Below are 57391 nucleotides of genomic sequence, written 5' to 3'. Positions count from 1 at the left end.
ACTCGGTCGGCCGCTTCGTACAGGCCCAACAGCACATTTACCGAAATGGCCTTGGTGATCAATGGGTCGCTGTCGTAGGACGCCACGCGCTGCGGGTCGTGGCTGAGGAACTTGGCCTTGACGTAGCTGTTGACGAAAAAGTTGCCCTTGAACTTGCGCATCAAGGCCAGCCCAGGGCGGGCGAAGGGCACGTACAGCTTGACCTTGAAGGCCGGCGAGGCGAGCACCAGGGCGCGGATCTTCGGCGCGTAATCGTGGACCCAGGTAGCTGCGATCACCGCGCCGACGCTTTGGGCGATCACGGCGAGGTTTTGCTCTTCGATGCCGTAGGTGGCACCGACGTGGTCACAGAAGGTCTGAACATCGCGGGCACTGGTGGCGAAGCTGGGGCTGTCGCCACGTTCTCCGGGGGATTGGCCGTGGCCACGGGCATCCCAGGCGAAGAAGTCGAATTCAGGCAGGCCCAGTTCATCCACCAGGTGGGCAATACGCCCCGAGTGCTCATGGCCGCGATGGAACAACAGGATCGCCTTGCGCGGCCCGACACCTGCCATGGCCGGCCAGTGCCGATAGAAAAGCTCGACGCCATCATGGGTACTGAAGGTGTGCTGTTGCTGTTCGCGCATCGCAAAATCCTTATGCAGAAGGGAGAGATTGTTGTTCTTTGAGGCCCTGACGCACCCGGTTGACCAAGGTATAGGCGAGCAGGGCGGCGACCAGCCACATCACCGCCTCCACCCAACCGGCGCCGAGCCAGCCCAGCGCCACGCCCGTGGCCAGCACCCCGAGCACGAACGCCCGATCACTCTTGCCCATGGGCCCGTCATAACGGCGCGACGCGCCCACCATCGGCCCCAGCACCCCGGCGTATTCGCTGAATACCGCAAGCAGCGTCACCAGCAGCACCGGCGCCAGGCTCACATCGGGGACCAATGCAAAGGGCAGGATCAGCGCACTGTCGGCGATCACATCGCACAATTCATTGAGGTAAGCACCGAGGCGCGACTGTTGGCCGAATTCCCGGGCCAGCATGCCATCGATGGCATTGAGCGCCATGCGCACAATCATCCACAGCGGGATCAGTGCAAACAGCCAGAGGTGTTGGGCAAAGCTCGCGATCAACAGCCCCACCAGCAGGGAAACAACCCCGGCCAGCACGGTGATCTGGTTGGCGGTGGTGCCGTTGTCATAAAGGCGCTGCACGAGAGGCCGCAGCAGGTTTTGAAAACGCGGCTTGAGTTGGTAGATGGAAATCATGGGGGGGGCGCTTCCTTGTCCGTGAACCCGCGAAAAACTGTCTGAAGTGTGCCGACTAATCGCAGCCGACACCAGTGATGGCTCGTGTTTATAGGGGGGATTAGTCACGCTCTTGAGCATAATCAATCACCGCTTGTGGGAGCGTCCTATGGGGCCTCAACAGCAGGTGATCGAGTTCGTGTCTATAGTTACATCTCTACACACGCAGAGGGTCGCAAATGTCTTCGACTTTGCACCGACAGACACCGACTCTGAGGGTGACAGACGCGCGTAGGTTGCAAGTAGCGGTCGTTGCGTATCACCGACAGACATTAGACGAGGCACTGCAGGCACGTACCGAAAGGTATTCGCGCGATGTCCTTGGTCGAGTGCATGCACAATGGGACACGCGATTGTGGGCAACGGGTGGTGAAACAGGGGAGCCCAACCAAGTTATGACCCATAGTCTGTCGGGCCAGCTGTTGCGTGTTGAAAGCGTAGATGCGGGCTGGCGTGTCAACCTTGTGGGCGACGCAGCTCAAACGCTGCATAGTTGGGATGGGCGGGGTACTGTCCGGCGCGTGTGCTATGACTCCCAAATACGTCAGGTTAGTGTGAGCGAAGAGTCAGCGACCACTCTCCAGACCTTCGTCGAGCGGCTGACGTACGGATCATCGACTGAAATGGGCAATCGTTGCGGTCGGCTGGTTCGGCATGACGATGGGGTCGGCAGCCAGGTTTTTGTCGATTACGGTTTGCTGGGGCACGTTGCAGGCCAGACTCAACAGTTTCTCAAGGCATTGGTACCCGCGGATTGGCCTGAGTCGTTGGATGAGCGCGACGCGTTATTGGAGACAGATCACCAAGGCGCGGCAATGCGGTATCTCACGCAATGGCATCACGATGCGTTGAATCAGTTGCTCCGCCAAACCGATGCGTTGGCGAATGTGCAGAGCCATTGCTACAACGTGGCGGGTGAACTGGTTCAATCCAGTCTGACTGAGGATGGAAAACCGGAGCAATTGCTGCTCAGCGCGGTCCGCTATAACGCTTGTGGTCAAGTCGAATCCCAACTGGCGGGTAATGGTGTCATTTCCCAGCCCGGCTACGACGCCCGCAGTGGGCGACTACTACGACTGAACACAATCCGGCAGGATAAAGTACTCCAGGACCTACATTATCAGTGGGACCCCGTGGGTAACCTGCAATGCTTGGAGGACCGGGCACAACCAACCCAATGGTTTGATTCTCAAAGAATTGTCCCCGTTAGCACTTATCGCTACGACACGCTTTACCATTTGATTGAGGCCACCGGACGGGAAAGCGTCCTGGCTGGCATTCAGCCTGGCCTGCCCGGCGTTGTACTACCAGGAGGAGGTGACGCGAGTCGGTTGCGTAACTACACGCAGGTTTATACCTATGACCTCGGCGGAAATCTAATCACGCTCAAGCATGGCAGCGAACCCTTGCGCATGATGAAGACAGCCGAGCGTAGTAATCGAAGCATGTACATGGCCGATGAGATGAATCCACCGGATTTAGCCAATGGGTTTGATGCAAACGGCAATTTGTTGATGTTGGACGGCGCGCAGAGGATGACATGGGACGCCCGTAATCAATTGCACCAAGTCACCCAGGTGCTGCGCAAGGCGGGGCCTGCGGATAACGAACGGTATTTCTACCATGGCACTGGGCAGCGTGGACGCAAGGTACGAGTGTGGCAGGCAAAGTCTGTTGAGCATGTGGCCCAGGTCATGTATCTGCCGGGTTTGGAGATACACAGCGATACGGCGACGGGAGAAGTCCTGCATGTCATCAGCGTGGCGTTAGGGCGCAGTCAAGTTCGACGGTTAAACTGGCGAGCGAACGGTCGCAAGAGACTACCTGTCCCACAGTGGCGCTACAACGTTGATGACCATCTGGGCAGCGTTGCGTTGGAACTCGATGAATATGGCGACGTGATCAGTCATGAGGGGTATTACCCCTTCGGTGGTACGGCGTGGTGGGCGGCCAGAAGTCAGACTCATGTTAATGGCAAGACCATCCGTTATTCAGGCCAAGAGCGGGATGCGACCGGATTGTACTATTACGGTTCGCGTTACTATGCGCCATGGCTGATGCGCTGGATCAACCCGGATCCCTCGGGCGAAATCGATGGGCTGAACCTGTATCGAATGGTCCGAAATAATCCGCTCCGGTATCGAGACCACGATGGCAGGGCTCCGGAAGTCGCCGACGACTATTCGGATAATTCCTCCAGTGCCCATGTTCCGGCTTATCGACAGAATCCAGAGACATTCCGGCGTCGTGACGTGGATGCTCACGTCGCCGCCGAGCGCCGGGACGCCGTGGAGAGGAGCATGACTCACCGTATGTATGGCGAGCACCGCGTTGAGTCTACTTACACGTCTGCTTCAATCCCAGGCAGGTATCGGTTCAGAAACGAATTCTTGCCCGGCCGCTGGCGCTTGATGGAAAACTACCGTGCGCCAGTAGAGGGGCCCAATGCTACCGACGTTACCTGGCATCAGTATGAAATGATTTCAAGGCATAACAATTTTTACGGTGTTTTACCGCAAGCCATTGTGCGCTGGAACGTTCAAAACAATGAGGCTCTGCTTGCTACGCAGCAGCAGGAAGGCATGCTGGAGCGGTTTCTGGCCAGTGAGGGCAATGGCCGTTCAACTCAGAGAATCATGACTGCTTTCGGCCTGCGTGCTACGGGTATCACGCGACAGGAAGTTTACGATTATCAACTGGGGGCGGACGTTGACATCATAGAGGTTCATGTCGAGCCTCAGCCTGTTCCCGAACCCGCTCCGATGGTTAGGAGCCCGTCCCTGGAGGCTTTGACTCGAGCAGTAGAGCGAGACTTGCGCCGTGCGGCGCGCAACCCTGTCTCACGGGTTGCCCATCGTGTTTGGCGAAACATGCGTAGAGTCATTCAAGGTAGCAGTGCCCGACGTGCCCTGAGGTAACTCTGTGAAGGCCGGACAGCCGACGGATATTTTGCGAGTGCTCCTCGACCTAAATGTGCGAACGGGGTTGAGAACAAAAATTTCACGCTTCGTGTTATATCGTAACGAATTGTGTGCAAATGGGCGTTGAGCAGATGCAAGTGGATCTAGAGGCTGACGGGGCTTCGGTTGAAGGCCTCGCGCGTTTTCAGCAGGGGCTGTTCCACGCCCGTCGATTGCGCCAGGCCGGTATAGGCCTGACAACCCTGGCTCTCAGTGGTTGGATATTGGCGCTGTTCGTAGCGTTGTTTGCACCCGTGTCGATCTGGCCGGTGGTATTGATCAACTGCGCGTCGGCCTTGCTGCTGCTGGTGGCCGGCTTGCAGTCGGCCTGGTGGGTGGCCGATTGGCGTGCCCAGGCGCTGGAAGTGCCGCGCGGTGAAGCGGTCGAACAATCCATCGAGCCCACACCCTGGCATAAGAGCCTGATCAACCGGTTCGGCAACGGCCTGTTGGCGCAGATTGGCGCACCGGTGCTGTGGTTGGGCGGCTGGTCGTTGCTGGCGCTGGTCAGCATCCTGCAGTTCTGGAACCTGGGCTTGCCCGCTGCTGCCATCGGGCAATCGGCAAGTATTGGCGCAGCGCTCGCTTTGGCCCTGGCGTTTGGCCTGCTGGTATTCGAACGCCGCCTGGCCCAGGAAACCGCTGCCCAATGGCCGGAAGCCTCACAGTTGGCGCAATTGAGCCGGATGGCAATTATCTGCCTGGTGCTCAGCGCGATCTGCCTGCTGTTTGCCAATGCGGAGTCGGTCTGGCCGCTGCGCCTGGCCACCTTCATCGGGCTCCTGCCGGCGCTGGTAGCGCTGGAATTCCTGCTCCGGGGCGTGCTCTCGCTGTTCAGCCCGCGCCAGCCGCGCCTCGAACCGCGCTTGATGGCGCAGAGTTTCATTGCTGGCCTGCTGCGTTGGCCGCCGCAGCCCCTGCTGGCGTTGCAGCATGAATTGCACAACCGCTTTGGCATCGACCTGCGCCAGATCTGGGCCTTTACCTATATGCGCCGAGCGTTTTTCCCGGTGCTGCTGGTGGTGCTGGCGGTAGGTTGGGCGCTGACCGGTGTGCATGAAGTGCCCCTGCAAGGCCGCGGGATTTATGAGCGTTTTGGTAAACCGGTCGAGGTGTTCGGCCCCGGCCTGCATGCGGGTTTGCCGTGGCCGTTGGGCCGCGTACTGAATGTTGAAAACGGCGTGGTGCATGAGCTGGCGACCAGCGTCAGCGAAGCCGCCACACCGGAGCTGGCCGCAGCCGAAGGCCCGGCGCCGTTGATTGCCAATCGCCTGTGGGACGCCAGCCATGTGAATGATAAATCCCAGGTGATTGCCAGCAGCAGCGGCGACAAGCAGGGCTTCCAGATCGTCAATATGGACGTGCGTTTTGTCTACCGCATCGGCCTCACTGATCAGGCTGCGCTTGCCGCCACCTATAACAGCGCGGATATCCCGACCCTGATACGCAGCACCGCCAGCCGCATCCTGGTGCACGATTTTGCCTCGCGCACCCTGGATGAATTACTCGGCGAAGAGCGCACCAGCCTCGCCGACGAGATTGGTCGCAGCGTGCAAGCCGACCTGCAAACCCTCGACAGCGGTGTGGAAATCCTCGCCACGGTGGTCGAGGCGATCCATCCGCCGGCCGGTGCCGCCAACGCGTACCACGGTGTGCAAGCCGCGCAGATCGGCGCCCAGGCGCTGATCGCCCGTGAACGCGGTGCGGCCAGCGAGCAGACCAACCAGGCGCTGCTTCAAGCCAGCACCGCCAGCGATCAGGCCCAGGCGAGTGCCCGCGAGGTGAATGCCGGTGCCCAAGCAGCGAACCTGCGCTTTGCCGCCGAACAAAAAGCCTACGCCGCTGCGGGCCAAGCCTTCGTGCTGGAACAGTACCTGGGCCAACTGAGCCAAGGCCTGGCCCAGGCCAAGCTGCTTATTCTGGATCATCGCTTGGGCGCCGACAGCGCGCCGACGATCGATCTGCGTTCTTTTACCTTGCCCGCCGACCCGTCGGTGCCGCGCAAAGCCGTTCAATAAGGAGTTCGTCTGTTGAGCGCTCATTCCCACGATCATGGTCATCACCACCATCACGGCCACCACCATCACCATCACGGCGATGAGCAGGCGGCCGGGCCTTTTCCCTGGCGGCGCATGGCGTGGGCGGTGTTGCTGGTGCTGTTTGCCGTGGCAGCGGCGAGCCTGGTGCAAGTGCGTTCCGGCGAGGCCACGGTGATTACCCGCTTCGGCAACCCCGCGCGCGTGCTGCTGGAGCCGGGCCTGGGCTGGCGCTGGCCGGCACCGTTCGAAGCGGCGATCCCGGTGGACCTGCGCCTGCGCACCACGTCCAGCGGCTTGCAGGATGTGGGCACCCGCGATGGCCTGCGGATTATCGTGCAGGCCTACGTGGCGTGGCAGGTGCAGGGCGATGCCGACAACGTGCAGCGTTTTATGCGTGCGGTGCAGAATCAGCCTGATGAGGCGGCGCGGCAGATTCGTACCTTCGTCGGCTCCGCGTTGGAAACCACGGCAGCCAGCTTTGACCTGTCCAGCTTGATCAATACCGACGCCAGCCAAGTGCGCATCGCCGATTTTGAGGCGCAGTTGCGCCAGCAGATTGATCAACAATTGCTCACCACCTATGGTGTGCGCGTGGCGCAGGTCGGTATCGAGCGTTTGACGTTGCCATCGGTGACCCTCACCGCCACGGTTGACCGCATGCGCGCCGAGCGTGAAACCATCGCCACCGAACGCACCGCCGTGGGCAAGCGCGAAGCGGCGCAGATCCGCTCCGCTGCCGAGCGTGATGCGCGCATCATGCAGGCCGATGCCACCGTGAAAGCCGCCGACATCGAAGCGCAGTCGCGGGTTGAAGCCGCGCAGATTTATGGCCGCGCCTACGCTGGCAATCCGCAGCTGTACAACCTGCTGCGTTCGCTGGATACCTTGGGCACGGTGGTCACGCCGGGGACCAAGATCATCCTGCGCACCGACGCCGCACCTTTTCGCGCCCTGGTGGATGGGCCCAAGGACCTGCAGCCATGAGCGAGCGTGACAGCCCGGACAGCCCGTGGATCCAGGCCGGGCGCCTGACGTTCCTGGCACTGTACGCGGTCACCGTATTGGCGGCGTTGGCCTGGGCCTTTTCCAATGTGCGCCAGATCGACCCGCAGAATCGCGCCGTGGTCCTGCATTTTGGTGCCCTCGATCGCATTCAGAACGCCGGATTGTTGCTGGCTTGGCCGCAGCCTTTCGAACAAGTCGTCCTGCTGCCAGCGGCCGACCGGGTGATCGAACGCCGGGTGGAAAACCTGCTGCGTTCCGATGCGGCGCTGCAGGCCGATCGCGTGGCCAGTTTCGCCATGCCCTTGAGCGATGCCCTGGCCGGTTCCGGCTACCTGCTGACCGGCGATGCCGGGGTGGTGCAGTTGGACGTGCGGGTGTTCTACAAGGTGACCGAACCCTACGCCTTTGTGTTGCAGGGCGACCACGTACTGCCGGCCCTGGATCGGCTGGTGACACGCAGCGCCGTGGCCCTCACCGCTGCGCGGGATCTGGACACCATCCTGGTAGCCCGCCCGGAACTGATCGGCAGCGACAATGGCGCCGCCGAACGCCGTGAGCGGCTGCGCGGCGACCTGGTGCAAGGCATTAATAAACGCCTGGCGGAGTTGGCGGCCAGCGGCTTGGGGCTGGGTATCGAAGCCACCCGCGTCGATGTGCAATCGAGCCTGCCTGGGCCTGCGGTGAATGCGTTCAACGCGGTACTGACCGCCAGCCAGCAGGCTGATAAAGCCGTGGCCAACGCCCGTACTGAAGCGGAAAAACTCACCCAGACCGCCAACCAGGAGGCTGACCGCCAGGTGCAAGTCGCCCATGCCCAGGCCAGCGAGCGCTTGGCCAATGCCCAGGCGCAGACCGCTACCGTTGCCAGCCTGGCCCAGGTCAAAGACCCCGGTTTGCTGTTGCGCCTGTACCGTGAACGCTTGCCGAAGATTCTTGGCCAGGCCGGTTCAGTGACCACCGTCGATCCCAAAGACGACTCCCGCTTGATCATCCAGGGAGCCGAACAATGAGCGCACCCATGCTGACCTCTGCCGAACAGCGCAGCGCTGCCCGGCAATTGACCTTGGCGATGCTTGCCCTGGGCTTGCTCGTGCTGGGCCTGGTGTGGCGCTGGCTCGCGCCGGACCAGAGCGGCGTCAGCCAGCTGCTGCTGGGCGTGGCTTCGCTGTTGGTGGCGGTGCCGGTGATGCGTTCAGCCTGGTACAGCCTGCGCTTTCCGAGCCTGCACGGCATCACCGACCAATTGATCGCCCTGGCTATGCTCGGCGCCTGGGCCACCGGTGATCTGCTCACCGCCGCGTTGTTACCGATCATCATGATCTTTGGCCATGTGCTGGAAGAGCGTAGCGTGATTGGCTCCCAGGAAGCGATCCGTGCCCTGGGCAAACTCACCCGCAGCCACGCACGCCTGGTGCAGGCGGACGGGACCATCACCGAAGTGGATAACGGCACCTTGAACACCGGCGATATCGTCGAAGTGCGTGCCGGCGACCGCGTGCCGGCCGATGGCGTGGTGTTGTCCGGCCAGGCGAGCCTGGACACGGCGCCGATCACCGGCGAGTCGGTGCCGTTGGAAGCCAGCGTGGGCGTGCAGGTGTTTGGTGGGGCGATCAACCTCGATGGTCTGCTGCGCCTTGAGGTTACGCGTACCGGTAACGAATCGACGTTGGGCAAAGTCATTGCGCTGATGCAAAACGCCGAGCGTTCCAAGCCGCCGATCACCCGGCTGCTGGAGCGCTACGCCGGCAGCTACATGGTGCTGGTATTGCTGCTGGCGGCCGTCACCTGGTTTGTCACCAATGACGCTCAGGCGATGCTCGCGGTGCTCGTGGCAGCGTGTCCCTGTGCCTTGGTGTTGTCGGCACCGGCCACGGCGATTGCCGGGATCGCCGTGGCGGCGCGCCATGGCATCCTGATTCGCAGCTCGGCGTTCCTGGAAGAACTCGCCGACCTGACATCGCTGGTGGTCGACAAGACCGGCACCCTGACCTTTGGCACCCTGCGCTTGCAGTCCATCGAGACACGCGCGCCGGATCGCCAAAAGCTGCTGAACCTGGCGGCCAGCCTCGGTTCGGCAAGCAGTCACCCGGTCAGCCGAGCGTTGGCGGGGTTGGCGACCCAGGAGCAGATGCGGGTGCTTAGCGACATCCGCGAGCGTCAGGGCCTGGGCGTGGTCGCCCAGACAGAGCAGGGCGAAGCGGCGCTGGGACGGCCGGAGTTGTTTGAACAGTTGGGCATCGTCACCACCGCCGTGCCCACCCATGATGGCCCGATTGCCGGGCTGGCGTTGAACGGCGAGTTCCTCGCCTGGCTGCTGTTGGCCGACAGCGTCAAACCCGAAGCGCGCCAGGCCCTGCAAGAGCTGCGTGACTTGGGCCTGGGCCGCCAACTGCTGCTGACCGGCGACCGCCAAAGCGTGGCCGACAGCCTGGCGCTGGACGTGGGCATCAGTGATGTCGAAGCCCAAGCGCTGCCGGAAGACAAGCTCAACCGCGTGCTGGGCGAAATCAGCAGTGGCTTCAGGCCAATGGTGGTGGGCGATGGCATCAACGACTCCCTGGCGCTCAAGGCCGGCGTGGTTGGCGTGGCCATGGGCGCGGGCGGTGCGGACATCGCCCTGGCCTCGGCGGACGTGGTGTTGATCGGCAGCGACTTGCGCCGCCTGGGCACCTGTGTGCGCTTGAGTCGCCAGTGTCGGCAGACGTTGCAGGTCAATGTGATCATTGGCTTGGGCTGGACACTGGCCATTGTGGTGTTCGCCGCATTTGGCTGGCTGGGGGCGGCGGGCGCGATGATCGCGGCGGTGCTGCATAACCTCAGCACCTTGCTGGTATTGGGGAACGCCGGGCGTTTACTGCGCTTCCAGGAGCCGCTGTTGAAACTCGACGAATAATTTCAGAAATATTTGCTCACGGCTGTAACGCCGACAGGAGGCCTCACTCTAGTGCTGTGTCGAGACTGAACAATCCGTTCGGACCGGCTCCACTACTGATCATGAGGAATACAACAATGAGCATTAAATCCGCTGCTGCTGGTGCCGCCCTCGCAATGGCCGCTGCTTCTCTGTTCGCGGGTGTGGCCACCCAGGTACAAGCGGCAGACGCTACCGTTCACTGCTACGGCGTGACCTCCTGCAAAGGCATGAACGACTGCAAAACCAAGGACCACGCGTGCAAGGGCCAGGGCGAGTGCAAAGGGATGGGCTTCAAGGCCATGACCAAATCGGCCTGTGATGCCGCTGGCGGTACAGTCGGCGAGTAACCGGCAAACACGTGCAACCGCGGCGGCTGCCTGCCACCGCTGCGGACACTTTGCCCAGGAGTGAGTCATGTCCGCGTCCCTTCCAAGTCTGGGTTACGGCCTGGGTTTACGCAGTGAGTACTACCATCAGATCCTTGAACAGTCGCCGGCCGTGGATTGGTTCGAAGTGATCTCCGAGAATTACTTGGTGCAGGGCGGCAAGGCCTTGTACTACCTGGATGCGATAGCCGAACGTTACCCCTTGGTGATGCACGGTGTGTCGTTGTCCATCGGCGGGCCACATGCCCTCGATATGGATTACCTGAACCACATCAAACAGCTCGCAGAGCGCATTCAGCCGGCGTGGATTTCCGATCACCTGTGCTGGAGCCGCGGCAGCGCGCACCAGTTACATGACTTGCTGCCCCTGCCTTACACCGAAGAAAGTCTCTACCACGTGGCCGGCCGTGTGCGTCAGGTGCAGGACGTCTTGCAGCGCCCGCTGGTGCTGGAAAATGTCTCCAGCTACGTGCGTTCCAAGGCGGATGAATTCACCGAGTGGGAGTTCCTCAACGCCTTGGCCCACCTGAGCGGCTGCCAATTGCTGCTGGACGTCAACAACGTCTACGTCAGCGCACGTAACCATGGCTTTGATGCCTGGACGTTCATTCGCAACCTGCCACCCGAAAGCATTCGCCAGCTGCATTTAGCGGGGCATATGGACTATGGCGACTATGTGGTCGATACCCATGACCATCCCGTGTGCGACCCGGTGTGGGCGCTGTATCAGCAAACCCTTGAACATCTGGGCCCAGTGTCGACGTTGCTGGAACGCGATGACCATTTTCCACCCTTTGAAGAGTTGCTCACCGAGTTGAGCAAAGCCCGTGAACTGGGTGCCAGCGCCTTGGCCCGGAGAGCGTTATGCGCCTGATCGACTGGCAGTTGGCATTTGAACAGCATCTATTATCCGAAGCGCCCGCGGCCAACAGCGGCTTTGCCGCCACCTTGCTGGGAGGGCCGACGTTGGATGTGGACACCGGCCTGGCGATTTACCACAACGCCTATCTGTCGCGACTGCAAGAGGTGCTGCGCCATGACTTCGGTGCCATCTGGTATTGGCTGGGAGATGAGCAGTTTTGCTCACTGACCGAGGCCTACATCCGCCGTTATCCGTCGGCCCATTACAGTGTGCGCTGGTTGGGCGAGCGCTTTGCGATGTTTATCGTTGAGCATCTGATGGCAGCGCAAAGTGCGCCTTTGGCTGAGTTGGCACGCCTGGAGTGGGCATTCACCTTGGCGTTTGACGCCGCCGAAGGGGAGCCGCTGACCTTGAATGACATGGCGCATTTGGCGCCTGAAGACTGGCCCACCCTGCAGGTTGCGCTGGCGCCTTCGGTGCAGCAACTGCTTTGCCGTTTCAACACAGTGGCGATTTGGCGAGCCAGTAAGGATGAATCAGACTTCCCCGGCAGCCAGGTGCTGGACCCGGCGCAAATCTGCCTGGTGTGGCGCAACCAGAACCGCTGCCACTACCGCAGCCTGGAAGCCGCTGAAGCGTGTGCACTCTCGGGCATGGTGACCATGGGTTGGAATTTTTCAGAACTGTGTACTGAGGTCGCGGTCACTTATGCAGAGGGGGCGTCGCTGCAAGCGGCCACTTGGCTGAAACAGTGGGTCCAGGAAGGTTTGCTCGAGCGCCGAGCGCCATAGAAGGGGGGCTATTCATTCGATAGCTTCCTACTTTGTTTGGCATGGTCTACCCTCACAGCAGACGTCTGAAACAAGGGGGGACTACTCATGCTCGCGCAACTTCCACCGGCCTTACAGAATCTTCAGCTACCGCTGCGTCTTCGACTCTGGGACGGCCATGAATTCAACTTGGGCCCTGAGCCCAGCGTCACCATCGTGGTCAAGGATCCCACGGTTGTATCCAGGCTGACCCATCCAACGCTCGACTCACTGGGCGAAGCCTTCGTCGAGGGCAAGCTGGAGCTGGAAGGCTCCATCACCGAAGTGATCAGGGTATGTGACGAGTTGAGTCACGCTTTGGTCGATGACGACGAGGAGAGTCGCCCGGTACGCTCGATTCACGACAAGGCCACCGACGCGGCGGCCATTTCCTACCATTACGACCTGTCCAACGAGTTCTACCAGCTATGGCTGGACCAGGACATGGCCTACTCCTGCGGTTATTTCGAAACCGGCAGCGAGTCGATTGACCAGGCCCAACAAGACAAATTCCGCCACCTGTGCCGCAAGTTGCGGCTGCAGCCGGGTGAGTATCTGCTGGATGTGGGCTGCGGCTGGGGCGGGTTGGCGCGCTATGCCGCACGTGAGTTCGGGGTCAAGGTGTTCGGCATCACCTTGAGCAAGGAACAACTGGCGCTGGCCAAGGAGCGGGTGAAAGCCGAAGGCCTGGAAGACCAGGTCGACCTGCAATTACTCGACTACCGCGACCTGCCCCAGGACGGCCGTTTCGACAAGGTGGTAAGCGTGGGTATGTTCGAACACGTCGGCCATGCAAACCTGGCGCAATACTGCCGCACCCTGTTCGGCGCGGTGCGTGAAGGTGGCCTGGTGATGAACCATGGCATTACCGCCAAGCACACCGACGGCCGCCCCGTAGGCCGTGGCGCCGGCGAGTTTATCGAGCGCTACGTGTTCCCTACCGGCGAACTGCCGCACCTGGCGATGATGACCGCCCAGGTCAGTGAAGCAGGGCTGGAAGTGGTCGATGTCGAAAGCCTGCGTATGCATTACGCCCGCACATTGGACCATTGGAGCGAACGCCTGGAAGACAACCTGGAAGCAGCGGCGAAGATGGTACCGGAACAGGCGCTACGCATCTGGCGGCTGTACCTGGCCGGTTGCGCTTATGCGTTTGCCCGAGGCTGGATCAACCTGCACCAGATACTGGCAGTGAAACCCCATGCCGATGGCGGGCATGAACTGCCGTGGACGCGGGAAGACCTCTACCGCTGACCACCAGACCCTGAAGATCGAAACTGTGGGAGCTGGCTTGCCTGCGATAGCGTTGTATCAGGACCGGATGAGTCGACTGACACACCGCCATCGCAGGCAAGCCAGCTCCCACATTGGTTTTGTGTTGGTGGTTAGAGAATGGGTGAGATCAGGCGCGCAATGCGCATCCCCAGTTGTTGCAGGCGACGGGTCTCGCGGCTTTCTTCGTGGCTGACTTCATGGGCCAGGGCAAAGTCGTTCAGCAGCATCTGCTCAACCTGGCTGGCGAAGGCTTCATCCACCGTCAGCAGCATCACTTCAAAATTCAGCCGGAACGAACGGTTGTCCATGTTGGCACTGCCAATGGCGCTGATTTCGCTGTCCACCAGCACCACCTTCTGATGCAAAAAGCCCGGCGTGTAGCGAAACACCCGCACGCCCGCTCGCACCGCTTCGTTGGCATACAGGCTGGACGCAGCGTACACGATGCGATGGTCGGGCCGTGACGGCAGCAGCAGGCGCACATCGACTCCGCGCAATACCGCCAGGCGCAGGGCGGCAAACACCGCCTCGTCGGGGATGAAGTAGGGGCTGGTGATCCACACGCGCTCGGTCGCGGCATGGATGGCCTCGACGAAAAACAGCGAGCAGGTTTCATAAGGGTCCGCTGGCCCGCTGGCGAGCAACTGGCAGAGCACACCGTCTTCCGGGTAGGCGTCCGGCAGGATCAGCGGCGGCAGTTCCCGTGCGGCCCAGAACCAGTCCTCGGCAAACGACTCCTGCAGGCATGCCACCACCGGGCCTGTGACCTGCACATGGGTATCGCGCCATGGCGCCAGGGGCGGTTTTTTACCCAGGTATTCATCGCCTACGTTATGCCCGCCGACAAAACCGGTGATGCCGTCCACCACGACAATCTTGCGATGGTTACGGAAGTTGACCTGGAAGCGATTGAGCCAGCCACTGCGGGTGGCGAATGCCTTGACCTGCACTCCCGCGTCACGCAGCGCCTGCACATAACGATGGGGCAGCGCGTGACTGCCGATGCGGTCGTACAGCACGTAAATGGCCACGCCCTGAGCGGCTTTTTCCTTCAACAGGGCCTGCAATTGGCGGCCCAGTTCATCATCGTGAATGATGAAAAACTGGAACAGCACGGCGGTCTTTGCGTTACGAATAGCCTCGAAGATCGCGCCGAAGGTGGCATCGCCATTGATCAACAGGCGCACTTCATTGTTGGCCAGGCAAGGCATGCGGCCCAGCTTGGGCATGGCGCGCAAGGAGGCGTAGGCGCTGGAGTTGCGCGCCGCCAGCGCTTCCTCCACCCACGGGCGCCAGTTCAGTTCGGTGATGGCCGTGTGCATTTCCTGGTTGGCCTGGCGACGGGCCTGGATGTACGCGTCGAAGGTGCTGCGGCCAAAAATCAGGTAGGGGATCAGCGTCAGGTAGGGCATGAACATCAATGACAACGCCCAGGCGATCGAGCCTTGGGCGGTGCGCACGGTCAGTACTGCGTGGATCGCGGCGAGCGTTCCGAGAAAGTGCAGCGTGGCAATGACGTAGGCGAGCAGGTGCGGGCCAAAGAAATCCATGAACGTCGTAACTCCGGGCAGTCCAGTGCGTAACAGACCATGAACGGCTGTGAATGTCGCTATTTTATTTGCCATGCAACACTGGCTGCTTTGCGACGTCTAACGCCCACAATTACCCAGGAGTTACCCGATGAATGCTCGTCTGCTTGGTTTGGCCATGGTTGTTGGTTTGTCGCTGCCTGTGGCGGCGCAGGCGCAGATGCTGGCGCCGGGCTTGTGGGAATTGACCACCAGCAATATGAAAGTCGATAACCAGGACCTGCCGGACTTGTCGCTGATCCTCGGTCAACTCAAGCAACAGATGACCCCTGAACAGCGCGCCATGCTCGAAAAGCAAGGCATCAACATGGCCGGTAAAGGCGTACAGGTGTGCCTGACCCCGGCTCAGGTGGCCTCCGATTCGATCCCCCTGACCGACCCTCAATCGGGCTGCAAACAGGAAGTCACCGACAAGAGCGGCAACCAGTGGAAATTCCGCTTCAGTTGCCCGAAAGCCCAGGGCACTGGCGTGGCAACGTTCCAGAGCCAAAAAGAATTCACCACCAGCGTCAACGGTACCTTCAATGCCACCGGGATCCAGCAGAAGGGTAGCCTGGACAGCCACGCCCAGTGGCTGGGCAACGATTGCGGTTCGGTCAAACCCCGCGCTTAACGCCCAAACTGCAGGGGAAAGCCCTGGCAACTGTTGACCACCTGGCCGTTGTGCCAGGCCAGGTGGCCGCTGACCAGGGTGGTACTCACGCTGTGGCGAAAGCTGCGCTCTGCAAAGGGTGTCCAGCCGCAGCGGGCGAGAATAGGCTGACTGTTGACCGGCTTGCCAGCAGGCTCCGGTTTGATCAGTACCAGGTCGGCCCAGTAGCCTTCGCGCACGTAGCCGCGATCAGCAATAGCAAACAGGTCGGCCACGCGGTGGCTGGTCTTGGCTACCAGAGTGGTCAGGGGCAAATGCTCGTCGGCCACCAACTCCAGTAACGCCGGCAGGGCATGCTGCACCAGAGGCATGCCCGAGGGCGCTTGCCGATAGCCCAACTGTTTTTGCGCCCAGGTATGCGGCGCATGGTCGGTGCCAATCACATCCAGACGATCACTCAATAACGCCAGGCGCAGCGCGTCGCGGTCGGCGCGGGTCTTGATCGCCGGGTTGCATTTGATCTGGTGGCCAAGGCGGTGGTAATCGCGGTCATCGAACAGCAGGTGGTGCAGGCAGACCTCAGCGGTGATGTGCTTGTCGGCCAGGGGCTTGTCTTCGAACAGCGCCAGTTCGCGCGCGCTGGTCAGGTGCAACACATGCAGACGCGTGCCATGGCGTTTGGCCAACTCCACGGCAAACGATGATGAGCGATAACAGGCCTCGGCATCGCGGATCAGCGGGTGGGCGACGGCGGGAATATGCTCGCCGAAGCGTTCGCGCAGGCGCTGCTCGTTGGCCAGGATGCTGGGCGTGTGCTCGCAATGAGCGAGCAGAATGGTTGGCACCTCGGCAAACAGGCGCTCCAGAATGCGTGGGTCGTCCACCAGCATATTGCCGGTGGAGGCGCCCATGAACACCTTGACCCCCGCCACTTGACTGGGGTCTAGGGCGGCGACGATGTCGAGGTTGTCGTTGCTCACGCCGAAATGAAAGCCGTAGTTGGCCACTGAATGCAGTGCGGCACGGCGCTTTTTATCGGCAAGGGCTTCCAGGTTCAGGGTGGCCGGTTGGGTGTTGGGCATGTCCATGAAGCTGGTGATACCGCCGGCCACCGCCGCGCGAGATTCGCTGTAGAAGCTGCCTTTTTCCGGCGCGCCGGGTTCGCGAAAATGCACCTGGTCGTCGATCATCCCTGGCAGCAGCCACTGGCCGTTGGCATCGATTTCCACCGGTTCGTTACCGCCTTGAATGCTGGCGGCAATCTTCTCGATACGACCATTGGCGATCAGTACGTCGGCGTCGAATACCTGGCCCTCGTTGACCAGGCGGGCGTTGCGGATCAGCAGGCGGCTCATGGTTCAGAACTCGTTTTGCAGGGCTTTGTAGCCGCGCACCAGGTCGACGTTGGTGCGTGCCACGTCTTCGGAAAACTCCGAGGCGCTGACACTCACCGGCGGGAATTGCGACAAGTCGGTGTTGGGGCCGATACGCGTGGTGGAGGGCACGTAGAAAGCGGCGGGCAGGTCGCGACCGTCGACTACCGAGTTGTGGCGCACCACGCACCCATCGCCCACGGCGCAATTGAACAGCACACTGTTGAAGCCAATAAACACGCGGTCGCCCACTGTGCAGGGGCCGTGGACGATGGAGCGGTGAGCGATGGAGGTGAATTCGCCGATGGTCACCGCTGCGCCGGATTTGGAGTGGATGACCACGCCGTCCTGGATGTTGGAGTTGGCGCCGATGGTGATCGGGTCCATGGCGCCGCTGGCATCCACTTCGTCGGCGCGGATCACGGCGTAAGGGCCAACGAACACGTTCTCGCCGATGATGACTTTGCCGCAGATGATCGCGGTCTTGTCGACGTAGGCCGATTCGGCAATCACCGGCAGGTCGCCCGAAGGATTTTTGCGGATCATGGCTGGCTCAGTGCGGCGCACAGGGTGTTGAGGTTGTATTCGAACAGCCCGATAAAGGTGCTGGCCGGGCCTTCTGCGGCGAGGGCGTCGGAGTACAGCGTGCCGCCGATCTGTGCGCCGCTTTCGTCAGCGATCTGCTTGAGCAGGCGCGAGTCTTTGATGTTTTCTATGAACACGGCTTTGACCTTGTCCTTGCGAATCTGGGTGATCAGTGCGGCAACTTCAGCGGCCGAAGGGTCACGTTCGGTGGACAAACCCTGGGGCGCGAGGAACTGGATGCCATAGGCTTGGCCCAGGTAACCGAAAGCGTCGTGGGAAGTGACGATGCGGCGGTTACCCGGTGGCAGGGCGCCGAACTTGGCCTTGGCCTCGTCCAGCAGGCTATGGATTTGCTTGAGGTAGGCCTGGCTGTTGCTCAGGTAGGCGGTCTTGTTGGCAGGGTCGGCGGCTACCAACGCTTTGGTGATATTGCTCACATAAATCTCGGCGTTGGCCAGGTTGTGCCAGGCGTGCGGGTCGGGAATGGTTTCGCCATCCTCGTCCATGGTGTGGGAAATCACACCTTTGCTGGCGGTGACCACCGTTGCCTTGGTTTCGGTGCTGGTGACCAGGCGGTCCAGCCACGGCTCGAAACCGAGGCCGTTCTTGATGATGACCTTGGCCTTGAGCAGTGCCTTGGCGTCGTCCGGCGTGGGTTCATAGGTATGGGCGTCGGCGTCCGGGCCGACCATGTTGCTGATCTGGATATGCTCGCCACCGATCTGGTGGGTGATGTCATCGAGAATACTGAAGCTGGTGACCACTTGCAGTTTGTCGGCGGCGTGGGCCATCGAAAGCGGCAGCAGCAGACTGAACAGCACGAATAGAGCGCGCATCGGGAAACACCTCATTGGGATGTGAGCAAAGGCGGGCGGCGCAACAAGCCGTGCACCGGACCGAACACCACGGACAACAAATACCCAGCGCCTGCCACCAGCACTATCGCCGGGCCGCTGGGCAGTGAGTAGTAGAACGACAGCAGCAGGCCCAACCACACCGACAGGCATCCCAGCAGCGCCGATACCGCGATCAACACCGGCAAGCGTCGGCTCCAGAAGCGTGAGGAGATGGCCGGCAACATCATCAAGCCAACCACCATCAACGCGCCGATGGCCTGGAAACCGATCACCAGGTTCAGCACCACCAGGGTCAGGAACACGCCATGGGCGAGGGGCCCGAGGCGGCTGACGGTTTGCAGGAACAGCGGGTCGAGGGTGTCCAGCAGCAGCGGTTTGTAGATCAGCGCCATGGCGATCAGGCTGAAACCCGAGACCCAGAGCATGCCGGTCAGTGTGGTTTGATCCACGGCCAGGGCGGAGCCGAACAGCAGGTGCAGCAGGTCCAGACGCTTGCCGGCAAGGCCCAGGATCAGCACGCCGGCGGCCAAAGAGATGGGGTAGATGGCGGCGAGGCTGGCGTCTTCGCGCAGGCCGGTGCGGCGAGTGATCCACGCGGCCAGGCCGGCCATGCTCAGGCCTGCACCCAGGCCGCCGAGGGTCAGCGCGGGCAGGCTCAGGCCGGCGAACCAGAAACCCAGGGCAGCGCCGGGCAGGATGCCGTGGGCCACTGCATCACCGATCAGGCTCATGCGCCGCAGGATCAGAAACACACCTAGCGGCGCGGTGCTGCAAGCCAGTACCAAACCGCCGATGAGTGCGCGGCGCATAAAAACGAATTCATGAAACGGCAGCCACAAGTGGGCAGTGAAGTGCATTCAGGCCACCTGCATCTGCGGTTGCGGTCGGATCAGCTCTTTGCTGGAGCCGGATAGGCAGCCGGTGCTTTTGATCTGCAGTACGTGCTGGGTGTGGTGACGCACGGCGGCCAGGTCATGGCAGACGATCACCAGGGTGCGGCCTTCGTTGTGCCAGGCGTGGATGTGTTTCCAGCACAGCGCCTGACCGTCCTCATCGAGGGCTGCGTGAGGTTCGTCGAGCAGCAGGACGGCGGCGTCGGCCAGACTCATGCGTGCCAGCAGGGCGCGCTGCAATTCACCGCCGGACAATGCCATCAACGGTCGATGTTCCAAGCCGGTCAGGCACCAGTCTTCGAGTACCGCTTGCAGGCGTTGGCTGCGTTGTTGTGAAGTGTGCTGTGTACCCCAAAAACCTGCAGCCACCAGTTCTTGCAAGCGGATGGGGAACTGCCGGTCCAAGTGTTGCTGCTGGGGTAGGAAGGCCAAGCCGCCACGGTGTGGAACATCCACAATGACCTTTCCCGCCAGCGGCTGTTGCAGGCCGGCGATGACTTTGAGCAGGCTGCTCTTGCCTGTGCCATTGGCGCCGATGATGCCGGTGAGGCTGCCTTTTTCCAGGGTCAAATCCAGTGCCGGGGTGAGCGGTTGCCCGGGGGCACCCCAGCGCAAAGAGTTACAGGTGATCATGCAAAGTCTCTCGTCCAGTGGCTTTCAGCCACGGCATCGTGCGCGTGCAGGCTTTCGGCGTGGATCACTTTGAGGTGGAAGGCTTTGATGGCATCCGAGCGTTTCAAGGCGAGGTTCAGGCGGCGAGCGGCGTCTTCGCAGAACATCAGGTTCTGCCCGTTGGCCAGGGCGAAGGCTTGTTCGTCTGCGCGTTTCACCGCGGTTTGTACGGCGGTACCGAGCGCGGTTTCGGCAGCGTTGATCAACTCGATTATCGGCAGGTCAGTACCTTGCAACTGAACGTGCAACTGCGCGCTGCTGCGTTGGCTATGGGGTGTGGCGACGATGCCGTTGGCACTGCCGAGCCAGGCCAGCACCGCTTCGTGCTGCAACGGCGTGTTGGCGAAATCATCCACAAATTGCTGCTGAATCAACTGCCTGGCGAGGGCGGCGGAGCAAGGGCAGGTTGAGGAATAAGTAACGTCAATTTTTAGTTCCACGTGGAACATCTGGTTTTCCAGACGCGCTTCGATGCTCACCGGGTAGCCCTTCCAGCCGGCTAGCGGACTGACCAGGGCGGGTCGTTTAAGCAGCAACTGGGTGTGGATGCGCAGGTAAGCGTTCTTAGATAAACCTTCATGTGTGTCGAGAAAACGCTGCAGTACATTACGCAGCAGTGCAGGTGTCAGCGGCTGTTGATCGAGCATTTCCAGAGCCAGGTACAGGCGTGACATATGAATGCCACGGGCCGTGCCGTCGTCCAGGCTTACGCCCACGTCAGCGGTGGCGGCCAGGTGTTGACCGTCAATCAGGATCGGCAAGGCGATGCCGCACATCCCCACCCAGTCGAGTGGCAAGGCTTGGCGTGAAGCCTGCGCGGCAATGTCCGGCAGAGTCAGCGCATTCATAAGCAGGTCCATCGTTGGAAATAATTAGACATGTTATAGTATAACAATACGAGCTACGATGAATTTTCTGCTCCAGCCTTTGTTCAGTCATATCGAGTAGGGACACTCCTTTATCTGCGGTATATGCCATGCACCGACGTCAGCTCCTCAACCTGCTGCTGGTCAGCCCCTTGTTTGCCTTGCCTTTGGGGGCTTACGCCACGCAGATTCGCAATGCACGCTTGTGGCGCTCGGAGGACAAGCTGCGCCTGGTGTTCGACCTCAGCGGCCCGGTGCAATACAAGACCTTTTCCCTGACCTCACCGGACCGCTTGATCATCGACTTGAGTGGCGCCGGTCTTAGCGGTGACTTTTCCCAATTGGCGTTGAAGAACAGTGGGATTACCTCGATCCGTTCCGGGCATTTCGGCAAGAGCGATACGCGCATCGTGCTGGACCTGGTCGAGCCCATGCAGCTCAACAGCTTCGTGTTGCCGCCCCAGGATGGCCAAGGCCATCGCCTGGTGTTGGATTTGACCAACGCGACCCGTGCGCCCCGTCAAATCGCCGCTGAGCCGGCACCCTGGGTGACGCCGGTAGACAAGGCGCATCCCAAGCGCGACATCATCGTGGTGGTCGACCCCGGCCATGGCGGCAAAGACCCAGGTGCCATTGGCTCCAAGGGCCAGCGCGAAAAAGATGTGGTGCTGTCGATTGCCCAGTTGTTGGCTAAACGCTTGAAGCGCGAAAAGGGTTTTGACGTAAAACTGGTGCGCAACGACGACTTCTTCGTGCCGCTGCGCAAGCGCGTGGACATCGCCCGTCAGCACAAGGCCGATATGTTTATTTCGGTACATGCCGACGCCGCGCCACGGCTGGCCGCGTCGGGCGCTTCGGTGTATGCGTTGTCTGAAGGGGGCGCCACCTCCGCCACGGCCCGCTTCATGGCTCAACGCGAAAATGGCGCCGACTTGCTGGGCGCCACCACCTTGCTTAATCTGAAGGACAAGGACCCGATGCTGGCCGGGGTCATTCTCGACATGTCGATGAATGCGACCATCGCCTCCAGCCTGCAACTGGGCAGCTCGGTATTGGGCAGCCTGCAAAACATCACCAGCCTGCATCAGAAACGTGTGGAGCAGGCCGGGTTCGCCGTGCTCAAGTCACCGGACGTGCCTTCGATCCTGGTGGAGACGGGTTTCATTTCCAACGCGCGCGACGCTCAGCGGCTGGTGACGGCGCGCCATCAACAGGCGGTGGCGGATGGCCTTTTCGAAGGACTCAAGCGTTACTTCCAGAAGAACCCACCCATGAACAGCTACATGGCCTGGGTGCAGGCGCAGAAAAACAGCCAGGTCTAACAGCCGGTCATTCGGCTGCAAGTGAACTTGGCGCTGGCGCCCCCTGAGCTGGAAAATCGGTTGATGGTGGTCCAGCCCACGCGCCGCGTGTAGCCGACCCACGCCTCGCCATCCGATGCCAACCCGGTAAAAAACGTCAGTTGCCCATAACGGCTGTTGGTCTGCGCCCAATAGCGTTTGCCGATCACTTCAAACCCGCGCAGATACGTAGTGCTGCCGACGGTCGCCACGCTATAGGCATTGCCCAACGGGTCTACACAAGCGAGCAGGTTGGCGCTGCGTGTGCAGTTGGCCAACAGGCTGGGTGCCTGGGCGCAGGCAGGCCCGGCGACTGCCAATAGCAGCGCGCACAGCAGGTATTTCATCGAGGTTCTCAACATCGGTAGGTGACCCAGCATTGCGCCCTTTGTCGCGGCGAGCAAGAGGGATTGGCTTATTTATATTGTTATACTATAACATATAGCGCACAGCCCGACCCACGAACCGCTTCCCATGACCGAACACGATCTTTTGGCCCAACCAGCGGCCGACTACATGAATGAGGCCCAGCAGCACTTCTTCCGCGAACTGCTGCTGGCTCAGCGCGATGACCTGCAAGCCCGTATCGACGCAGAGTTCCAGGCGCTGCGCGAGCAGGAAACCAACAGCGACCTGGCGGATATCGGCAGTGCCGAAGAGCAACGCCAATGGCAACTGCGCCTGCTGGAGCGTGAAAAAAAGCTGTTGGACAAGATCGACGACGCCCTGGAATTGCTGGCCCGCGGCGAATACGGCTGGTGCCGTGAAACCGGCGAACCCATCGGCCTGCAACGCCTGCTGCTGCGTCCCACCGCCACCTTATGTATCGAAGCCAAAGAACGTGAAGAGCTGCGCGAACGCCATAGACGGGCAGTTTGACCGGCCAACCTTGATGAGGAATACCTGATGCCCAATCGTCTCCCTGTGACCGTGTTGTCCGGCTTTCTCGGTGCCGGTAAAAGCACGCTGCTCAACTATGTACTGCGCAACCGCGACAACCTGCGGGTGGCGGTGATCGTCAACGACATGAGCGAGATCAACATCGACGGCAGCGAGGTGCAGCGTGATGTCACGCTCAATCGTTCGGAAGAAAAGCTGGTGGAGATGAGCAATGGCTGCATCTGCTGCACCTTGCGTGAAGACTTGCTTGAAGAGGTGGGAAAACTCGCCAAAGAAGGTCGTTTCGATTACCTGCTGATCGAATCCACCGGTATTTCCGAACCTTTGCCCGTGGCCGAAACCTTCACTTTTCGCGATGAAAACGAGCAAAGCCTGGCCGACATTGCACGCCTGGACACGATGGTCACTGTGGTCGATGGTATGAATTTCCTGCTCGACTACCAAGCCGCCGAAAGCCTGGCTTCACGGGGTGAAACCCTCGGTGAGGAGGATGAACGTTCCATCACCGACCTGTTGATCGAACAGATCGAATTCGCCGACGTCATCCTGATCAGCAAGATCGACCTGATCAGCAGCCGCGAGCGCGAAGAACTGATGGCCATCCTCGAGCGCCTCAACGCCCAGGCGGAAATCATCCCGATGGTCATGGGCGAAGTGCCGTTGAACAAGATCCTCAACACTGGCCGTTTCGACTTCGAACGCGCCGCCCAGGCCCCGGGCTGGTTGCAGGAATTGCGCGGTGAGCATGTGCCGGAAACCGAAGAATACGGCATAGCGTCCACGGCTTACCGTGCGCGCCGGCCGTTCCATCCACAGCGGTTTTTCGACTTTATCGACCGCCCCTGGGTCAACGGCAAGCTGTTGCGCTCCAAGGGTTTCTTCTGGTTGGCCAGCAAACATCAGGATGCGGGCAGTTGGTCCCAGGCGGGCGGGTTGATGCGCCATGGGTTTGCCGGGCGTTGGTGGCGCTTTGTGCCGAAAAGCCAGTGGCCTCAGGACGAAGAAAGCGTGGCGGCGATCATGGCTAACTGGCAGTTGAGCACGGGTGACTGCCGTCAGGAACTGGTGTTTATCGGGCAAAACATCGACTTTGCCCAGATGCGTACCGAGTTGGACGCCTGCTTGCTCACCGATGAAGAAATGGCCCTGGGCGTCGAAGGTTGGCGCCAGTTGCCCGACCCGTTTGGCCCTTGGTATGAGCAGGTCGCCTGATGCTGGCCCCGGTCATTCCCCTGCGCCCCGTCATCCGCCAGACACATGGGGAAACGCCGCTGGCGCTGTCCGATATCCTCAATGACGGCGTCAACCTGGCCATCTGGCAGCGCCAACTGCCCCTGCATATCGCCGAGTTTGGCGCTTTGCTGGTGGCGCTCAATGAACCGTTGGCCGAGTCCTTGGTGGTCGAGTTGGCTAGCGAAGACTCCGTGCCGAACTTGCAAGGTTTGGCGTCCAGCTGTCGCGATCTTGAAGGCTACGATGGGTTTATCGCCGATGTGTCGTGGTTGGTCAGTGCATTCGCCTGCCTGCTGGGCGCCAAGCGCATCGGCGTGCGTTTACGGCTATTGGACAAGGCCATGTGTCCGCGTTTTCACGTTGATCACGTGCCGGTTCGGCTGATCACCACCTACGCCGGTATCGGAAGCCAATGGTTGCGTGAAGGCGTCATGGACCCGCGCACATTGAGCCAGGCGGATGCCGAGCCCACTGAGCGCATCGAGCAGATCCATTGCGGTGAAGTGGCGCTGCTTAAAGGCACCAAATGGCACGGCAATGAAGGGCATGGGCTGATCCACCGCTCGCCAGCGCTCAAGGCCGATGAGCGACGGTTGATCCTGACGCTGGATTGGCTGGCATAACCGCGTAGGATCAGACGCTCTAAACGGCCTGAACCATGCCTCTCATGTTGCAGAACATTCCTACCCATGTGATTGCTGGGCCACTGGGCGCCGGCAAGACCAGCCTGATCAAGCACCTGCTTGCCCAGCGCCCGGCCAACGAGCGCTGGGCGGTGCTGATCAACGAGTTCGGCCAGATCGGCCTGGACGCAGCCTTACTCACACAAGACGATGACGGTATCGCCCTGGGCGAGGTGGCAGGCGGCTGTTTGTGTTGTGTGAACGGCGCACCGTTCCAGGTAGGGCTGGGCCGCTTGTTGCGTAAGGCTAAGCCGGACCGCTTGTTTATTGAGCCCTCAGGCTTGGGCCATCCGGCGCAATTGCTCAAGCAACTGCGGCACGCACCATGGCAAGACGTGCTGGCCGTGCAGCCTTGCGTGCTGGTACTCGATGCCCAGGCGTTGGCGGCGGGCAGGCCGTTGCCGCAGGCACAACAGGAGGCGTTGGCCAGTGCCGGTCTGCTGGTGCTGAACAAGGATGAGACGCTGACTGCGGCGCAACGTCAGGCGATTGAAGCGCAATTACCCGATTGCCCGCTCCATTGGACACGCCAGGCGCAACTGCCACTCGACCGGTTGCCCGGTTTGAAAGCACGGGCCCAAGTAGCGGTGGATAATTTCGGCGTGCCTGAAGCGGTGGGGCAAATGCCGGCGATCTGGAGCGACCCGGGGCTGCCGATCTGTCTGAGTCAGAGCCAGGAGGGCGGCTGGAGCATTGGCTGGCGCTGGCACCCAAGCCAGCGATTCGATGTCAGCCGTCTGCATCAGTGGCTATCGAGTATCGACTGGCGCCGTGCCAAATTGGTCATCCACAGCGTTGACGGTTGGGTGTCCGCCAACGCTGTGGATAACAGCCCACTGCACTGGCAACCCAGCGCTTGGCGGCGCGATTCACGTGTTGAGTTGATCTTCAGCGCACCACAGGACGTGGCCGCATTGCAGAGCGCCCTGGCAGCCTGCCGTTACTGATGTTTCTTGCTGGCGTGGTCCTGGCGCCACTGGCTCAATTCGATGATCTCGGCGCTGGGCAGCGGCTCCTTGGTTTCGAACGGGTAGGGCGCCAGTTCGATCTGCGCGCTGTGGGCGCCGAATTGCGTGATGACCCCGGCATGCCGGGTTTCGCCGGTCACCGTGAACTCGAAATTATAGATACGCGCCAGGCGTCGGCGGCCATTGGCATCCTTGACGAAACCGATGCGTTTGAGCGCCACGGCACCGTCAAGCAGCTCGATATCGAGCTTGGCGCAATGCTGCTTGACCCGCGCCAGCGCCCGTTCACGCAGGCCGTGGTTGTGCCAAACCCAGGCGGCGCCGGTGGCCAGCAGCATCAAGACGAAGATGTTTCCCAGGGTCAGCATTCCATGAACTCCAACAAAGTGAGCGCAGCTTAACTGTGTCGCCGGTCTGTCGTACAGGTTGCGTTTAGTCGCATACTGCTCGGCCTGAAATTCAACGGTTTTACGGAAATCTCCCGCATGAAACGCACACCTCACCTGCTTGCGATCCAGTCTCACGTGGTCTTTGGCCACGCCGGAAACAGCGCCGCCGTGTTCCCCATGCAGCGGGTCGGGGTGAACGTCTGGCCGCTCAACACGGTGCAGTTCTCCAACCACACACAGTATGGACAGTGGGCGGGCGAAGTGTTGGCGCCGCAGCAAATTCCTGCGCTGGTGGAGGGTATTGCCGCGATTGGCGAGCTGGGCAACTGTGATGCGGTGCTATCCGGTTACCTGGGCAGTGCCGACCAGGGCCGCGCCATCCTCAGCGGTGTGGCGCGCATCAAGGCGATCAACCCCAAGGCGCTGTACCTGTGCGATCCGGTGATGGGCCACCCGGAAAAGGGTTGCATCGTGCCGCAGGAGGTCAGCGATTTCCTCTTGGATGAAGCCGCCGCCATGGCGGACTTCCTGTGCCCCAACCAACTGGAGCTGGATAGTTTTGCCGGGCGCAAGCCGCAATCGCTGTTCGATTGCCTGGCGATGGCCAAAGCATTGCTGGCGCGCGGACCCAAAGCGGTGTTGGTCAAGCACCTGGATTACCCAGGCAAACTGCCAGAAGGGTTTGAAATGCTGTTGGTGACGGCCGACGGCAGTTGGCACTTGCGTCGGCCCCTGCTGGCGTTTCCGCGTCAGCCAGTGGGTGTGGGCGACCTGACGTCCGGGCTGTTCCTGGCGCGGGTGCTGTTGGGTGATAGCCTGGTGGCTGCCTTTGAATTCACCGCCGCGGCCGTGCATGAAGTGCTACTGGAAACCCAGGCCTGCGCCAGTTATGAACTGGAACTGGTGCGGGCCCAGGACCGTATTGCCCACCCTCGTGTGCGCTTCGAAGCCACACCGATCAGCCTGTAAGCACAAAGAACCCAATGTGGGAGCGGGCTTGCCCGCGATGGCGGAGTCTCAGTCAAAGCGATGTCGACTGAACCACTGCTATCGCGGGCAAGCCCGCTCCCACACTTTTTTGAGTTGATTCGCCGCTTGGAGTTTAAGGCGCGTCGGCTTTGATCTCCCGGTAGCGCTTTTCCAGTTCCTGACGAATCTGCCGACGCTGCTGAGCCTGCACAAAGCGGCGCTTGTCTTCGCTGTTCTGCGGCTGCAACGGCGGTACGGCGGCAGGTTTGCGCTGGTCGTCCACGGCCACCATGGTGAAGAAGCAGCTGTTGGTATGGCGCACCGAGCGTTCACGGATATTCTCGGTCACTACCTTGATGCCCACTTCCATCGACGTATTGCCGGTGTAGTTGACTGACGCCAGGAAGGTCACCAGCTCACCGACATGAATCGGCTCGCGAAAGATCACCTGATCTACTGACAGCGTGACCACATAACGACCGGCATAACGGCTGGCGCAGGCATAGGCCACTTCGTCGAGGTACTTGAGCAGCGTGCCGCCGTGCACATTGCCAGAGAAGTTGGCCATGTCAGGGGTCATCAGTACCGTCATCGACAGCTGGGCGTTTCCGGGTTCCATAGCACACTCACGGGTTGTAGGCATTGGTTGGGGGGAGGCACCTCTGCGGGTACTCAAAGTCTTTGCAGCGCCATCCCTAACGGGACGCCGTCAGGCAGCTTGCCGTCACGCGCGCAGCGATCTGTTTCCATATATTGCACCGGCTTTCCAGCAGAAGTCGCGGTGTTACCCTTCAAAAGCCCGTCTCAGGGCTTTTCTTACGATCAAGGCAGACTTTTCCGACCCTTCAAAGGCGAGGCCGGAAGTGGGAAAAGCGCCGGCACCCTCAAGGAGCCCCTCGCCATGCACGCCATCAGCTTTATCCAGGACTTGGCCGTGATCATGCTGGTGGCAGGGGTGGTCACCATCCTGTTTCACCGCTTCAAGCAGCCGGTGGTGTTGGGCTACATCGTCGCCGGCTTCATTATCGGTCCCCACACTCCGCCGTTTGGCCTGATCCACGATGAAGACACGATCAAGACCCTGGCGGAGTTGGGAGTCATCTTTCTGATGTTCTGCCTGGGCCTGGAATTCAGCCTGCGCAAGCTATTCAAAGTCGGGGCCACGGCGTTTATCGCGGCGTTCCTGGAAATCGTGCTGATGATCTGGATCGGCTACGAGATCGGCCGCTGGTTCGACTGGAGCATCATGGACTCGCTGTTCCTCGGCGCGATCCTGGCAATCTCCTCGACCACCATTATCGTCAAGGCCCTCAACGACCTGAAGATGAAAGACCAGCGGTTCGCCCAGCTGATTTTCGGTGTGCTGATTGTGGAGGACATCCTGGGTATCGGCATCATTGCCTTGCTGTCGAGCATCGCCGTGAGTGGCACGGTCAGCTCCGGCGAGGTGTTTTCCACGGTCGGCAAGCTCTCGCTGTTCATGATCGTCGCCCTGGTGATTGGTATTTTGCTGGTGCCGCGCCTGCTGGCCTATGTGGCAAAGTTCGAAAGCAACGAGATGCTGCTGATCACTGTATTGGGGCTGTGCTTCGGTTTCTGCCTGCTGGTGGTGAAGTTGGAATACAGCATGGTACTCGGGGCCTTTTTGATCGGCGCGATCATGGCTGAATCCCGCCAGTTGATTAAGATCGAACGCCTGATCGAACCCGTTCGCGACATGTTCAGCGCAATTTTCTTCGTGGCGATTGGCTTGATGATCGACCCGCAGATCCTGCTGCAATACGCCTGGCCCATTGCGGTGATCACCGTGGCCGTGGTGCTGGGCAAGATGCTGTCTTGCGGGCTGGGCGCGTTTATCGCCGGCAACGATGGTCGCACCTCGCTGCGGGTTGGTATGGGGCTGTCACAAATTGGCGAGTTTTCTTTCATCATCGCGGCGCTGGGGATGACCCTGCAGGTCACCAGCGACTTTCTGTATCCCGTGGCGGTGGCCGTTTCGGCGATCACCACACTGCTGACGCCCTACCTGATTCGCGGGGCCGATCCGCTGTCATTGAAGATCGCTGCAGTGATGCCCACGCGGATGAGCCGGGTATTGGGCATGTATGGCGAATGGCTGCGCAGCATTCAGCCGCAGGGCGAGGGGGCGATGTTGGCCGCGATGATCCGCAAGATCATTCTGCAGGTCGGGGTAAACCTGGCGTTGGTGATCGCGATCTTCTTTGCCGGCAGCTTTTTCGCGGAGCGCATCGGTGGGTATCTGGAGGGCTGGGTCAGCGATCAGAGTTGGCAGAAGGCGTTGATCTGGGGCGGGGCGCTGCTGGTGTCGTTGCCGTTTCTGATTGCGGCGTATCGCAAGCTCAAGGCGCTGTCGATGCTGCTGGCGGAGATGAGCGTGAAACCAGAAATGGCCGGGAGGCATACCCAACGTGTGCGAAGGGTGATTGCGGAGCTGATCCCCCTCTTGTCGCTGCTGGTGATCTTCCTGCTATTGGCAGCCTTGTCGGCCAGTATTCTGCCGACCAACAAGTTGCTGGTGTTGATTGCCGTGGTCACGGCGGCGGTGGCTGCAGTGCTCTGGCGCTGGTTTATCCGTGTACATACGCGGATGCAGGTTGCGTTGCTGGAGACGCTGGATAACCACAAGGATACGGAGCATTGACTTGCGTTGACGGGGCTGCTTCGCAGCCCAGCGGGAGCAAGCTCCCTCGCCACAAAAGCCGGTTGCCAGAGGTCAGGGGACTCAGCTTTCCAGCCAGACGTCCCGTGCCCAGTGCCACACCGATTCCCAGGTTTCTTCGGTGACCAACTCTTCTTCGGCGGACCACAGCACGACGGTGCCGTCTTCTTCTACGCAGTAGTAGTCGTCGCCGTCCTGGCAGATAGGGATCAGGCTGCGATCAACACCGGCATCCCAAGCGTTGGCGGCAACGTCTGGCAGGTAAGTGTGGGACTGTGGGTCGGTGACGGTCACCGGCTCCAGGCTGCCGTAGACCACGTCACTGACGGTCAGCAAGAATTCGCGGAAGACAAAGGGGATGTCGATGAACAGTTGTTCCTCGATTTCCACCAGCAGGTCTTCGTCAGGCAGCTCCAAAGGAACCGGGACCGGTTCGTTGGCTTCACGCAGTTGTTCGATGATTTCTTCCACGGCCGGGATCCTCTTGCTAGATGGCGCGGTTTATAGGGGCGTTTTATACAGTAGCTCGCTATAAGTGCAACCGTGAAATAGAAAACCCCGGACATGTCCGGGGTTTTTGTTACCGCTTGCTCAAACGCGCAGGTATTAGCCGTTCTGGCGGATACCGGCAACCAGCCATGGCTGGTCGTCGCCCTGGGCGCGTTCCATGTTCCAGCTTTCGCTGAACACTTCGCCCTGGTCGAAACGCGAGGACTTCGACACGCCGCTGAAGGTCAGGGTGGCGATGGTCTTGTCGGCACGATCATCCACGCCATCGAGCTGTACGCGCAGGTCGTCGATGTAGGTCGACTGGAAGGCGTCACCGATCTCGGCACGTTCGCGCTTGAGGAACTCCAGCAGTTGCGGGGTCACGAACTCGGAGATCTTGTCCATTTCGTTGGCGTCCCAGTGCTGTTGCAGGGACTGGAAGTGGCTGCGGGCCGCTTCGACGAAACGCTCTTCGTTGAACCAGGCCGGTGCGTTGATCACCGGACGGGCGGCAGGGGCTGCCGAACCACCGAAGATCGAACCCATGGCAGGCTTCTGTTCGAACGCTTCACGCTGCATCGGCGCGCCGGCTGGAGCCAGGTGCTCCTGCTGCTTGCGGCGACGGGCGGCGATAAAGCGGAAGACCAAAAAGGCGATGACGCCCATGATCAGGATGTCGAAGATCTGCATGCCCTGGAAGCCGTCGCCCATGAACATGGACGCAAGCAGGCCACCGGCGGCGATGCCGGCCAGTGGGCCCAGCCAACGCGAAGCACCGCCAGCCTTGGCAGCAGCGCCAGCGGCACCGGCTGCGCCTGCAGTAGCCGCAGCACCGCCGGCACCGGCGGATGGAGCCATTTGGCTGGTCTGGTGAGTCGGTGCCGCGCCCGAGCTTTTGCCGCCACCGAAGCGTTTGGCGTTGGCGTCGAGGCTCATCGTCAGGCCGATGCACAACGCCATGGCGATGCTAAGAAAACGTTTCATATAGGGAATTCCCATTTGTGGATTGCACGCGCGCCATGTTGCACAGGTGTCGTGGCAGTGGCTAGCGGCATAATGTTTCGGGCTTTTGCGTAAGACCAAATCCGAAGGGTCTGTAGGACCAATTACAGATATTGGCCCGCACGCCTCTAAAACAAGGCTGGGCCAATAATCTTCATGTTACGCAGTGTTTCATGATGGTGGGCTTATTGTGGCCAGCTCAGACCGCTTCGAGCTTGGCGTAACCCATCATCAGCCACTTGCTGCCCTCGGCGAAGTTCACCTGCACCCGCGCCTGGGCGCCGGCGCCTTCGAAGTTGAGGATCACGCCTTCGCCGAAGATCGCATGCTTGACCTGCTGGCCCAGGCTGAACGGGGTTTCCGGTATTTCGGAACCGGCAAACATGCTGCTGGAGTTCTGTTGCTGGCCACCGCCGAACGGGCGGCTGACGCTGTTGGACAAGCGTACTTCCTGGATCAGACCCTTCGGCACCTCACGTACGAAGCGCGACACCTTGTTGTAGGTTTCGCTGCCGTACAGGCGTCGGGTCTCCGCGTAGGTCATCACCAGATTCTGCATCGCCCGGGTAATACCCACGTAGGCCAGGCGGCGTTCTTCTTCAAGGCGGCCGGGCTCTTCCAGGCTCATCTTGTGAGGGAACAGGCCTTCTTCCATGCCCACCAGGAACACATAAGGGAATTCCAGGCCTTTGGCGCTGTGCAAGGTCATCAGCTGGATGCTGTCTTCATGCTCGTCGGCCTGGGTATCGCCGGCTTCCAGCGAGGCGTGGCCCAGGAAGGCGGCGAGCGGCGTCAGCTCTTCGTCGTCCTCGGTGTTTTCGAACGCGCGGGCGGCGCTGACCAGTTCCTCAAGGTTTTCTACCCGGGCCTGGCCTTTCTCGCCTTTTTCCGCTTCGTGATAGGCGATCAGCCCGGACTGCTCGATCACGGTCTGAGTCATCAGGTGCAGCGGCATCTCTGCGCACTTGGCGGCCAGGTTCTCAATCAGCTCGACAAACACCCCCAACGCCCCCGCAGCACGGCCAGTCAGGCCTTTGTTGGCGATCAGCAAGCGCATGGCTTCCCACATCGACACATCGGCATGGCGCGCATGGTCGCGGATCGCTTCGACGGTTTTCTCGCCAATGCCACGCGCCGGGATGTTGATCACCCGCTCCAGCGCTGCATCGTTACCACGGCCTTCAAGCAAACGCAGGTAGGCCATGGCGTTCTTGATTTCGGCGCGTTCGAAGAAGCGCTGGCCGCCATAGATGCGGTACGGGATGCGTTCGCGCAGCAAGGCTTCTTCCAGCACCCGCGATTGGGCGTTGGAACGGTACAGAATCGCGATATCGCTGCGGGCCAGGCCGGTTTTCAGTGCGCTTTCGATGGTTTCGACCACGTAGCGCGCTTCATCGTGCTCATTGAACGCCGCGTACAGGTTGATCGCTTCGCCTTCGCCGCCGTCGGTCCACAGCTCTTTGCCCAGGCGCCCGGTGTTGTTGGCGATCAAGGCGTTGGCCGCCTTGAGGATCCCGGCGGTGGAGCGGTAGTTCTGCTCCAGGCGGATGGTCACCGCGTCCGGGAAGTCTTCGGAATACTGGTAGATGTTCTCGATTTTCGCGCCACGCCAGCCGTAGATCGACTGGTCGTCATCGCCCACCACCATCAGGCTGTCACCGCCCTTGGCCAGCAGACGCAACCAGGCGTACTGCACGGCGTTGGTGTCCTGGAACTCGTCCACCAGGATATGGCGGAAGCGTTTCTGGTAATGGGCCAGCAAACCGGGGTTGTCGCGCCACAGGTCGAGGGCACGCAGCAGCAGTTCGGAGAAGTCGATGACGCCAGCGCGCACACAGGCCGCTTCATAGGCCTCATAAATGCTGCGCATAGTGGCCAGGAACAGGTCGCCGCTGGCCTGGATATGTTGCGGGCGCAGGCCCTCGTCTTTCTGGCCATTGATAAACCACTGTGCCTGGCGCGCCGGCCAGCGTTGTTCGTCCAGGCCCAGTTCGCGGATCACGCGCTTGACCAGGCGTTGCTGGTCGTCGCTGTCGAGAATCTGGAAGGTCTGGCTCAGTCCGGCTTCCTGCCAATGCGCCCGCAACAGGCGGTGCGCCAGGCCGTGGAAGGTGCCCACCCACATGCCGGCCGGGCTGATGCCCATCAACTGCTCGATGCGATGACGCATCTCGGCAGCGGCCTTGTTGGTGAAGGTCACCGACAGGATGGAATGCGGGGACGCGTTTTCGACCTGGATCAACCAGGCGATACGGTGCACCAGCACTCGGGTTTTACCGGAGCCAGCACCGGCCAGGACCAACTGACGGCCAACGGGGGCCGCTACGGCCTGGCGTTGGGCATCGTTGAGGGAGTTCAGCAAAAGAGAGAGATCATCGCGCATCGACGCATTCTATGGGCCTTGGGGGGCCTGGGCAAATCCCAATGCCGGATGGTCGATGCAAAACGCCTGCAAGCTACCGACGGGCGAACATTCTGACGGGGGTGATGACCGGTTGGTCATCGCCCGCAGCCCATGCAGTGTCTTGCTCAAGCGGTCTGGGCCAAAGGTTTGCGGCCAATCGCAGCAGGTTTTTTATGACTTGTAGCAGTTTGGCCCAGGCGCTTGCTTGTGTATGCTCCGTCGACGTTTCGGGCTCACCATTATAAGAACACCGCCTATGACCCTTAGCACCGACCTGTTTGGCCCCTCGCCGGCCCCAGCGCAGGTCATCCGTAAACACTATGCAACCGAAATCGCGGTTGAGCGCACGCGCCTGCTGTATCAAGGTTCGTTGCTGCCGACGCTGCTGATGCTGGTCAACGGCCTGGTCTGCGCCTGGTTGCTGTGGAACCCCAATCAGTACCTGCTGGACAGCGTCTGGCTGCTCTGGCTGCTTGCCCTGGTGGCGATGCGCGTGATTCAAGTGGCAGCCTTTGATTCGGCCATGCCCAGCCGGCAGGCCCAGCCTGTGTGGCGCCGTATGTTCATGCTCGGCTCGGCGGTCAGTGGCCTGACCCTCTCCGTTGCGGCCATTGCCCTGGTGCCCACGGACAGCTTCATGCATCAGGCCTGGGTGTTTGGCCTGATCGGCGCCGCCACCTTGTCGGCCAGCGTGGCCTATGCCGTGAGCTTTTGGGCCTACCTGTCGTTTGCCTTGCCGTGCCTGGTGCCGGCCATCGTCTACCTGTTCTGGAATGGCACACCGCAGCAACAAGGCTGGGGCGTGCTCGGGCTGATCCTGCTGGCGTCCCTGAGCCTGGTGGCGTGGCAGGTCAACCGCCTGATCCAGCGCGGGTTGTTGCGCCGTTTCCAGAACCAGGCCCTGATCGAGCATTTACAACAGGCGCAGCAACGCAGTGAGCAGTTGAACCTGGAGCTGGTGCGCGAAGTCGAGCAGCGCCGCGAGGTGGAGCAAAACTTGCGTGAAGCCCAGGTCGGTCTGCAAGATCGTGTGGCGCAACGCAGCCAGCAATTGGATGCTGCCAGCCTCGCCTTGAGTAAAAGCGAAGCGCGCCTGGCCATGGCCCTGCAAGCCAGTGAGCTGGGCCTGTGGGACTGGAACCTGCAAACCGACGAGGTCCACCACACGCAACTCAAGGAGTTGTTTGGCCTGGAGCCCGAATACGTCACGGCGATGCTCAGCCACCTCAAACCGCGCCTGCACCCCGACGATCTACCACTGCTCAAGCACGCACTGGTAGAGCATCTCAAAGGCCGCAGCGAGGACTATCAGGTGGAGTACCGGATACGTCATGGCGATGGGCATTGGGTGTGGATCCAAGACCGCGGGCGCGCCGTGGAGCGCACGCCCAGTGGCCGCGTCATCCGTATGCTGGGCACGCGCCGCGACATCAGCGCCGGCAAGGCGGTGGAGGAGCAGCAACGCCTGGCTTCGACGGTGTTCGAGGCGGCCAGCGAAGGCATTGTGATCCTCGACCCGAACTACGCTTTGATCGCCGTGAACCAGGCGTTCAGCCGCGTCACCGGTTTCGACATTGACGACATGCTTGGCCGCAACGTTGTGGAACTGCCCTGCAGTCGCGATGCGCGGCGCCACTTCCCGCTGATCCGCCAGGCATTGCTCAGCCACGGCACCTGGCAGGGCGAATTGGTGGAGACGCGCAAGAACGGCGAACTGTACCCGCAATGGCTACAACTGAATGTGGTGCGTGATGTACGGGGGAACGTCAGTCATATCGTAGGGTTCTTCGCCGATCTGTCCGCCCGGCGCGAGTCGGAAGAGCGCATGCGCTACCTCACCCACTACGACGAGTTGACCGGGCTGGCCAACCGCTCGCTGTTTCGCGAACGGCTGCGCGAAGCTCACCAGCGGGTGCGCCAAGGCGGTCGCAGCCTCGCGCTGCTGCATATCAACCTCGACCGCTTCAAATTGCTCAATGACAGCCTGGGCCATGAAGTGGCCGACCAACTGCTGCAAAAAATGGCGCGGCGCTTGATCAACGCGCTGCCGGAGGCCGACACCATCGCGCGCCTGTCCGGTGATGAATTCGCCGTACTGTTTGACGCCTATGGCAACTTATCCAGCCTGGCGCGGGTGGCGACCCGGTTGCTGGCGAAGCTGCGCGTGCCGGTGAACGTGGAGGGGCATGAGCTGGTGGTAAGCGCCTCTATGGGCGTCAGCCTGTTGCCTGATAACGCACGGGAAATTTCTGCACTGGTCAGCCAGGCGAATATGGCGATGCAGCACGCCAAGCATTTGGGCGGGAATAATTTCCAGTTCTTCACCGACAGCCTGCAAGCCAGCACCCTGGAGCGTTTGCAGTTGGAAAACCACCTGCGCAAAGCCATTGACGAGCGTCAGCTCACGGTGTTCTACCAACCCAAGCTATGCCTGGTCACTGGCAAGCTGAAGGCTGCCGAGGCGTTGGTCCGCTGGGAACATCCGCAGTGGGGCATGGTGCCGCCGAGTGACTTTATCGGTTTGGCGGAAGAAACCGGCTTGATCGTGCCGTTGGGCGAATTTGTGCTGCGCCAGGCCTGCTGGCAGGCCTGCGAATGGCAGCGTCAGGGGCTGGCGCCGATTCGCGTGTCGGTCAACCTGTCGGTGCATCAACTGCGCCAGGGCAAGCTGGTCAGCCTGGTACGTCAAGTGCTGGAAGAAACCGCACTGGACCCGCAGTACCTGGAGCTGGAACTGACCGAAAGCCAGTTGCTCGACAGCGTTGAGCACATCATCGCCACCTTCCAGCAGTTGCGCGACCTGGGGGTGAAGCTGGCCATCGACGACTTTGGCACCGGTTATTCGTCCCTCAGCTACCTCAAGCGTATCCCGGTGGACTACGTAAAAATCGACCAGGCCTTTATCCGGGGGCTTGGCCAGGGGCGCGAGGATGCGGCCATCACCCGTGCGATCATCGCCATGGCCCACGGGTTGGCCCTCAAGGTAGTGGCCGAAGGGGTGGAGGATCAGCAGCAGCTGGATTTCCTGCGCGGTGAGCAGTGCGACGAGGTACAGGGTTACCTGATCAGCCCGCCCATGAGGGCCGAAGGGCTGGCGGATTTGTTACGCAAAAACGCAGATTTTTCTTAACGCAGCGTAGGCCGCCTTTATGGCTACATAGCGCCTGCCCGCTGAATCAGAGGGGAGTAGGGCGATTTAGTGATGCATCGAGCGGGCAAAACGACAATTCTTGTAGTATAACTACAAGCTTGCTACATCCCTGGCGCCTGCCAATAACAAGAGTCCTGCCCTTTGAACCTGTTGCAACATATCGCCCAGTCGCGCCACCTGTTACGCAAATCGGAACTCAAGGTTGCCGATCATGTGCTGCTTGACCCTGCGGCCGTGATGCACAGTTCCATGGCCGACCTGGCCCACAGCGTGGGCATCAGCGAGCCGACCATCGTGCGCTTCTGCCGCGCCATTGGTTGCTCCGGCTTTCAGGACCTCAAGCTCAAGCTGGCGCAAAGCCTGGCTGCCGGTGCGAGCTTCGGCCAGTTTGCAATTCATGAAGACGACTCCGTCGCCGACTACAGCCTGAAAATCTTCGACACCACCTTGCACACCTTGATGGAGGTGCGTGAGAAGCTCGACCCGGTGGAGCTGCAAAAGGCCGTGACCGCAATGTCCCAGGCCCAGCGCGTCGAGTTCTACGGCTTCGGTGCGTCCGGCGCGGTGGCGGCCGATGCCCAGCACAAGTTCTTCCGCCTGCTGCTGACCGCCGCGGCCTACAGCGACCCGCACATGCAGGCGATGTCGGCGGTGACCTTGAAGCCCACTGACGTGGCCATCTGCATTTCCCAATCAGGTCGTTCCAAAGACCTGCTGATCACCGCCAACCTGGTGCGTGAGAGCGGCGCGTCGTTGATTACCCTGTGCCCGAGCCAGACGCCATTGGCGGAGTTGTCCACGGTGAACCTGGCGATCGACGTGCATGAAGACACCGAAATCTACACGCCGCTGACCTCGCGCATTGCCCACCTGGTGGTCATCGACGTGTTGGCGATGGGCGTGGCCATGGCCCGTGGCCCGAGCCTGGTCAACCACCTCAAGAGCGTGAAGCGCAGCTTGCGTAGCCTTCGCCTCTCGCCAAAATCCGTCAAAGCCCTCGACGACTAAGCCCAGGCCATACTCGGTCAAAGTGTGGGAGCTGGCTTGCTGTGGCGAGGGAGCTTGCTCCCGCTGACTGCGCAGCAGTCTCCGGCTTTTTGGGGGCGCTTCGCACCCCAGCGCAAGCAAGCTTGCTCGCCACAGCAAACCAGCTCCCACAGGGAATTTGCGTCAATTTCGCAAGATTCATCATCCTGTAATCCCCGCGCCGCCAAACCGTCATCCCCCGCGCCCATCCTGTACTCCCCGTACTCGCATTGGGAGACTCCAAATGACCCGGCCCTACGAAGACAGCAACAGCACCGTCAAGACCCGTCGTCAGCAGGAAGACCAGCGCCGCATGGCGTTCCGTCGCGCCATCGAAGACCGCTGCGAGGAGCGCCAGTTGCTCCAGAGCATCAGTGACTACCCGGAACTGCATTGGCAGGCACCCGTGGCTGCCCAGCGAAACGCTCAGCCAGCGCGCTGATCTGCACCCGTTCGCTGCGAATAAAGCCCAGGAACGCATGGGCCACCGGTGACAGGCGTTTAGCCTTGGCCTGCACCAGGCACCAACTGCGGTACAGCGGCAGTTCTTCCACAGGCAGCTCCTTGAGCCCGCCCGTGGCCAGCTCCAGGTTCAAGGCGTGGCGCGTCAGCAGGGCCACGCCCAACCCCGCTGCCACGCACTCACGCTGTGCCTCCGCCGAGGCCACTTCCACCGTCTGGGTGAAGTGCACGCGTTTTTCCTTGAAGTACTCTTCGCAGGCCAGTCGCGTGCCAGAGCCCGGCTCGCGGATGAGCAGGGTATAAGGCTCTAGGTCCTGCAAGCGCAGTGGCCCTTGCAGGCTCAACGGATGATCTGGCAGCGCCACGGCGACAATCGGGTTGTTGAGAAACGGCAGGAACTCCAGGCCCATGTCCTGGGGCACCATGGACATGATCACCAGGTCGTCGCGGTTGTCCGAGAGCCGGCGGATCACCTGGGCACGGTTGACCACCGTGAGCTGCAATTGCACTTCCGGATGCTGGCGCTTGAAGGCGGCGAACAGGTGCGGCACGAAATACTTGGCGCTGGACTCCACCGCCAGTTTCAGTTGGCCTTGCAGTGAACCCTGCATGTCCGACAGCTGCATATCGAGGTTTTCCAGGCGCCCGAAGATGTCGCGGCTGGCCCGTTGCAAGGCTTCGGCGGCCTCGGTCATGTAGAGTTTTTTGCCGACATAGTCGAACAGCGGCTGGCCGATCAGTTCTTCCAGCTGGCGAATTTGCAGGCTGACCGCCGGTTGGGTGAGGGACATTTCCTCGGCGGCACGGCTGTAGGAACGCAAATCACACACTTCATTGAAGATCTGCAATTGACGCAATGTCATACGCATCAATGACTTACGCATTTTATAAAGCCTCAGCCCCTTGGTATTGCGGTCAACTATAAGTCTTTACTTATACACAACCCAATAATTATTGATTTTTATTAATTCTCCTGTGCGCATAGTGTGTGTCTCGCGACTGTCATGAAACATTTGGTCACGCGCCGGCCCGGCTGCAACGGGTCGAAGCACGCAAATCGGCTCAAGGGAATTTCCAAGTGATAAAAAAGATCCTGATCGCCAACCGTGGTGAAATTGCCGTACGAATCGTGCGTGCCTGCGCCGAGATGGGCATTCGCTCGGTCGCGGTTTATTCGGACGCCGACCGCCATGCGTTGCACGTCAAGCGTGCCGACGAAGCCCACAGCATCGGTGCCGAGCCACTGGCCGGTTACTTGAACCCGCGCAAGCTGGTGAACCTGGCGGTGGAAACCGGCTGCGATGCGCTGCACCCCGGCTACGGCTTCCTGTCGGAAAACGCCGAATTGGCAGATATCTGTGCCGAGCGCGGCATCAAGTTCATCGGCCCTTCGGCAGAAGTGATTCGCCGCATGGGCGACAAGACCGAAGCGCGCCGCAGCATGATCAAGGCCGGTGTGCCGGTCACGCCGGGCACCGAAGGCAACGTTGCCGACATCCACGAAGCCCTCACTGAAGGCGACCGTATCGGTTACCCGGTGATGCTCAAGGCCACCTCCGGTGGTGGCGGCCGTGGCATTCGTCGTTGCAACAGTCGCGAAGAACTTGAACAAGCCTTTCCCCGCGTGATTTCCGAAGCCACCAAGGCCTTCGGTTCGGCGGAAGTGTTCCTGGAAAAATGCATCGTCAATCCCAAGCACATCGAAGCGCAGATCCTCGGTGACAGCTTTGGCAACGTGGTGCACCTGTTCGAACGTGATTGCTCGATCCAGCGTCGCAACCAGAAGCTGATCGAAATCGCCCCCAGCCCGCAACTGACCCCGGAACAGCGCGCCTACATCGGCGATCTGTCGGTCCGCGCTGCCAAAGCCGTGGGCTACGAGAACGCCGGTACCGTGGAGTTCCTGCTCGCCGAGGGCGAGGTGTACTTCATGGAGATGAACACGCGGGTGCAGGTGGAACACACCATCACCGAAGAAATCACCGGCATCGATATCGTTCGCGAGCAAATCCGCATCGCCTCCGGCCTGCCATTGTCGGTCAAGCAGGAAGACATCCAGCACCGTGGTTTCGCGTTGCAGTTTCGTATCAACGCTGAAGACCCGAAGAACAACTTCCTCCCAAGCTTCGGCAAGATCACCCGTTACTACGCCCCCGGCGGCCCCGGCGTGCGTACCGACACGGCGATCTACACCGGCTACACCATCCCGCCGTTCTACGACTCCATGTGCCTGAAACTGGTGGTGTGGGCGTTGACCTGGGAAGAAGCCATGGACCGCGGCCTGCGTGCCCTGGACGACATGCGCCTGCAAGGCGTGAAGACCACTGCCGCCTATTATCAGGAAATCCTGCGCAACCCGGAATTCCGTAGCGGCCAGTTCAATACAAGCTTTGTGGAAAGCCACCCTGAGCTGACCAACTACTCGATCAAGCGCAAACCCGAAGAGCTGGCCCTGGCCATCGCCGCCGCCATCGCCGCCCACGCAGGCCTGTGAGGAATATAACAATGAGCAAGAAGATCTTCGTAACCGACACCATCCTGCGCGACGCCCACCAATCGTTGCTGGCCACCCGCATGCGCACCGACGACATGCTGCCGATCTGCGACAAGCTCGACAAAGTCGGCTACTGGTCCCTGGAAGTCTGGGGCGGCGCGACCTTCGACGCCTGTGTGCGCTTCCTCAAGGAAGACCCGTGGGAGCGCCTGCGCCAACTGCGCGCCGCACTGCCCAATACGCGCCTGCAAATGCTGCTGCGCGGCCAGAACCTGCTGGGCTACCGCCATTACAGCGACGACGTGGTCAAAGCCTTCGTGGCCAAGGCGGCGGTCAACGGTATCGACGTGTTCCGCATTTTCGATGCAATGAACGACGTGCGTAACCTGCGCGTGGCCATTGAAGCGGTGAAAGCCGCTGGCAAACATGCACAAGGCACCATCGCCTACACCACCAGCCCAGTGCATACCGTGGAAGCGTTCGTGGCCCAGGCCAAGCAATTGGAAGCCATGGGCTGCGACTCCATCGCGATCAAGGACATGGCCGGCCTGCTCACGCCCTACGCCACTGGCGAACTGGTCAAGGCACTCAAAGCCGAGCAGAACCTGCCGATCTTTATCCATTCACACGACACCGCCGGCCTGGCCGCGATGTGCCAACTCAAGGCCATCGAAAACGGTGCCGACCACATCGATACGGCCATCTCCAGCTTTGCCTGGGGCACCAGCCATCCGGGCACCGAGTCGATGGTCGCAGCCCTTAAAGGCAGCGAGTTCGACACCGGCCTCGACCTGGAACTGCTGCAAGAGATCGGCCTGTACTTCTACGCCGTGCGCAAGAAGTACCACCAGTTCGAGAGCGAATTCACCGCCGTCGACACCCGTGTGCAAGTCAACCAGGTGCCGGGCGGGATGATCTCCAACCTGGCCAACCAGCTCAAAGAGCAGGGCGCTCTGAACCGCATGAGCGAAGTGCTGGCCGAGATTCCACGAGTGCGTGAAGACCTCGGCTTCCCGCCACTGGTAACGCCGACCTCGCAGATCGTTGGCACCCAGGCGTTCTTCAACGTATTGGCCGGCGAGCGCTACAAAACCATTACCAACGAAGTGAAGCTCTACCTGCAAGGCGGTTACGGCAAGGCGCCGGGCACGGTGAACGAAAAACTGCGCCGCCAGGCCATCGGCAGCGAAGACGTGATCGACGTGCGCCCGGCGGATTTGCTCAAGCCGGAAATGACCAAGCTGCGCGGCGAAATCGGCGCATTGGCCAAGTCCGAAGAAGACGTGCTGACCTACGCCATGTTCCCGGACATCGGGCGCAAGTTCCTCGAAGAACGCGACGCCGGCACCCTGGCCCCTGAAGTGTTGTTGCCGATCCCGGAAGCGGGCGGCGTGGCCCGTGCTGGCGGTGAAGGTGTACCGACCGAATTCGTTATCGACGTGCACGGCGAAAGCTACCGTGTGGATATCACCGGTGTCGGTGTAAAGGCCGAAGGCAAGCGTCACTTCTACCTGTCCATCGACGGCATGCCGGAAGAAGTGGTGTTCGAGCCGCTAAACGAATTTGTCAGCAGCGGCGGCAGCAAGCGCAAGCACGCGACCGAACCGGGCCATGTCAGCACGGCGATGCCGGGCAATATCGTCGATGTGCTGGTCAAGGTCGGCGACGTGGTCAAGGCCGGCCAGGCCGTGTTGATTACCGAAGCCATGAAGATGGAGACCGAAGTGCAGGCAGCGATTGCCGGTAAGGTCGCCGCTGTTCATGTGGCCAAAGGCGACCGGGTGAACCCTGGGGAAATCCTGATTGAGATCGAAGGCTGATTACTCAGCCTTCCAACTACCGCTTAAACCTCGGGGGGCATGTGCCCCCTTTTTTTGCTGATTTTTTGACCATCAGGCGGTGATTGCCGGGCTCTCCTTGCGTTTGAATTCGACAAAAATGCCCTTCGGGGTGTAGATCAATTCAGGTTCCAGGGTGGTCAGGTTACTGCTGATGGCGCCGAACCTCCCATCGATGGTGCTTGCTTTGGCGATGGGTAGCTGGCGCTTGAGCAACTCGTCGCTCTCTGGCTGTACGTCAAGGTGCAGGGTGGGGTTCCCCAACGTTAATGTGTTGCCGACGTTCAGCACGGAGTGCTGCTGATCCACGCCGATTTTGAAATTCACGCTCGATCCTGGTTTCAGATTCAGATCATTGGTGATTCTTGTCCGTGCAGTGATCGTGGGATCGAGCAGCAGGGTGCCGGCTACGTTAAGATTGTCGACGTTACCGCCGGAGTAGCTCGCGCCCGGCTCGATATCCATTGTGCCCTTGATCCCACTACGGTTGATCAACGTCGCGTCGCTGTACACCTTGCCTTGTCGGTTGGCGTGCAGTGCGCCGGTCAGTTCCCAGGAGCCTTTGCCGACCCACAGATGCTGCATTCTTGTCGCCCCTTCAAAAGTCCCTCCTTCAGCATCGTCGAGAATCACCTGATTGGTGCCACTGCCCCCATCCACTTCGCCGTTGAAACGGCTGCCTTTCTTGATAATCAACAGATCGTCACCGCCTCCCATGTCGAGGGCTACGCCGTTGCCGCCGGTGATAACGCCCTGATTGGTCACTTCATCGGCTTTATTTCCGTCCAGCTTCACACCCGTGCCTGTTGCACCGGTGATGCCCCCTCGGTTATCCAGCCAGACGGAGGTGAGCCCGGAGCTGACCAAGCCATGAACAGGCGCCTTGATCTGTACATCCGGGCTGTTGACGATTTCAACGGCTGTCATGAGGTGGGGGTTAGCCAGGTTGGCGTCGCTTTGGGTCAGTTTGGCCAAGTGGTCGATATTCATACCGTGACTGCTCGCTGAGCCTGGGGTAGTCATGAGTTTGATGGTATGGGTATTGAGCAAGCCATTGGACGGTTGGCTATGGGCAGTCTTGAGCTCGCCAGACGTTGCTGGCGGGTGTACAGGTGGTTGCGATGGTGTGGCCGGGGTGACGGCAGCGGCGAGGGACTGGGTGCCATGGGCAAACAGCATGCCCATGGACGGGATAAACGAGAATGGCGAGATCATGGTTTCCGGCCTCTTCGGTGTAGGAGGCCGGAGTGTAGCGAGCACAATCACCGGCTTAATGTCAGGCGTTGTAACCCGCTTGAGCGTGAAGTTTCCTCAGTTGCTGTCTTAAAACCCCATCTTCCACTCGCCTACCAGCCCATGGTTACGGCTGTTACTGCCGACCTCAGCGGTGTACGCGACGCTCACTGCCTGGTGAGCAGAAAGGCCTATGTCCAACCCCGTGCGCAGGGCCAGGCTGTCGCGGTTCAGCGAGACGCCATCGACGGTGAAGTCACTCTTTTCTCCGGTCAGGTCAATCAGTCGAGAAGATTGCTTCACGCTGCTTTGCACGTCGCCGTAGAGGTGCTTCCAGTGGGTGCTCAAATGCGGGGACAGGCTCATGTTGTTATCAAAACGATAAAGGCTGCCCAAGCGAAGCCCCAGGGTGCTGCTGAGGTTTTGCTGGGTTTGCGCACCGACATTCAACGCCGCAAAGCCGCCTTTTTCCTTGAAGCCTTCACGATGGTAGCGCTGGTACCCCAGGCCTGCGAACGGCTCGACGCTTAACGTATCCTTGCCCAGCTGGTAGCCCATTTCGCCAAACACGGTTTGGCTTTGGGCCGTGTATTTGCCTTTGAGTTGCTCGCGATAACCCAAGAAGTCGATATCGACACCGCGTTTGTTTTGCCCGTCATGGTTGCTGTAGATGGCACCCAGGCGCAGAGCCAGCGGGCCGTCCTGGCGTACGGCGTATGCGCCCAGATGCCAGCTGTCGAGTGCTGCTTTGAAACGCTTGTGCTCAAACTCGCTTTCGGATTTACCTCCCACCACACCGGCACGCCAAGCGTGGTCGACTGCCCAGTCGGCGCCCAGAACAACGCCCTTGGTGCTTTGCTGCAACCCGACGCTGCCATATTGGCCGTCAAGTTTGCCGTTGTGGCTGAGGCCTTTTACCCAGATGCGGCCATCGGCGTCGTCTGCGACGTTTGCTGGCAGGTCGCGCAGGACCGAGAGCAGCGTGTCGCTGACCTGTTGCGTGCTCATTTGGGTGGCTGCGGCAAGGTTGGCATTCTGGCTGCCCGCGAGTTGTTCGAGGGCCTGAGCGACCTTCCCCGGCGCGAGGTTATTGAGGTATTCGCCGATATTGCCCAGTTCGTACCTGTCCCAGGGGGTGAGTTTGTCTGATTCAAGTAGCGATTTGACCGCCGCGTCCACGGCCAGCGCCAGGCGCTGGCCGTTGCGAGTGTTTGTGTGTTCGGCCAGGTAAAAATCGACGGGGGCGTCTGTCGAAAGGCGATGCAAGACGCCGTCACGATTGATTGACCCGGTCAGGTCTGTGATCCCGGACCGATCGAACACGTGTTCCACGCTTCCCTGCGCTTGGGCAAATTGAATGCTGCTGGCGGCCAGCCCGAAGGACATGACGAGCACGAGTCGCTGTAAGGTGAATGGCATGCAGTCCCAACCTCTTGATTAATGAGGCCGGGAATTTAGGCGAGGTGAGGGGGGGATAACTGTCAGGCCATCGACCCCTGATTTGCGGGAGTTGTCTCTAGTACGGTGCGATTAAAAACTCATCTGCCATTGGCCGGTCAGCGCATGGTTGCGGCTGTTGCTGCCCACTTCGCCTGTATAGCCCAGGCCCAGGCGATGGCGGGCGGATAAGCCAAGGTCCAGGCCCGCTTCCAGCAACAGGCTGTCCCGATCCAGGGCGCTGCCTTGCACATTGAACGCCGTGCCCCCGGCCAGGAAGGCCTGGCCGGTGGTGCTGTCGACATCGCCATAGGTGTGCTTCCAGCCAACGCTGGCGCGGGGTGTGAGGCTGACGCCGTTGTCCAGCTGGCTCAGATGCGCCAGGCGCAGGCCGAAGGTGCTGCTGAAGTTGTCCTGGGTCTGGCCCTTGACGTGTAACGCAGCGGCGCCGCCTTTTTCGTTATAGCCGTCGCGCTGGTAGCGCTGGTAGCCGAGGTTGGCGAACGGCTCTGCGCTCAAGCGCCCTGCGCCAAGGGCGTATCCCAGTTCAGCAAAAGCCTGCTGACTGTTGGCGTCATAGTCGCCTTTGGGGCGGTCGTTAAAACCGCTGAAGGCCACCGTGCGTTTACTGTCGCCTTGGTGCCCGCTGTAGGCAGCACCCAGGCGCAAGGCCAGTGCGCCACTCTGGCGCAGGGCATAGACGCCGGCGTGCCAGCTGTCGACGCTGCCGTCCACACCGGCGGTGTCCAGGTCGGTCTTGGAATAACCCCCCAGCACACCCAGGCGCCAGTCGCCGTCCAGCGCCCAATCGGCACCGAGCACTGTGCCCTTGGTGCGTTGGGTCAAACCGTTACTGCCGTGCTCGCCGTCGAGCTTGCCGTAGCTGCCGATACCTTGCAGCCACAGGCGGCCGCGGGCGTTCGGGTCATTGAGGTTGCGCACCTCGGCGGGTACCCCGGTGGCCGCCAGTGCGGGTGTGTTTTTGCCGTCCAGCCCCACCAGCAGTCCCGCACCGCCACCCACCTGGTGCATGGCGGCGAGCATGCTGTTGCCCACTTGAGCACTGGCATTGAGGGTGGCGCTGGTGAGGCTCGCAGTGCTGCTACCCGCCAGTTGTTCGATGGCTGCACCGGCCGTGGCGGTGGTGGTATTGAGCAGGGCGTTGTACAGCGGATTGTTCGTGCCCAGGCCCGCCAGGCTGCTGGCGGCGCTGGCACCGTTGGCGGTGCTGGCGAACTGGTTGAAGGCGATGTCGTTACGTGTGTACGTGAGGCCGACCTGAGTGGCGCTGTAGTCCAGGGTTGGGGTCAGGAAGGCGTAGTCGCTGGTAACCTTGCCAAACGTGCCGTTGATGCTGCCGGCTTGCAGCACGCTGTAATGGCTTTGCCACGGGTAGGTGCCTTCGCCGGGGTTGACCGCCAGGGTCGCGCCATTAAGGTAAGCGATGCCGCCGACCTTGATCGGTGCGCTACTGCCGTCGGCGTCGACGCCATAGGCGAGGGTCGAGCCGCTGCCCATGCGCAAGTCACGGCTGATGCTGGCGGTACCCAAAGCGGTGTTGGTCTGCAGGGTGCCGTTCACCAGCAGGCTGCCCACCGAGCCGCCACCGGCATACACACCGCCTGCATCGACCGTCACATTACCGGCAATGCCGCCTTGGTTGACCAGCTTGGCACCGCTGGAAATCTTGCCGCCGTCGCTGAAGTCACCCTGGCCGGTCAACGTCCAGGTGCCTTGCTTGACCTCCAGCCATTCAAGGTTGCGGCTGTCGCTAAAACTACCCCCTGCGACGTCGTCCAGGGTCAGTCGGTCGTAACCGCTGCCGCCGTCTACCGTGCCGATAAAGCGGCTGCCATTGCGCAAGATCAGGTGATCGTCACCGCCGCCCAAGTCCAGGGCCAAGCCATTGCTGGCGCTGATCGTGCCGCTGTTGATGACCGTGTCGGCGTAGTTGCCGACGAACTTCACGCCAAAGCCATCCAGGCCCTGAATCGTGCCGTGGTTCTCCAGGGTGGTAGCCGCAAGCCCGGGCCCGTCGCTGCCGTCGTCCACCAGGATGGCATTGTTGGCACCACTGATCAGCGCGCCTTTGGCGTTGTAGATAGAGCCGCCGCCCAGGGCGATCCCTTCGCTGCCGTTGGCGAAGCCGTTCTTGTCGACACCCCCGGCACCGACGCCCTGGATGACGCCGTAGTTTTCGATATGGGCGATCTTGTCGATGTCCACGCCGTCACCGTCGCCATCCGGTTGCAGCCCGGAGAACGCGCCGGTGATGGTGCCGTGGTTGATCACAGTGCCGTCGCCATCGGAACCAAAGCCTGAGCCGTTGCGGCCGATCACGGTGCCGTAGTTGGTCAGCGCGGCACCCTCGTCCGTGGTGATACCATGGCGGCCACCGGAAATCAGGCCGTAATTGGTGACCGTCACGCCGCTGGCGGAGTCGATGTCCACGCCATCGAACTTGTCATCGCGGGAGAAGGTGTTGCCGGTGGAAATCTCGCCGTAGTTAGTGATAGAGGCGTTGGCGCCGGTCTTCATGCCGTCGCTGGCCTCCCCGTGAATCAAACCACCGGCACGGTTGATGATGGTGGTGGTGACGTTGCTGCTGCGCAGCGCATCCAGGTCCAGCCCTTGGCCGGTGGCCGAGCGAATGGTGCCGCTGTTGTCGATCAGCACGCTGCCGCTGGCAACGTTACTGTTGATGCGCAACGCATCATTGGCGCCTTGGATCACCCCGCCGGCAAGGTTGTAAATGCTGTACCTGCGCTCCCCGCTGACACTCCCCGAACTGTCGATACCCCGACCGCCACTGGAGACCAGCTTGCCCGCGTTCGTCACCACCACCCCCGCACCGCGGGTGCCGTCCTTGAGCGTCACCGCCACCCCAGAGGTTCTAATGCTGCCAGGCGCCGACGTGGTCAACGTATCACTGCCCCCCAAGGTTTGCCCCTGGGTGGTAGGCGTGTCGATCTGCAGGGTTTTGGCTGCGGCTGCTTCGATGAAACCGCCGCTGGCCAACAGGGTGATGGCGAGCGCGAAGCGTTGAGGAGACGGGGGCATGCTGGGCGACCTTGTTATGGCAAGCGAGTCGACCTGTATAGCGGAGGGGAGTTGCAGGAATGTGTCGAAAAGATGACGACAATGAATATGCAATCTATTGCAGATCTTTGAGCCTATTCAGCCTGAGCGCTGCAATATATTGCACATTCTGCACGTCAACCGCGCCGCACGTAGCCCTTGCCGAAATGCCGCTCCATCCGCGCCTGGATCAATTCGAGCCCCAGGGACATCACCCAATAAATGATCGCCGCCGTCGTGAGCATCTCGATATAGCGGTAGCTTGAGCGGCCATAGGACTGCGCCAGAAACATCACTTCCCACACGCCCATCACCGAGATCAGCGACGAATCCTTGAGCATCGAGATGAACTGGTTGGTGGCCGGCGGGATGATGGTGCGCATGGCCTGGGGCAGCGTCACGTGCCAGAAGATCGCCCTGTCGCGCATGCCCAGGGCCAGCGCAGCCTCGCGTTGACCATGGGGCACACCGAGGATGCCGGCGCGGAAAATCTCGCTCAGGTAGGCGCCGTAATTCAGTGACAACGCGATGATCCCGGCGACGATGGCGCCTGGCACCAGCCCCAATTGCGGCAGGCCCAGGTAGATCAACAGGATCTGGATCAGCAGCGGCGTGCCGCGAAAGAACGAGGCGTAGAAACTGGCGATGCCGAACGCCACGGCACTTTTGGACAGGCGCCCCAACGCGGTGATAAAGCCCAGCACCGACGACGCGACAATGGCGCACAGACACAAGAACAGCGTCAGCGCCGCGCCTTGCAGGAAGCCGTTGGGCGCAAGGTGCAGGCCGACCAGGTTGGGCAGCTTGTCGAGGATGATCGAGAACTTCAGGTCAAAGCTCAGGAAAAAACTCGCAAACAGGGCGAACAGCGCCGCCCAGGTCAGGTAAAGCCGTAGGCGAAAACTCATCGGCTGATATCGGCGCCGATCCATTTTTGCGACAGCGCGCTCAAGGTGCCGTCCTGCTTGAGCTGGGCGAAGACCTCACGCACTTTGCTGTCCCACTGCGGGTCGCCTTTCTCGATGGCCACCGAGTTGGGCTCCGAGTACAGCGGCGCACCGGCGAGCTTGAAACGCTTGTCCTGGGTCAGGCGCGGCTGCGCGGTGACCAGGTTGGTGAGGATCGCATCCAGGCGCACGCCAGCGCCCAGGCCCAGATCCTGGAACGCCACGTTGTCGGTGTCGTACGGGGCGATCTGCACCTCCTCGAACGGGTACTGCAACTGCGTGTCTTCGGCGCCTTCGATCACCAGGTTCTTGTTCAGGTAGCTTTCGTAGCTGGAGGCGCTGGTGAGGCCGACTTTCTTGCCGCTCAGGTCCTTCGCTTCGTGGATGCGATCGTCCTTGGCATTGACCACGATCACGGCGGGTGAGGCGTAGTACTCCACCGGGAAGTCGAACACCTCGGCGCGTGCCTTGCTTGGGGTCATGGAGCAGATGCAAATGTCGTAGCGCCCGCTCCAGCGGCCGGCGGCGATCACGTCCCAGGACGGGGTTTCCAGGCGCAACTTCACGCCCAGTTTTTGCGCCACGGCCTTGGCCACGTCCACGTCGAAACCGTCGAGCTGATTCTGGTCATTGAGAAATGAAAACGGCGGATAGCTTTCCATCAGCACGCCGACCAGCTCTTTCTTCTGCTCGACACGATCCAGCGTGGCACCGCCAAAGGCTTGGGTTGAAGCAGCCAACATCGTCAGGCCCAGGGCCAACAGCGGTCTGAATTTCAAAATCGAACACCTGAATAAAAAAGAGGTTGTTATTAACCGAACGGTACGCATTAAATAGTTATAAGAACGACTCTCATAGTGAGTTATTTTCATAAGCATATGAGTAAAAAGCATATGGGCGCAGTAAGCACAGTAATTCTCGATGGCGGCATGGGCCGTGAACTGCAACGCCGTGGCGCGCCGTTCCGTCAGCCGGAATGGTCGGCACTGGCCTTGAGCGAAGCGCCGCAAGCGGTGGAGGCGGTGCACGCGGCCTACATCGACAGTGGTGCTAATGTGATCACCAGCAACAGTTACGCGGTGGTGCCGTTCCACATTGGCGAAGCGCGGTTTGCCCAAGAAGGGCAGGCGCTCGCCGCCCTGGCCGGTGAGTTGGCGCGACGGGCGGTGCAGGCCTCCGGTAAAGCCGTGCAGGTAGCCGGCTCACTGCCGCCGCTGTTTGGTTCTTATCGCCCAGATCTGTTCCAGGCCGAGCGCGTCAGTGAGTTGCTCACCCCCTTGGTGAACGGCCTGGCCCCGCATGTCGATCTGTGGCTGGCGGAAACCCAGAGCTCGATCGCTGAAGCGCGGGCGATTCATGCCGGGCTGCCTAAGGATGGCAAGCCGTTCTGGCTGTCGTTTACCTTGAAAGACGAAGACACCGACGAGGTGCCGCGCCTGCGCTCCGGCGAACCGGTGGCGGACGCAGCCGAGGCGGCGGCGCAACTGGGCGTGCAGGTATTGCTGTTCAACTGCAGCCAGCCGGAAGTGATCGGCGCGGCCATTGATGCGGCGCGGGCAACTTTCGAACGATTGGGTGTAGCGATTCAGATCGGCGCCTATGCCAACGCTTTCCCACCGCAACCCAAGGAAGCCACGGCCAACGATGGTCTGGACCCGTTGCGCGACGACCTCGACCCGCCCGGCTACTTGCAATGGGCGGCGGATTGGCAAGCACGCGGCGCCAGCCATCTGGGTGGATGCTGCGGCATCGGACCGGAGCATATTGCGGTGCTGGCCCAGAAGTTGGCTGGCTGAGCCTAAGTTCGGAGAGTCGCCACCCTCCAATGTGGGAGCTGGCTTGCCTGCGATGGCATCAACTGGTTTGCCTGATACACCGAGGTGTCTGTATCGCAGGCAAGCCAGCTCCCACACATGTGAGCATTAATCCCGACACTCCGTGAGTGTCTTCAACTGGCCCGAACCACTCTGGTTCGCCTCCGACAACCACGCCTCAAACCCGGCACCGACCTTCGGCCATTCCGAATCCAGGATCGAATACCACGCCGTATCGCGGTTCTGCCCCTTGACCACCATGTGCTGGCGGAACACCCCTTCAAAGCTGAACCCCAAGCGCTCGGCTGCGTACTTGGACCGCGCGTTGCCGTTGTTGCACTTCCACTCCAGCCGACGGTAGCCCTGCTCGAACGCATACTTGGCCAGCAGGTACACCGCTTCGGTGCTTTTCGGCGAGCGCTGCATGGGTGCGCCGAAGGTGACGTGGCCGATTTCGATACGGCCTTGCGCCGGGACGATGGACATCAGGCTGAGGATGCCCTGAACCTGGCCCGTCGCACGGTCGACCACGCTAAAAAAGTACGGGTCGCTGTGGGCGGCGTGGTTGTTCAACCAGGCGTCGAAGGCACTGCGCTCGGTGAACGGGCCGTAGGGCAAGTAATCCCACAGCTTCGGGTCGGCCCCTGGGCCGTCAAGGGCTTGCCACAGTTGATCGGCATGGCGCGCCGGGTCGAGCTTTTCCAGATGGATAAAACGCCCTTCAAGCAGGTGCGCAGTCGGCGCCGGGACGCCTTTCCAATCAGCGAGGGAATTGATCATGCAGTGCTCCTTAAAGACCTTTGCGAAATTGGATGAAGCCTGGACGTTCGGCGATGCGCTCATAGAGCTGGATCGCCGTGACGTTGGTCTCATGGGTCAACCAGTGCACCTTGCAGCAGCCATCGGCCTTGGCGGTGGCGTAGACGAACTCAATCAATTGGCGTCCCACGCCCGTGCCACGTTGGGCCGGATCAACCAGCAAGTCCTGCAGGTAGCAGGAGTTCTCGATGCTCCAGTTGGAGCGATGGTAGATGAAGTTGACCATGCCCACCGCCTTGCCGTCCTGCCAGGCCAGTGCCGAATGGGTCGGCTCGCTGGGGTCGATCAGGCGTTGCCAGGTGCTTTGGCTGACGGCGTCCGGCAATTCGGTGTTGTAGAACGCCAAGTAGGCCTGCCATAGCGGCAGCCAGGCGGCTTGGTCGGCGGCTGTGACCTGGCGAATGTCGATCAAGCTCATTCTGAAACTCCTTGGGGAATAAAGCGGGCGAGGGTCTGGTCACGTACATCGGCACTGGCGGCCAGGCCGTCACGTACACCGGCCATGTCGGCGGCGCTGCGGTTCTGGCTGAGTTTGCGTTTGCCCACCAGGCGTTCGATCGGCAGGGCAAAGCCGACAATGGCCTTGAGCATGCCGTCAATGTAGTCCGCCGGTGCGTCGCTGACACGCCAGGGTTGGGCGCGGCCGCTTTCATGGCGGTCGGTGAGGGCGGTGACCACTTTGAGCAAGCGCTCGGCGTCGCTGAATACCGCAGGCGTGCCATAGGCGTGCACGGCGATGTAGTTCCAGGTCGGGACCACTTTGCCGTGCTCGGCCTTGGCGGGGTAAAACGCCGGGCTGATATAAGCGTCGGCACCGGCGAAGATCACCAGCGCTTCACCGCCATTTTGCAGCTCGCGCCATTGCGGGTTGGCCTTGGCCAAGTGACCGTACAGCGTGCCGTTGGGCCCTTCATCGGGGTTGAGCAGCAAGGGCAAGTGGCTGGCCTGCAGGCCGTTTTCACCCATGGTTACCAACTGCGCCAGACGGGTGTGCTGGATCAGTTGCTGGATTTCGGGCAAGTCATCGAGAGCAAAGGCGCGGGGTGTGTACATGGAGATTTTCCTTGGCGAATGCCTGCATCCTAGGCAGGCTATTGGTTCGTTGTAAGAGCCATCTAGCGCTATTTTCATAGGTCCAATATGCCGCCTGTTTCGCCACCGCTGTCCTTCAACCCCGCCGGTATCGAGCTGGACCGCCGCCAGGGCCTCACGCGCCAGCTTTATGAGGCCCTGCGTCAGCGGGTATTGGATGGGCGATTGGTCAGCGGCACGCGGTTGCCCGCAACCCGAGATTTGGCGACAGCCTTGTCGATTTCCCGCAACAGCGTGGTGCGCGCCTACGACCAGTTGTATGCCGAAGGGTTTATCGAGAGCCGGGTGGGTGATGGCACCTATGTTGCCCAATTGCCGATGCCCCAAAAACTATCCACAAAAGTATCCACAGGGTTGTCAACAGGCTTATCCCCAGGGTTATCCACAAAATGGGCAAATTTACCCGAGGATTTGGATGACGAAGTTATCCACAGTGCCGGGTTGGCGCGGGTAAAAGACCACCACCTGCCTCAGCCGCCGTTGGGACCGCCTCGGGCATTTCGCGTGGGCGTACCCGCCTTCGATCTGTTCCCGTTTGAGGTATGGGCCAAGCTGAATGGGGCGTTCTGGCGCAAACCCGACCTGGAACAGCTGTGCTATGGCGACCCGGCAGGTGATGGCCGCCTGCGCGGTTTGATCGCCGCGTACCTGCGCAGCTCGCGTGGCATGCAATGCACGGCTGAACAAATTGTGATCACCAGCGGCGCACAGCAGGCCATCAGCCTTTGTGCACAGTTGCTGGTGGAGCCTGGGGATGGCGTGGCGGTGGAAAACCCTGGCTATCGCGCGGCCGGCCATGCATTCGCTTTGGCCGGGGGGCGACTGCACGGCGTGCCGGTGGACGGTGAGGGCATGGATTGCCAGGTGCTCAGTACCCTCAATGATTGCCGCGTGGCGTATGTCACGCCTTCCCATCAGTATCCGCTGGGCGTGGTGATGAGCCTGGCACGCCGCCTGGAATTGCTGGCCTGGGCCGAGCGTTCAGGCGGCTGGATCGTGGAGGACGATTACGACGGCGAGTACCGCTACAGCGGCGCGCCGCTGTCACCATTGGCTGCGCTGGATCGCAGTGGCCGCGTGCTGTACGTGGGCACTTTCGGCAAGGTGGCGTTCCCGGCGTTGCGCCTGGGTTACCTGGTGTTGCCACCGGGCCTGGTGCAAGCCTTCACCCGGCGCCGCGCGGTGGACGTGCGTCACTCCGAAGTCAGCACCCAGGCGGTGATGGCCGAGTTCATGGCGGCGGGGCACTTCCAGCGCCACATTCGCCGGATGCGCCGTGCTGCGTTGAGCCGTCGCAATGCCTTGTTGGCTGGATGGTCAGAGGCATTGCCCGGTGTTGGCCCATTGCCCAACGTTGCAGCGGGACTGCACTTGACGGTGCGTGTCGACAGCGTGTCCCGCGAGCAACAATTGCTAAAGCAAGCTCATGCAGTCGGTGTAGAGATCAACGGCTTGAGCACCTATTGGCTGCCAGACTCCAGCACACCGCCGGACCAACGCGCCGGCCTGGTGCTGGGGTTTGCTGCCGTGCCTGAGTCGGGCATTGCGCAGGCGCTGGAGCGTTTGCGTCTGGCTTGGCTGCCATAAGCCGATCAGGTGTTGAAGAACAGCGACTGGGCCAGTTGGGCGCCGATGCTGCTGCGATGGATTTCAATCATGTCCCAGTCACTGGGGCCGGTGCGCTGATAGGCACCGCCTAGACGTTGTTGCTCGCGGGTCTTGAGGTGATCCTTGGTGAAGTTTTCCAGCGCGGCATCTTTTGTTTCATAGTGAAAGTGCGCGTACCACAGCACAGTGCCGTTTTCTTTGTCGCGAATCTCGTACTCGTCCAGATAGTCCTTTTTGGGCCCCTTGAGGGGGCGGCGGCTGATGACCTTGACGATGCGGATCAACCCTTGGCTGTTGAGCCAGTCAACCCGTTCGGCGGTTGGCGCTTGATGCTTGATCATGTCGATGTAGTGTTTTTTACCAAGCCGATAGAGGCGTTGCGCCGCGTCGTTGAGCTGGCGCTTGGTTGAGGCGGCAGAAGCGTGATCGCTTTCAGTAAGATTGCGCTCGGTCAGGGCTTCTTCGATATCGTTTGAGGCTTTTTCCAGCGCCTTTGCATGATCATCGAACATGTCTTGAATATCCTGCGGCGCATGCCAGGGTTTCCTGGAGAAACCCTGGTATTTACGGGTTTCAGCTTGTTCGCCATCCAATAGCGCTTGCCCCGCGTTGATGCTGGTGTCCAGATCCACAGCTACCGGTGCGCTTGGCTGCGATGGGGCTTCCTGCCGTTTAACCCAGACTCCCGGTGCCTTCTCATGAAACGTGGCGAGCACCTTGCCGGTCATGTGTGCCTTGACGTCGACCAACGAACTGTCTGCTTCGCGGGGCTCACCCATCACCAAGCCGTGATGACGTGTCTTGATCACTTTAGGCCTCGGGCCGGGCTCGGCCCTGGAGCTGCCGGGCTTGGGCTGCTGGGCTTTTTTCTCTCGCAGCAGGTAGGCCAGGTCGTGGATGGCCCGTTGGCTGAACTCGCTTATTTGCAGGCGAAAACGTTCGAGGCGGGGTTTGAGCAAGTGCTGTGGGTAATCGGCATGCAGATCCAGCAGGCGTTGGTCGGCGCTGGAAAATTGCTCAACGAGGCTGTTGAGCACCTCGATACGATTATCCAGCGAGGCGCCATTACCGCGTTCAATAATCTCACTGAAACTTTCAACGTTGATTTCGGCTGAATCGACGATCTGGCCCATTCGCTCTCGCACGGTGGCTGGAACCTGGCTTTGCGTCTCATCGATACACAAGTAACGGCCCAAGCCAATCTCGAGAGATTTGAGTTCAATGAGCGTGAGCTGCGGCAACTCTCGCATGGTTTTACGAATGATAGCCGCGCCTTCATCTCCCAGGGTTTTAAGTTCGTTGAAGCGGTCGTTGATGAATTCCAGCCGCCTGATGATGCCAAGGTTCTGAGTGGACAGGGTTTTTGCGATTTTTGCCTGGTTTTTATAGTCAATGTCTACCTCGGCATCAAGAACCGGCAACGACGCCTTCAAGGCTTTCTCGTAGCTCTTCACCTGTTGCTCCATGGCTATCTGTGTCAGTTGCACCTGTTGTTTCAGGTAACCGCTCATGTTGCTCTGGTAGGTGGGTACCGTGTCGATGATGCTCAAGGACTTCAGCTGGCTGATCGCTTCGTCGTACGCCGCCAGCCGCCTGTCGACCTTATCGATGAACGCTGTACGCTGCAGGTCCGTGGACGGCCCCGGGGTAGCGTCCAGCGCGGGCTTTGATTCAAGCACGTCCAATTGTTGACTGGCGGCGACGGCGTCAAAGGCGTTGAGCTGGCTCTTGAGTGCTGCAATGCGCGCAGGCTGATCGACCTTGACCGCCCGCCGGCGGTTTCTAAGACCGCCGCCGCGCAGTCGCAGGCGGATGTCGACAAACCACTGGCCCGCCAGGTTGCCGATCAGCGGCGGGCCTGTACGCAAGGGAGATTTGGAGTCGATGATAATGACACTGTCGTTGTCATCCACGATGACTTCGAACCAGCGCTCACCAACGGGTGCAAACCACCGATCCGCGAGTGGATAGAGATTGAGGTGGCGGCCGGGGGTTTTATTTTGCTCGCCAAGCTTATCGGGTTTGGCAACATTAAAACTGTCGAGTGTTCTGGCCAGTCCCAGGCGACTATGGCTCAGGGCGCCGCGCGTGTGTACGGCACCTTCATGCTTGGCAGGTAGTTGATTGTCGGGAATATCCGGTTGCTGCACGCAGGTATATTTTTTCTCGGCAACCGGCGGTTTGCTCACCGTTTCGATTGTCGTTTGTTCGGATTCGGGCTCAATCCTGGCCGCATCGAACTGCTTTCGAGGACGCGGATGGCGCAGGGCTATATGCAGAGTCAGCGCCATTCCCAGGTTGAGGAATACATCCACCAACGCAGTCCAGGCCGTTGAGTGGTCATCCTTGTTCACGGCCTCCT

Annotated in this window: 49 protein-coding genes (2 of these 49 cut by a window edge); 24 read left to right on the top strand and 25 right to left on the bottom strand. The window is 60.8% G+C overall.

Features of this window, described 5'->3' with window-relative positions:
• Positions 1 to 626 carry the 5' portion of a bifunctional alpha/beta hydrolase/class I SAM-dependent methyltransferase gene (locus CLM72_RS28350; protein WP_105229032.1) on the bottom strand. Its footprint begins 1123 nt before the window's first position, so 626 of the gene's 1749 nt are visible here — the first part of the coding sequence; the start codon lies at positions 624 to 626; its stop codon lies off the left edge, out of view.
• A 10-nt stretch (positions 627 to 636) separates the two neighbouring features.
• Complete coding sequence (locus CLM72_RS28345; RefSeq protein ID WP_105229031.1) at positions 637 to 1257, bottom strand: CDP-alcohol phosphatidyltransferase family protein; 621 nt, start codon at positions 1255 to 1257, stop codon at positions 637 to 639.
• 434 nt (positions 1258 to 1691) lie between these two features.
• Here CLM72_RS28345 and CLM72_RS28340 point away from each other — a divergent pair, with 434 nt between their 5' ends.
• The 9 genes from CLM72_RS28340 (at position 1692) to cfaB (ending at position 13525) form a co-directional block, all read left to right on the top strand.
• Positions 1692 to 4214, top strand: a complete 2523-nt coding sequence (locus CLM72_RS28340; RefSeq protein WP_158688701.1) for an RHS repeat-associated core domain-containing protein — start codon at positions 1692 to 1694, stop codon at positions 4212 to 4214.
• A 134-nt stretch (positions 4215 to 4348) separates the two neighbouring features.
• Entirely contained in the window at positions 4349 to 6274 is a 1926-nt protein-coding gene (gene hflK / locus CLM72_RS28335) for a protease modulator HflK (RefSeq protein WP_105229197.1), read from the top strand.
• A gap of 9 nt (positions 6275 to 6283) precedes the next feature.
• A complete protein-coding gene (gene hflC / locus CLM72_RS28330; RefSeq protein WP_168220206.1) occupies positions 6284 to 7279 on the top strand; it encodes a protease modulator HflC in 996 nt (331 codons plus the stop codon).
• Positions 7276 to 8310, top strand: coding sequence for a protease modulator HflK (hflK, locus tag CLM72_RS28325; protein WP_105229028.1), 1035 nt, complete (start codon positions 7276 to 7278; stop codon positions 8308 to 8310). Before hflC ends, hflK (CLM72_RS28325) begins: the two co-directional genes overlap by 4 nt.
• Positions 8307 to 10193 (top strand): cation-translocating P-type ATPase, encoded by a 1887-nt coding sequence (locus CLM72_RS28320; protein ID WP_105229027.1) that lies wholly within the window; start codon positions 8307 to 8309, stop codon positions 10191 to 10193. Before hflK (CLM72_RS28325) ends, CLM72_RS28320 begins: the two co-directional genes overlap by 4 nt.
• A 116-nt stretch (positions 10194 to 10309) precedes the next feature.
• Complete coding sequence (locus CLM72_RS28315) at positions 10310 to 10561, top strand: hypothetical protein (protein WP_020302041.1); 252 nt, start codon at positions 10310 to 10312, stop codon at positions 10559 to 10561.
• 67 nt (positions 10562 to 10628) lie between these two features.
• Positions 10629 to 11474, top strand: coding sequence for a DUF692 domain-containing protein (locus CLM72_RS28310; protein ID WP_105229026.1), 846 nt, complete (start codon positions 10629 to 10631; stop codon positions 11472 to 11474).
• Positions 11465 to 12253 (top strand): DNA-binding domain-containing protein, encoded by a 789-nt coding sequence (locus CLM72_RS28305; RefSeq protein WP_105229025.1) that lies wholly within the window; start codon positions 11465 to 11467, stop codon positions 12251 to 12253. Before CLM72_RS28310 ends, CLM72_RS28305 begins: the two co-directional genes overlap by 10 nt.
• An 87-nt stretch (positions 12254 to 12340) precedes the next feature.
• Positions 12341 to 13525, top strand: coding sequence for a C17 cyclopropane fatty acid synthase CfaB (cfaB, locus tag CLM72_RS28300; protein ID WP_105229024.1), 1185 nt, complete (start codon positions 12341 to 12343; stop codon positions 13523 to 13525).
• 131 nt (positions 13526 to 13656) lie between these two features.
• Here cfaB and cls read toward each other — a convergent pair whose 3' ends face one another.
• Positions 13657 to 15096, bottom strand: coding sequence for a cardiolipin synthase (gene cls / locus CLM72_RS28295; RefSeq protein WP_105229023.1), 1440 nt, complete (start codon positions 15094 to 15096; stop codon positions 13657 to 13659).
• A 130-nt stretch (positions 15097 to 15226) separates the two neighbouring features.
• Here cls and CLM72_RS28290 point away from each other — a divergent pair, with 130 nt between their 5' ends.
• Positions 15227 to 15748: a DUF3617 domain-containing protein gene (locus CLM72_RS28290; RefSeq protein WP_014720569.1), complete on the top strand. Its 522-nt coding sequence runs from the start codon at positions 15227 to 15229 to the stop codon at positions 15746 to 15748.
• On the opposite strand, the gene CLM72_RS28285 is transcribed toward CLM72_RS28290, so the two are convergent.
• From CLM72_RS28285 to folE2, 6 genes are read right to left on the bottom strand one after another with little or no spacing between them, the layout of a single operon-like run.
• Entirely contained in the window at positions 15745 to 17082 is a 1338-nt protein-coding gene (locus CLM72_RS28285; protein ID WP_105229022.1) for a dihydroorotase, read from the bottom strand. The two genes, CLM72_RS28290 and CLM72_RS28285, sit on opposite strands and share 4 nt — an antisense overlap.
• 3 nt (positions 17083 to 17085) lie before the next feature.
• On the bottom strand, positions 17086 to 17646 hold the full coding sequence (locus tag CLM72_RS28280) for a DapH/DapD/GlmU-related protein (RefSeq protein WP_005792581.1): 561 nt from the start codon (positions 17644 to 17646) through the stop codon (positions 17086 to 17088).
• Positions 17643 to 18521, bottom strand: a complete 879-nt coding sequence (locus tag CLM72_RS28275) for a metal ABC transporter substrate-binding protein (RefSeq protein ID WP_105229021.1) — start codon at positions 18519 to 18521, stop codon at positions 17643 to 17645. Before CLM72_RS28275 ends, CLM72_RS28280 begins: the two co-directional genes overlap by 4 nt.
• 11 nt (positions 18522 to 18532) lie before the next feature.
• The gene (locus CLM72_RS28270; RefSeq protein ID WP_105229020.1) at positions 18533 to 19399 is read right to left on the bottom strand and encodes a metal ABC transporter permease; all 867 of its coding nucleotides are present in this window, start codon (positions 19397 to 19399) and stop codon (positions 18533 to 18535) included.
• Complete coding sequence (locus CLM72_RS28265; protein WP_105229019.1) at positions 19400 to 20068, bottom strand: metal ABC transporter ATP-binding protein; 669 nt, start codon at positions 20066 to 20068, stop codon at positions 19400 to 19402.
• Complete coding sequence (gene folE2, locus CLM72_RS28260) at positions 20065 to 20955, bottom strand: GTP cyclohydrolase FolE2 (protein ID WP_105229018.1); 891 nt, start codon at positions 20953 to 20955, stop codon at positions 20065 to 20067. The genes CLM72_RS28265 and folE2 overlap by 4 nt, the downstream gene beginning before the upstream one ends.
• A gap of 128 nt (positions 20956 to 21083) precedes the next feature.
• On the opposite strand from folE2, the gene CLM72_RS28255 reads away from it, so the two are divergent.
• Complete coding sequence (locus CLM72_RS28255; protein ID WP_105229017.1) at positions 21084 to 22295, top strand: N-acetylmuramoyl-L-alanine amidase; 1212 nt, start codon at positions 21084 to 21086, stop codon at positions 22293 to 22295.
• On the opposite strand, the gene CLM72_RS28250 is transcribed toward CLM72_RS28255, so the two are convergent.
• Complete coding sequence (locus CLM72_RS28250) at positions 22292 to 22660, bottom strand: hypothetical protein (RefSeq protein ID WP_034129159.1); 369 nt, start codon at positions 22658 to 22660, stop codon at positions 22292 to 22294. The two genes, CLM72_RS28255 and CLM72_RS28250, sit on opposite strands and share 4 nt — an antisense overlap.
• Positions 22661 to 22787: 127 nt before the next feature.
• On the opposite strand from CLM72_RS28250, the gene dksA reads away from it, so the two are divergent.
• From dksA to CLM72_RS28230, 4 genes are read left to right on the top strand one after another with little or no spacing between them, the layout of a single operon-like run.
• On the top strand, positions 22788 to 23192 hold the full coding sequence (gene dksA / locus CLM72_RS28245) for an RNA polymerase-binding protein DksA (protein WP_105229016.1): 405 nt from the start codon (positions 22788 to 22790) through the stop codon (positions 23190 to 23192).
• A 27-nt stretch (positions 23193 to 23219) separates the two neighbouring features.
• A complete protein-coding gene (gene zigA, locus CLM72_RS28240; protein ID WP_014720560.1) occupies positions 23220 to 24425 on the top strand; it encodes a zinc metallochaperone GTPase ZigA in 1206 nt (401 codons plus the stop codon).
• Positions 24425 to 25069 (top strand): DUF1826 domain-containing protein, encoded by a 645-nt coding sequence (locus CLM72_RS28235; RefSeq protein ID WP_105229015.1) that lies wholly within the window; start codon positions 24425 to 24427, stop codon positions 25067 to 25069. Before zigA ends, CLM72_RS28235 begins: the two co-directional genes overlap by 1 nt.
• Positions 25070 to 25113: 44 nt before the next feature.
• Positions 25114 to 26076, top strand: coding sequence for a GTP-binding protein (locus tag CLM72_RS28230; RefSeq protein WP_105229014.1), 963 nt, complete (start codon positions 25114 to 25116; stop codon positions 26074 to 26076).
• On the opposite strand, the gene CLM72_RS28225 is transcribed toward CLM72_RS28230, so the two are convergent.
• Positions 26070 to 26465: a DUF3301 domain-containing protein gene (locus CLM72_RS28225; RefSeq protein WP_003195752.1), complete on the bottom strand. Its 396-nt coding sequence runs from the start codon at positions 26463 to 26465 to the stop codon at positions 26070 to 26072. The genes CLM72_RS28230 and CLM72_RS28225 overlap by 7 nt on opposite strands.
• A gap of 117 nt (positions 26466 to 26582) precedes the next feature.
• Here CLM72_RS28225 and pdxY point away from each other — a divergent pair, with 117 nt between their 5' ends.
• Positions 26583 to 27455 carry a pyridoxal kinase PdxY gene (pdxY, locus tag CLM72_RS28220; RefSeq protein WP_003195749.1) on the top strand — a complete coding sequence of 291 codons (873 nt, stop codon included), beginning with the start codon at positions 26583 to 26585 and terminating at the stop codon, positions 27453 to 27455.
• A gap of 133 nt (positions 27456 to 27588) precedes the next feature.
• Here the strand turns inward: pdxY and CLM72_RS28215 are convergent, their stop codons facing one another.
• The gene (locus CLM72_RS28215; RefSeq protein WP_003195747.1) at positions 27589 to 28074 is read right to left on the bottom strand and encodes an acyl-CoA thioesterase; all 486 of its coding nucleotides are present in this window, start codon (positions 28072 to 28074) and stop codon (positions 27589 to 27591) included.
• A 282-nt stretch (positions 28075 to 28356) separates the two neighbouring features.
• Between CLM72_RS28215 and CLM72_RS28210 the strand changes: the two genes are divergently transcribed.
• Complete coding sequence (locus tag CLM72_RS28210; RefSeq protein WP_105229013.1) at positions 28357 to 30117, top strand: cation:proton antiporter; 1761 nt, start codon at positions 28357 to 28359, stop codon at positions 30115 to 30117.
• An 81-nt stretch (positions 30118 to 30198) separates the two neighbouring features.
• On the opposite strand, the gene CLM72_RS28205 is transcribed toward CLM72_RS28210, so the two are convergent.
• The 3 genes from CLM72_RS28205 to uvrD form a co-directional block, all read right to left on the bottom strand.
• Entirely contained in the window at positions 30199 to 30606 is a 408-nt protein-coding gene (locus CLM72_RS28205; protein WP_014720555.1) for an SMI1/KNR4 family protein, read from the bottom strand.
• 135 nt (positions 30607 to 30741) lie between these two features.
• On the bottom strand, positions 30742 to 31608 hold the full coding sequence (locus tag CLM72_RS28200; protein ID WP_003195740.1) for a Tim44 domain-containing protein: 867 nt from the start codon (positions 31606 to 31608) through the stop codon (positions 30742 to 30744).
• Positions 31609 to 31825: 217 nt separating this feature from the next.
• Positions 31826 to 34009 carry a DNA helicase II gene (gene uvrD / locus CLM72_RS28195; protein WP_014720554.1) on the bottom strand — a complete coding sequence of 728 codons (2184 nt, stop codon included), beginning with the start codon at positions 34007 to 34009 and terminating at the stop codon, positions 31826 to 31828.
• Between the two features lie 277 nt (positions 34010 to 34286).
• Here uvrD and CLM72_RS28190 point away from each other — a divergent pair, with 277 nt between their 5' ends.
• From CLM72_RS28190 to CLM72_RS28180, 3 genes are all read left to right on the top strand, one after another.
• A complete protein-coding gene (locus CLM72_RS28190) occupies positions 34287 to 37160 on the top strand; it encodes an EAL domain-containing protein (RefSeq protein WP_105229012.1) in 2874 nt (957 codons plus the stop codon).
• 162 nt (positions 37161 to 37322) lie between these two features.
• On the top strand, positions 37323 to 38189 hold the full coding sequence (hexR, locus tag CLM72_RS28185) for a transcriptional regulator HexR (RefSeq protein ID WP_003177007.1): 867 nt from the start codon (positions 37323 to 37325) through the stop codon (positions 38187 to 38189).
• Between the two features lie 262 nt (positions 38190 to 38451).
• Entirely contained in the window at positions 38452 to 38649 is a 198-nt protein-coding gene (locus CLM72_RS28180) for a PA3496 family putative envelope integrity protein (RefSeq protein ID WP_073526287.1), read from the top strand.
• Here CLM72_RS28180 and CLM72_RS28175 read toward each other — a convergent pair.
• Positions 38579 to 39553 (bottom strand): LysR family transcriptional regulator, encoded by a 975-nt coding sequence (locus CLM72_RS28175; RefSeq protein WP_098950000.1) that lies wholly within the window; start codon positions 39551 to 39553, stop codon positions 38579 to 38581. The two genes, CLM72_RS28180 and CLM72_RS28175, sit on opposite strands and share 71 nt — an antisense overlap.
• Positions 39554 to 39747: 194 nt before the next feature.
• Between CLM72_RS28175 and CLM72_RS28170 the strand changes: the two genes are divergently transcribed.
• Both CLM72_RS28170 and oadA read left to right on the top strand, forming a co-directional pair.
• The gene (locus CLM72_RS28170; protein ID WP_003195732.1) at positions 39748 to 41163 is read left to right on the top strand and encodes an acetyl-CoA carboxylase biotin carboxylase subunit; all 1416 of its coding nucleotides are present in this window, start codon (positions 39748 to 39750) and stop codon (positions 41161 to 41163) included.
• A gap of 11 nt (positions 41164 to 41174) precedes the next feature.
• Complete coding sequence (gene oadA / locus CLM72_RS28165) at positions 41175 to 42983, top strand: sodium-extruding oxaloacetate decarboxylase subunit alpha (RefSeq protein WP_034129149.1); 1809 nt, start codon at positions 41175 to 41177, stop codon at positions 42981 to 42983.
• A 72-nt stretch (positions 42984 to 43055) separates the two neighbouring features.
• Here oadA and CLM72_RS28160 read toward each other — a convergent pair whose 3' ends face one another.
• The 5 genes from CLM72_RS28160 to CLM72_RS28140 all read right to left on the bottom strand — a co-directional run bounded on the left by CLM72_RS28160 (position 43056) and on the right by CLM72_RS28140 (position 50475).
• A complete protein-coding gene (locus tag CLM72_RS28160; RefSeq protein ID WP_146120428.1) occupies positions 43056 to 43991 on the bottom strand; it encodes a hypothetical protein in 936 nt (311 codons plus the stop codon).
• 333 nt (positions 43992 to 44324) lie between these two features.
• On the bottom strand, positions 44325 to 45620 hold the full coding sequence (locus CLM72_RS28155; RefSeq protein WP_308706288.1) for an autotransporter outer membrane beta-barrel domain-containing protein: 1296 nt from the start codon (positions 45618 to 45620) through the stop codon (positions 44325 to 44327).
• 144 nt (positions 45621 to 45764) lie between these two features.
• Positions 45765 to 48731 carry an autotransporter domain-containing protein gene (locus CLM72_RS28150; protein WP_105229009.1) on the bottom strand — a complete coding sequence of 989 codons (2967 nt, stop codon included), beginning with the start codon at positions 48729 to 48731 and terminating at the stop codon, positions 45765 to 45767.
• A gap of 155 nt (positions 48732 to 48886) precedes the next feature.
• A complete protein-coding gene (locus CLM72_RS28145) occupies positions 48887 to 49657 on the bottom strand; it encodes an amino acid ABC transporter permease (protein WP_014720547.1) in 771 nt (256 codons plus the stop codon).
• Positions 49654 to 50475 (bottom strand): ABC transporter substrate-binding protein, encoded by an 822-nt coding sequence (locus CLM72_RS28140; RefSeq protein ID WP_034129145.1) that lies wholly within the window; start codon positions 50473 to 50475, stop codon positions 49654 to 49656. The genes CLM72_RS28145 and CLM72_RS28140 overlap by 4 nt, the downstream gene beginning before the upstream one ends.
• Positions 50476 to 50589: 114 nt before the next feature.
• Between CLM72_RS28140 and CLM72_RS28135 the strand changes: the two genes are divergently transcribed.
• The gene (locus CLM72_RS28135) at positions 50590 to 51492 is read left to right on the top strand and encodes a homocysteine S-methyltransferase family protein (protein WP_034129144.1); all 903 of its coding nucleotides are present in this window, start codon (positions 50590 to 50592) and stop codon (positions 51490 to 51492) included.
• A 126-nt stretch (positions 51493 to 51618) separates the two neighbouring features.
• Here CLM72_RS28135 and CLM72_RS28130 read toward each other — a convergent pair whose 3' ends face one another.
• Genes CLM72_RS28130 through CLM72_RS28120 form a run of 3 tightly spaced genes read right to left on the bottom strand, consistent with a single transcriptional unit; the run spans position 51619 to position 53382 of the window.
• On the bottom strand, positions 51619 to 52290 hold the full coding sequence (locus tag CLM72_RS28130; protein WP_105229008.1) for a GNAT family N-acetyltransferase: 672 nt from the start codon (positions 52288 to 52290) through the stop codon (positions 51619 to 51621).
• A 10-nt stretch (positions 52291 to 52300) separates the two neighbouring features.
• Positions 52301 to 52747 carry a GNAT family N-acetyltransferase gene (locus CLM72_RS28125; RefSeq protein ID WP_105229007.1) on the bottom strand — a complete coding sequence of 149 codons (447 nt, stop codon included), beginning with the start codon at positions 52745 to 52747 and terminating at the stop codon, positions 52301 to 52303.
• A complete protein-coding gene (locus CLM72_RS28120; RefSeq protein ID WP_105229006.1) occupies positions 52744 to 53382 on the bottom strand; it encodes an FMN-binding negative transcriptional regulator in 639 nt (212 codons plus the stop codon). Before CLM72_RS28120 ends, CLM72_RS28125 begins: the two co-directional genes overlap by 4 nt.
• Before the next feature lie 87 nt (positions 53383 to 53469).
• On the opposite strand from CLM72_RS28120, the gene CLM72_RS28115 reads away from it, so the two are divergent.
• On the top strand, positions 53470 to 55008 hold the full coding sequence (locus CLM72_RS28115; RefSeq protein WP_105229005.1) for a PLP-dependent aminotransferase family protein: 1539 nt from the start codon (positions 53470 to 53472) through the stop codon (positions 55006 to 55008).
• Positions 55009 to 55013: 5 nt separating this feature from the next.
• Here the strand turns inward: CLM72_RS28115 and CLM72_RS28110 are convergent, their stop codons facing one another.
• A protein-coding gene (locus CLM72_RS28110) for a dermonecrotic toxin domain-containing protein (protein ID WP_105229004.1) crosses the window boundary here: on the bottom strand, positions 55014 to 57391 show its 3' portion. It continues 2233 nt past the right edge of the window; only the last 2378 of its 4611 coding nucleotides appear in the window; the start codon falls outside the window, past its right edge; its stop codon occupies positions 55014 to 55016.

It is taken from the genome of Pseudomonas sp. MYb193 (assembly GCF_002966775.1).
Taxonomy (GTDB): Bacteria; Pseudomonadota; Gammaproteobacteria; order Pseudomonadales; family Pseudomonadaceae; genus Aquipseudomonas; species Aquipseudomonas paracarnis.
This window is presented reverse-complemented; position numbering and strand designations above follow the sequence as displayed.

Bases quoted from the DNA above. Each gene is read 5' to 3' on its own strand.
- CLM72_RS28345 (WP_105229031.1), bottom strand. From the start codon at position 1,257: ATGATTTCCATCTACCAACTCAAGCCGCGTTTTCAAAACCTGCTGCGG.
- CLM72_RS28340 (WP_158688701.1), top strand. From the start codon at position 1,692: ATGACCCATAGTCTGTCGGGCCAGCTGTTGCGTGTTGAAAGCGTAGAT.
- hflK (WP_105229197.1), top strand. From the start codon at position 4,349: ATGCAAGTGGATCTAGAGGCTGACGGGGCTTCGGTTGAAGGCCTCGCG.
- hflK (WP_105229028.1), top strand. From the start codon at position 7,276: ATGAGCGAGCGTGACAGCCCGGACAGCCCGTGGATCCAGGCCGGGCGC.
- CLM72_RS28320 (WP_105229027.1), top strand. From the start codon at position 8,307: ATGAGCGCACCCATGCTGACCTCTGCCGAACAGCGCAGCGCTGCCCGG.
- CLM72_RS28315 (WP_020302041.1), top strand. From the start codon at position 10,310: ATGAGCATTAAATCCGCTGCTGCTGGTGCCGCCCTCGCAATGGCCGCT.
- CLM72_RS28310 (WP_105229026.1), top strand. From the start codon at position 10,629: ATGTCCGCGTCCCTTCCAAGTCTGGGTTACGGCCTGGGTTTACGCAGT.
- CLM72_RS28305 (WP_105229025.1), top strand. From the start codon at position 11,465: ATGCGCCTGATCGACTGGCAGTTGGCATTTGAACAGCATCTATTATCC.
- cfaB (WP_105229024.1), top strand. From the start codon at position 12,341: ATGCTCGCGCAACTTCCACCGGCCTTACAGAATCTTCAGCTACCGCTG.
- cls (WP_105229023.1), bottom strand. From the start codon at position 15,096: ATGGATTTCTTTGGCCCGCACCTGCTCGCCTACGTCATTGCCACGCTG.
- CLM72_RS28290 (WP_014720569.1), top strand. From the start codon at position 15,227: ATGAATGCTCGTCTGCTTGGTTTGGCCATGGTTGTTGGTTTGTCGCTG.
- CLM72_RS28285 (WP_105229022.1), bottom strand. From the start codon at position 17,082: ATGAGCCGCCTGCTGATCCGCAACGCCCGCCTGGTCAACGAGGGCCAG.
- CLM72_RS28280 (WP_005792581.1), bottom strand. From the start codon at position 17,646: ATGATCCGCAAAAATCCTTCGGGCGACCTGCCGGTGATTGCCGAATCG.
- CLM72_RS28275 (WP_105229021.1), bottom strand. From the start codon at position 18,521: ATGCGCGCTCTATTCGTGCTGTTCAGTCTGCTGCTGCCGCTTTCGATG.
- CLM72_RS28270 (WP_105229020.1), bottom strand. From the start codon at position 19,399: ATGCACTTCACTGCCCACTTGTGGCTGCCGTTTCATGAATTCGTTTTT.
- CLM72_RS28265 (WP_105229019.1), bottom strand. From the start codon at position 20,068: ATGATCACCTGTAACTCTTTGCGCTGGGGTGCCCCCGGGCAACCGCTC.
- folE2 (WP_105229018.1), bottom strand. From the start codon at position 20,955: ATGAATGCGCTGACTCTGCCGGACATTGCCGCGCAGGCTTCACGCCAA.
- CLM72_RS28255 (WP_105229017.1), top strand. From the start codon at position 21,084: ATGCACCGACGTCAGCTCCTCAACCTGCTGCTGGTCAGCCCCTTGTTT.
- CLM72_RS28250 (WP_034129159.1), bottom strand. From the start codon at position 22,660: ATGAAATACCTGCTGTGCGCGCTGCTATTGGCAGTCGCCGGGCCTGCC.
- dksA (WP_105229016.1), top strand. From the start codon at position 22,788: ATGACCGAACACGATCTTTTGGCCCAACCAGCGGCCGACTACATGAAT.
- zigA (WP_014720560.1), top strand. From the start codon at position 23,220: ATGCCCAATCGTCTCCCTGTGACCGTGTTGTCCGGCTTTCTCGGTGCC.
- CLM72_RS28235 (WP_105229015.1), top strand. From the start codon at position 24,425: ATGCTGGCCCCGGTCATTCCCCTGCGCCCCGTCATCCGCCAGACACAT.
- CLM72_RS28230 (WP_105229014.1), top strand. From the start codon at position 25,114: ATGTTGCAGAACATTCCTACCCATGTGATTGCTGGGCCACTGGGCGCC.
- CLM72_RS28225 (WP_003195752.1), bottom strand. From the start codon at position 26,465: ATGCTGACCCTGGGAAACATCTTCGTCTTGATGCTGCTGGCCACCGGC.
- pdxY (WP_003195749.1), top strand. From the start codon at position 26,583: ATGAAACGCACACCTCACCTGCTTGCGATCCAGTCTCACGTGGTCTTT.
- CLM72_RS28215 (WP_003195747.1), bottom strand. From the start codon at position 28,074: ATGGAACCCGGAAACGCCCAGCTGTCGATGACGGTACTGATGACCCCT.
- CLM72_RS28210 (WP_105229013.1), top strand. From the start codon at position 28,357: ATGCACGCCATCAGCTTTATCCAGGACTTGGCCGTGATCATGCTGGTG.
- CLM72_RS28200 (WP_003195740.1), bottom strand. From the start codon at position 31,608: ATGAAACGTTTTCTTAGCATCGCCATGGCGTTGTGCATCGGCCTGACG.
- uvrD (WP_014720554.1), bottom strand. From the start codon at position 34,009: ATGCGCGATGATCTCTCTCTTTTGCTGAACTCCCTCAACGATGCCCAA.
- CLM72_RS28190 (WP_105229012.1), top strand. From the start codon at position 34,287: ATGACCCTTAGCACCGACCTGTTTGGCCCCTCGCCGGCCCCAGCGCAG.
- CLM72_RS28180 (WP_073526287.1), top strand. From the start codon at position 38,452: ATGACCCGGCCCTACGAAGACAGCAACAGCACCGTCAAGACCCGTCGT.
- CLM72_RS28175 (WP_098950000.1), bottom strand. From the start codon at position 39,553: ATGCGTAAGTCATTGATGCGTATGACATTGCGTCAATTGCAGATCTTC.
- oadA (WP_034129149.1), top strand. From the start codon at position 41,175: ATGAGCAAGAAGATCTTCGTAACCGACACCATCCTGCGCGACGCCCAC.
- CLM72_RS28160 (WP_146120428.1), bottom strand. From the start codon at position 43,991: ATGAATATCGACCACTTGGCCAAACTGACCCAAAGCGACGCCAACCTG.
- CLM72_RS28155 (WP_308706288.1), bottom strand. From the start codon at position 45,620: ATGTCCTTCGGGCTGGCCGCCAGCAGCATTCAATTTGCCCAAGCGCAG.
- CLM72_RS28150 (WP_105229009.1), bottom strand. From the start codon at position 48,731: ATGCCCCCGTCTCCTCAACGCTTCGCGCTCGCCATCACCCTGTTGGCC.
- CLM72_RS28145 (WP_014720547.1), bottom strand. From the start codon at position 49,657: ATGAGTTTTCGCCTACGGCTTTACCTGACCTGGGCGGCGCTGTTCGCC.
- CLM72_RS28135 (WP_034129144.1), top strand. From the start codon at position 50,590: ATGGGCGCAGTAAGCACAGTAATTCTCGATGGCGGCATGGGCCGTGAA.
- CLM72_RS28130 (WP_105229008.1), bottom strand. From the start codon at position 52,290: ATGATCAATTCCCTCGCTGATTGGAAAGGCGTCCCGGCGCCGACTGCG.
- CLM72_RS28125 (WP_105229007.1), bottom strand. From the start codon at position 52,747: ATGAGCTTGATCGACATTCGCCAGGTCACAGCCGCCGACCAAGCCGCC.
- CLM72_RS28120 (WP_105229006.1), bottom strand. From the start codon at position 53,382: ATGTACACACCCCGCGCCTTTGCTCTCGATGACTTGCCCGAAATCCAG.
- CLM72_RS28115 (WP_105229005.1), top strand. From the start codon at position 53,470: ATGCCGCCTGTTTCGCCACCGCTGTCCTTCAACCCCGCCGGTATCGAG.